The following is a 55849-nucleotide window of genomic DNA, read 5'->3' as shown; positions in this document are numbered from 1 at the left end:
GAGCATGGGCATGGGCCCCGGCCACGGCGGCCCGAGCCCGCGCCGGTCGGCGAGCGCCTCCGCGGCACCGTCCAGATCCAGGAAACGGATGGGTCCCGACCGGGTGCTGCGCGATTCCCACAGCAGCATGCTGCACGGCGAGGGGGGCAACGTCGCCTATCCGCACTACCTGGCCAACGGGCGGCTGCGCACCGACCCCTCCGTCTTCCGCTGCAACCCCGGCGACCGCGTCCGGATCCGCCTCATCAACGCGGGCTCCGAGACGGCCTTCCGGGTCGCGCTGGGCGACCACGCCATGACCGTCACCCACACCGACGGCTACCCCGTGGAGCACAAGAGGACCGACGCCCTGCTCATCGGCATGGCCGAGCGGTACGACGTCCTCGTCACCGCCAAGGACGGCGTCTTCCCGCTGGTCGCACTCGCCGAGGGCAAGAAGGGCAAGGCGCTCGCGATCCTCCGTACCGACAAGGGAAGAAACCTTCCGGCGGCGGATGCCCGCCCGAACGAGCTGGACCGCGAGGTCGTGCCGGCCCGCCGGCTGCTGCCGGCCGAGTCCGTCCGCATGGACGACCGGGTACCCGACCGCGACCTGCGGATCAGGATCACGGGCACGATGCAGAAGTACGACTGGGGGTTCGACCACAAGCCGTACGACGTGCGGCAGCGGCATGCGGTGCGGGCCGGTGAGCGGGTGCGGCTGACGCTCATCAACGCGACCGACATGTGGCATCCGATGCATCTGCACGGGCACACGTTCTCGGTCACCGGGCTGAACTCGGCGGGGGCCCGGAAGGACACGACGATCGTGCTGCCGCACCGCAAGCTGGTGCTCGACTTCGACGCCGACAACCCCGGGTTGTGGATGCTGCACTGCCACAACCAGTACCACTCGGAGAGCGGGATGATGACGGTGCTCGGCTACAAGAGGTGAGGCGTCACGCCGGCAGGGCGCCTTCCAGTTTCTGCCCCTTCAGCAGGAACCAGGCCGCCGCCGCCGTCGCCAGGAGGACCACGGCGCCCGCGCCGGAGGCCAGGTGCAGACCCTGGACGAAGGAGTCCCGGGCCGCCGCCAGCATCTCGGTGGCCGCGTGCGGGGACATGGCCGTCGATGCCTGCACCGCCGCGCCCAGGGATTCGTGAGCGGCGGCCGGGGTGCCCGCCGGGGCCGGGAATCCGCGGTAGACGCCCATCACGATCGAGCCGAGCAGGGCGATGCCCAGGGCCGCGCCCAGTTCGTACGCCGTCTCGGAGACCGCCGAGGCCGCACCGGCCTGGTCCTTGGGGACGCTGGAGAGGATCACGTCCGCCGTGACCGTGAAGGAGAAGCCGGCGCCGACGCCGACCACCAGGAGGGCCGCGCCGAGGACCGGGTAGCCGGTGGACTGCGAGAGCGTGGTCAGGGCCGCGAGGGCCACGCCGACGGCCGCCAGACCGCCGGAGACCACCGCGCGTACCGAGTGGCGGCGGGCCGTCCGGCCGGCCACCAGGCCCGCCGCCACCGCGCCCATGGCAGCCGGGAGTTCGGCCAGGCCCGCCTCGAACGGGGGCCTGCCCTGGACCAGTTGCAGGTACTGGGAGAGGAAGAACACCAGGCCCGACATGCCGAGCACGGTCAGCAGGTCGGCGAGGACGGCACCGCTGAAGCCGCGCCGGCGGAACAGCCGCATGTCGAGCAGGGGCTTGGGCATGGTGAGCTGACGGCGGACGAAGCCGTAGAGGGCCGCGGTGCCGAGGAGGGCGGTGCCCGCGGTGACTCCGGTGAGGCCGTGGGTCGCGGCCTCCTTCACCGCGTACACGACCGCGATCATGCCGACCAGCGACAGGACGACGCTGATCAGGTCCCAGGGGCCGGGGTCGGGGTTGCGGGACTCGGGGAGCGTCCTGATGCCGACGAGGACCAGGACCACCATCACCGGCAGGTTGATGAGGAAGACCGAGCCCCACCAGAAGTGTTCGAGCAGGAAACCGCCCACGATCGGGCCGACGGCCGTACCGGCGGAGGCGGTGGCGCCCCAGATGCCGACGGCGAGGCTGCGCTCGCGCGGGTCGTGGAAGAGGTTGCGGATCAGGGCGAGGGTGGCGGGCATCAGGGTCGCGCCGGCGACGCCCAGCAGGGCGCGGGCCGCGATCATCATCCCCGGGGTCGTCGCGTACGCGTTCAGGACTGATATCGCGCCGAACACCGTCGCACCGCCGAGCAGGATCCGCTTGCGGCCGATGCGGTCGCCAAGGCTGCCCATGGAGACCAGCAGTCCTGCGATGACGAACGAGTAGACGTCACCGATCCAGAGCAGCTGGGTACCGGAGGGGTTGAGGTCTTCGCTGATGTAGGGGGTCGCGAGGCCGAGGACGGTCGCGTCGACGGCTACCAGCAGCACGGCAAGCACCAGGACGGAGAGCGCGAGCCAGCGGCCCGGGCGCTTCTCCTCCGTCTCCGTGGTGAACGCCGGCCGCACGGTGCTGGTCATGATTCCTCTCTTCGTCGTGCACCGCCGAGCAGCAGCTCGACGATCATGTGGGTGAAGTCCTTGGGGGCGACCCTGCCCTCCGTCACCGCCCAGGCGGCGGAGGCGAGCAGGCCGTACAGCGCCTCGGTGAGCCAGGCGGGGCTGAGGTCGATACGGAACTCGCCGTTCTGCTGGCCGCGTCGGAAGAGGGCCGCGATGCGGTCGTCGATGCGGGTCCAGCCCTGGTTCTGCTGCTCGCCCTCGAACAGCTGGTTCTCGGTGTAGAGGAAGGCCAGCAGGCCGGCGGCCGGTTCGATCTCGCGGACCAGGCGGTGGACGGCGTCGGCCGCCGGGCCCTCGTCCAGGCGGGCCGCGTCCAGGGCCGCCTCGCACTCCTCGATGCCGAGCGCCTCCAGCGCGCGGACGAGCGCGTCCCGGCCCGCGAAGTGCCGGTGCAGGGTGGCCCGGCTGATCCCGGCGGCCTTCGCGACCTCGTCCATGGTCGCGGTGGATTTACGGGTCAGCAGGGCGGCCGCGCTGCGCAGCACCTGCTCACGATCGAGAGCCATGAGACAAGAGTAACCCATGTGAGACACCTCTGTCTCACCATGGGCATGCGTGACTCACTAGAGGCTGGTCGGGGGTGGTTCCGCGTCAGTGCCAGGGCAGGCTGCCGCGGCGCTCCCAGTAGGCGTGCGGCTGCTCGGCCAGGGTGGCGAGGCGGGTCAGCTGGTCCTCGTCAAGGTCGACCGCGGCCGCGTGGAGGTTGGAGTCGAGCTGGGCGAGCGTCGCCGCGCCGGACAGGACCACTCCGGCCCAGGGCTGCCGCAGGACGACGGCGAGGGCCACGGCGTCGCAGCCGAGGCCGGTCTCCTCGGCCACGGCCCGCAGCGCGTCGGGGGCGTGCGGGGCGGCCAGGCGGCCGTTGGCCATGCCCTCCTTCACGATCACCGTCAGTCCGGCCTCGTGCGCCTCGGCGAGGGCGGGTCCTGCCGAGGTCTCCAGGGCGTTGTACGTCGACTGGACGGTACGGAAGAGGGGCTCGCCGTCGACCGTGACGGCGAGGGCGGCACGAATGGCGTCGGCCTGGGCGGGTCCGCTCGTGGAGAAGCCGACGGTGAGGCCGGTGGCGGCCGCTTCCGCGAGGCGTGCGTGCAGTTCCTTGTCGGTGAGGGCCGGGCTGTCCGGGGTCACCGAGTGGATCTGGTAGAGGTCGAGGTGGTCGCCGAGTAGTTCGGTGGTCTCGGCGCGCTGACGGTCGTAGGTCCGGACGCTGTGGTCCTTGACCTCGTGGGTCTCGGCGTCCGCGGACCAGCCGGCGGTGTAGGTGTAGCCCCATTTGCTGCCGACGACCACGTCGGCGGCGGCGTCGGGGCGGGCGTTCAGCCAGTCGGCGAGGAACTCCTCGGAGCGGCCGTAGGAACGGGCCACGTCGAAGTAGCGGACGCCCTGGGCGTAGGCGGCGTCGAGGAGTTCGTGCGTGCGGGTGCGCAGCGCGGCTGCGCTGCGATCAGTGCCGAGGTCCTCTTCGCGACCGAGGTTGATGTAGCCGGGGCGGCCGACTGCGGCGAGACCCAGTCCGATATGGCAGGTGGGGGTTGTCGCTGAGGCCAGTCGGGCGAAAGGCATCGCGGGCTCCGTTCGGTCGGCTCCGTAGAGGGCTTCGACCAACGTAACCCGCGATGACCTTTGGTTCGCCGCTCGGCTCGGGGTGCCGTGCGTTCGCGCCTGCGGGTGCTTCGTGGTTGCTCGCGCAGTTCCCCGCGCCCCTGATGGGGCGCTACCACTCGGGGCGCTTGATCAGCTCACTTCTTGACGTCCGCCCAGGCATGCTGCGTCGCCACGTTCGCCTTGACCTCCGCCAGTTGCACCGCCACCGCGCTCGGGGCCGTGCCGCCCCGGCCGTTGCGGGAGGCGAGGGCGCCGGGGACGTTGAGGACCGTGCGGACCTCGGGGGTCAGGTGGGCGCTGATCTTCGCGAACTGGTCGTCGGTCAGTTCGTCCAGCTCCTTGCCCTCGGCCTCGGCCGCCTTGACGCACTCGCCGGCCACCTCGTGGGCCACGCGGAACGGTACGCCCTGCTTGACCAGCCACTCCGCGATGTCGGTGGCGAGGGAGAAGCCGGCCGGGGCCAGTTCCTCCATGCGTTCGCGGTTGACGGTGAGGGTGGCCATCATGCCCGTGAAGGCGGGGAGCAGGACCTCCAGTTGGTCGCAGGAGTCGAAGACCGGCTCCTTGTCCTCCTGGAGGTCGCGGTTGTAGGCGAGCGGGAGGGCCTTGAGGGTGGCCATCAGGCCGGTCAGGTTGCCGATCAGGCGGCCCGACTTGCCGCGGGCCAGCTCCGCGATGTCCGGGTTCTTCTTCTGGGGCATGATCGAGGAGCCCGTGGAGAAGGCGTCGTGCAGGGTGACGAAGGAGAACTCCTTCGTGTTCCAGATGATGATCTCCTCGGCGATCCGGGAGAGGTTCACCCCGATCATCGCGGTGATGAAGGCGAACTCGGCCACGAAGTCGCGGGAGGCCGTGCCGTCGATGGAGTTGCCGACGCTGCCGTGCTCGAAGCCGAGGTCCGCGGCCACCGCCTCCGGGTCCAGGCCGAGCGAGGAGCCGGCGAGGGCGCCGGAGCCGTACGGGGAGACGGCGGTGCGGTCGTCCCACTGGCGCAGCCGCTCCGCGTCCCGGGACAGGGACTGGACGTGGGCCAGGACATGGTGGGCGAAGAGCACCGGCTGGGCGTGCTGGAGGTGGGTGCGGCCGGGCATGGCCACGTCCGGGTGGGCCTCCGCGAGACCGATCAGGGCGTCCTGGAGGTCGGCGACCAGGCCGCCGATCACCCGGGCGTGGTCCCGGAGGTACATCCGGAAGAGGGTGGCCACCTGGTCGTTGCGGGAGCGGCCGGCGCGGAGCTTGCCGCCGAGGTCGGGGCCGAGGCGCTCCAGGAGGCCGCGCTCCAGAGCCGTGTGGACGTCCTCGTCGGCGATGGTGCCCACGAAGGAGCCGTCGGCGACATCGGCCTCCAGTTGGTCGAGGCCGGCGATCATGCGCTGGAGTTCGTCCTCGCTGAGCAGGCCCGCCTTGTGCAGCACGCGCGCGTGGGCACGCGAACCGGCGATGTCGTAGGGCGCGAGCCGCCAGTCGAAGTGGACGGACGCGGACAGCTTCGCCAGGGCCTCGGCGGGACCGTCGGCGAAACGGCCGCCCCAGAGCCGTACGTCACCGCTGTTGCTGCTCACTTGCGTTGCTCCTAGAAGAGATACGGATGTGGCACCGCCTCCCCGGCCATGAACGGGGAGGCGGTCGTCACGCTACTGCTTAGGAGAGATCCCGCTTCGCGGCAATCTTCGACGACAGGCTGTAGATGTCGATGAAGCCCTTGGCCGCGGCCTGGTCGAAGGTGTCGCCGGTGTCGTAGGTGGCGAGGTGGAAGTCGTAGAGGGAGGAGCCGGAGCGGCGGCCGGTGACCACCGCGCGGCCGCCGTGCAGGGTCATCCGGATGTCGCCGGTGACATGCTGGTTGGCCTCGTTGACGAAGCCGTCCAGGGCGCGCTTGAGCGGGGAGAACCACTGACCGTCGTAGACGAGTTCGCCCCAGCGCTGCTCCACCTGCCGCTTGTAGCGGGCGAGTTCGCGCTCGACGGTGACGTTCTCCAGTTCCTGGTGGGCCGTGATGAGCGCGATGGCGCCCGGCGCCTCGTACACCTCGCGGGACTTGATGCCGACGAGACGGTCCTCGACCATGTCGATGCGGCCGATGCCCTGGGCGCCCGCGCGCTCGTTCAGTTCCTGGATGGCCTGGAGGACGGTGACCGGCTTGCCGTCGATGGCGACCGGGGCGCCCGCCTCGAAGCTGATGATCACCTCGTCGGGCTCGCGCGGGGTGGCCGGGTTCTGGGTGTACTCGTAGATGTCCTCGATCGGGCCGTTCCAGATGTCTTCCAGGAAGCCGGTCTCGACGGCGCGGCCGAAGACGTTCTGGTCGATGGAGTACGGGGACTTCTTGGTGGTCGCGATCGGGAGGCGCTTCGCCTCGCAGAAGGCGATCGCCCGGTCGCGGGTCATCGCGTAGTCGCGGACCGGGGCGATGCAGGTCAGGTCGGGGGCGAGGGCGACGATGCCGGCCTCGAAGCGGACCTGGTCGTTGCCCTTGCCGGTGCAGCCGTGGGCGACCGTGGTGGCGCCGTGCTTGCGGGCGGCGGCGACCAGGTGCTTGACGATCGTCGGCCTGGAGAGGGCGGAGACCAGCGGGTAGCGGTCCATGTAGAGGGCGTTGGCCTTGACCGCCGGGAGGCAGTACTCCTCGGCGAACTCGTCCCTGGCGTCGGCGACCTCGGCCTCGACCGCGCCGCACGCCAGGGCGCGCTTGCGGATGACGTCCAGGTCCTCGCCGCCCTGGCCGACGTCCACCGCGACGGCGATGACCTCGGCGCCCGTCTCCTCGGCGATCCAGCCGATGGCGACGGAGGTGTCCAGCCCGCCCGAGTAGGCGAGTACGACGCGCTCGGTCATGGGTCCCTCCTCCCGTACATCCACTTGCCATGCATGAGTATGCATAGCTCTGCATGATTCGTCAATCCGGCTCGCTCCGGCCACGGAGACCTCCCGAGCCATGTCGGGGATTTGTGAAAGAGGCTTGAACAAATGAAACCGCTTTCTCGTACCCATCCCCGAACGCCGGCGCCGCGTTTGTAAACCCACCTCTGACCCGAGTGAGGCATCCGCATGTCCAGGGCTCTTCCGAAGTACAACAAGCGTCGCGTCGTGCTGATCGGCGGCGCTGCCGCAGTGGCGCTCTCCGGTGCGATCATCGCCGGTTCGGCCCTCGCCGGTACGCCCGACAAGAGCAGTGGCACGAGCAACGCGCGCACCCTCGCCGCCTCGCCCGGCACCATCACCTGCCCGGACGTCGCCTCCCGGCTGCCCGCGATCCCCGCCTCCGCGCAGGCCGAGGTCGACCGCAACCTCACGCTCCTGCAGACGCAGATCCAGGAGGCCAACAAGCGGCTGGTCGACACGGTGGGCCAGGGCGGCCCGAACTTCGTGAACAACGCGATCCTCGGCCCCCTCAAGGACAAGCGCGTGGCGACCGTCAACCGGATCGCCACGGCGATCGGCCGTACGGCCGCCAAGCCGACCGGCCTGGACGCGCTGGCGCCGTGCACCCTGAACGCGAGCGGGACCGGCACGAACACGGGCAGCGGTACGGCGACCGGCGCGGCCTCCGCCTCGGCCACGCCGAGCACGGCGGCCACCCAGCAGCAGTCGACCGGCAGCACCGGCACGAGCACCGGAAGCTCCGCGGTGGGCACGATCACCTGCCCCGACGTCGCCTCGCAGCTGCCGGCGATCCCCGCGTCCGCGCAGGCGGAGGTCGACCGGAACCTCACCCTGCTCCAGACTCAGATCGACGAGGCCAACAACCGGCTTCAGACCACGGTCGGCCAGGGCGGCCCGAACTTCGTGAACAACGCGATCCTCGGCCCCCTGGCGGACAAGCGGAAGTCGACCATCGACCGGATCGCGATCGCGATCGGCCGTACGTCGACCAAGCCGACCGGCCTCGACTCCCTGGCCGCCTGCACGCTCACCAAGTGACGTGACAGGCAGCTGTGGCCGCCCCGTGTACAGCGCCAGCCGGGGCGGCCACAGTGGTGTCCGGGGCCTGGGGCCCCGGGGGTCGTCCGGATGCCGGAATTGCTTAGACGTGCGAAGTAAACGCGCCGATAATCCCCCGGTATGGGAAAGACCTATGAGCGCATCGACGGCAGGCTCCGCACGTTCATCGAGGAACAGCCCCTGTTCTTCACCGCGACCGCCCCGCTCGCGGGCGACGGCACGGTCAACCTCTCCCCCAAGGGCCTCCAGGGCTCCTTCGTGGTACTCGACGAAGGCACCCTCGCGTACCTGGACTTCGCCGGCTCGAACGCCGAGACCATCGCCCATCTGCGGGAGAACGGCCGCATCACCCTGATGTGGTGCGCCTTCCAGGGCCCGCCGAACATCGTGCGGGTGCACGGGCACGGCGAGGCGGTCTTCCGCGACGACCCCCGCTTCCGGGAACTCCTCACCCGTTTCCCGGACATCGACCCGACCCGGCACGGCCTGCGCGCGATCATCGTCGTGCACGCCGAACTCATCCGGGACAGCTGCGGTTACGCGGTCCCCTACATGGCGTACGAGGCCGACCGTGACCTGCACGGGAAGCGGTTCGCGCGCGAGGACGACGCCTCGCTGAGCGCGTACTTCGAGAAGAAGGACCACATCGCGGTGAGCCTGGACGGCCTACCCGGGCTGCCGTTGCCGCTGCCGCCGTCTACCGTCTGAGCCATGCGTCCAGGCGTCGTCGTCACCCTTGTCTCCGCGTCCCTGCTGCTGCTCGGTGCGGCACCGGGGGCCGGGGATCCGCAACCGCTGCCCGCCCGGATGGCCGACACGGGCGGCGGCGACCAGCTGATCACCGCCGAGGCGCCCGCGCCGAACTCGACATCGGGGACCGTGACCTGGTGGGAGCGGCGGGACGGACAGTGGGTGCAGGTGGGGACGGCCGCCGCACGGTTCGGCGCGAAGGGGCTGGTCGAGGGGGCCGCGCGGCAGCAGGGCACGAACACCACCCCGACAGGGCTGTACGACCTTCCGTTCGGGTTCGGCCTCCAGGCGGCGCCGACGGGTACCTCCGTCAAGTACCGCCCGGTGACGGCGACTTCGTGGTGGTGCCAGGACAACAACTCGACCTCCTACAACCGTTGGGTGGAGCCGCTGCCGGCCGACTGCCTGGCCACCGAGGCGGAGCAGCTGTCGTCGTACGGGACGCAGTACGCGTATGCGCTGGTGATCGGCTTCAACTACGAGCGTCCGGTCCGGAGGCGCGGGGCCGGGATCTTCCTGCATGTCAACGGGGACGGGGCCACCGCGGGGTGTGTGTCCGTGCCGGTGGACGCGATGCGGGAGATCGTGCGGTGGGTGGATCCGAAGAAGGGGCCGCATATGGCGATCGGGACGGTGGACGGGGATACGGCTCTTACCCGGTATTGAGGTGCGGTTGCGCCGTAAGAGGTGCGGTGCGTTGGCGGGTGCAGTCCGTCTTGGGCTGGTCGCGCCCACGCGGCGGAGCCGCACATTGATACAGCCCCGCGCCCCTAGGGAGTGGCGGTTGCCGGCAGCTGCACGGTGAACGTCGTCGAGCCGGGGCGGCTCTCCAAGGTCACCGTTCCCCCGTGCGCCTCCACCACCGCCGCCACGATCGACAGGCCCAGGCCCGCTCCCCCGCCGGAGGCGTCCGCGCGGCGGCGGTGTTCCGCTCTCGTGAAGCGTTCGAAGACGCCGGACTGGATGTCCTGCGGGATGCCGGGGCCGTCGTCGTGGACCTGAAGGGCCGCCCGGGCGCCGTCCGTCTCCAGCGTCACCGTCACCTTCGTGTCCGCGGGGGTGTGCAGTCGGGCGTTGGCCAGCAGGTTGGCCAGCACCTGTTGCAGCCGGTGCGCGTCGCCGGTCACCGTCACCGGTTCCTCGGGGAGGTCCAGGGTCCAGCGGTGGTCGGGACCCGTGGCACGGGCGTCCGTGACCGCGTCCAGGGTCAGACGGGTGAGGTCGACCGGGTGGCTCTCCAGCGGGCGGCCCGCGTCCAGGCGGGCCAGCAGGAGGAGGTCGTCGACCATCTCGCCCATCCGGGAGGACTCGGCGGCGATGCGTTCCAGGGCCCGGGTGATCTCGGGGGGCAGCGGGCCCGGGTGGAGCAGCGCCAGTTCCGCGTGCCCGCGGACCGTGGCGACCGGGGTGCGCAGTTCGTGACTGGCGTCGGCGGCGAAGGAGCGGAGGCGTTCCTCACTGGCGTGGCGCTTCGTCAGCGCGTCCTCGACATGACCCAGCATGCGGTTGAAGGCGGTGGCCACCCGGCCGACCTCGCTGCGGGGGTCGGATTCGGGGGCGCGGGGTGGCAGCGCCACCTCACCGCTGGCGAGCGGGAGTTCGCTGACCCGGGTGGCCGTCGCCGCGACCCGGCTCAGGGGGCGCAGGGACCAGCGGACCCAGAGGGCGCCGGCCACCCCGGCCACGGCCAGGGCGAGGCCGAAGACCGCGGCGCAGACCAGTTCCAGGCGGTGCACGGTGGCCCGGACCGGTTCCAGGGGCAGCCCGGTGATCAGGACGTCGCCGTCGCGGCCGGTCCAGGCCAGGAGCCGGTAGTCGTGGATCGAGGCGAGCGGGACCGTGTGCGCCCTGCCGTCCACCGGAAGCCGGGCGAGGGCCGCACGGTCCCCCGCGGTGAGGCCGACGGTCAGGTCCGGGTCGGTTCCGGAGGGGATGACGGCCGCGTTGGTGACCTGGCCCTTCAGCAGGCGGGCGCCGAAGGTGCCGGCGGCCTGGCGGCGGGTGTCGCCGTGCTCGTCGCCGTCCCGGTCGCTGGGCTTGTAGTCGCCGTGTTCGAGGGACTGCGGGAAGCTCGGCCCCGTCTGCTGGAGCTGCTGGTCCAGGCGCCCGGTGAGAAAGCCGTTCAGCTCGACCACGGCCGCGACGCCCACGGCCGCGCAGCTCAGCGCGAGCAGGACGACCAGGCCGGCGGTGAGGCGGGCGCGGAGGGTGCGCAGGCGGGGCAGGCGCCGTAGCCGCGGTAGCCGTCGTACGGGACTCACCTGGTCACCGGCTTGAGGACATAGCCCGCGCCGCGGACCGTGTGGATCATCGGCTCACGGCCCGAGTCCACCTTCTTGCGCAGGTAGGAGATGTACAGCTCGACGACGTGGGCGCGGCCGCCGAAGTCGTACGACCACACCCGGTCCAGGATCTGTGCCTTGCTGAGGACACGGCGCGGGTTGCGCATCAGGAAGCGGAGAAGTTCGAACTCGGTCGGGGAGAGCTCGATCAGTTCGCCGGCCCGGGTCACCTCGCGGGCCTCCTCGTCCATGGTCAGGTCGCCGACGACCAGCCGGGGGCCGTCCTCCTGCTGGCGGGCCATTCCGGCGCGGCGCAGCAGGCCGCGCAGCCGGGCGACGACCTCCTCCAGGCTGAAGGGCTTGGTCACGTAGTCGTCGCCGCCCGCGGTGATGCCGGCGATGCGGTCCTCGACGGTGTCCCGGGCGGTGAGGAAGAGCACGCAGACGTCCGGCTTGACCCGGTGCAGCGAGCGGAGCACGGCGAAGCCGTCGGTGTCCGGGAGCATCACGTCGAGGACCACCGCGTCCGGCAGCAGCTCCCGGGCCGCGGCCAGGGCGGACGCGCCGTCGCCGGCCGCGCGGACCTCCCAGCCCTCGTAGCGCAGGGCGCCGGTGAGCACCTCCGCCAGGTCGGGGTCGTCGTCGACGACGAGGACGCGGAGCGGGGTGCCGTCGGGGCGGGTGAGGGCGGGGCGGCCGGAGCGGGTCGTGTTCATGGCGTCTACCAGCATCGCTCCTCCTGGTGGCGAGCGGTGACCCCCGGCCCTCTGAGTTTGCTCTGAGTCGGCTGAGCCCGGTGGTCACTGAGAGGTCACTCAGAGGTTCGGGCTGCACAGTGGCGGCACCGAACGGAGAAAGGACCCGACTCATGACGACCGTGGACGAACGGCGTACGGCCTCGGCCGTGCCCGCCGTGGCCACGCGCCGCTCCCCGGCCGCCGCCGTACTCGCCGTGCTGTGGGCCGGGGCGGCGGCCGTGTTCGTGCTGTGGTGGTCGGACACCGGCTCGGTGGTCGGAGCGGCCGGCTGGCTGACCGGGGCCGGGCGGATGGCCGGGCTGCTGTGCGGGTACGCCTGCGCGGTGCTCGTCGGCCTGATGGCCCGGGTCCCGCTGCTGGAGGTCCGGGTCGGCTCCGACCGGGTGGCGCGGTGGCATGCGATGGCCGGGCGGTACACCGTCTGTCTGCTGGTCGCGCACATCGCGCTGATCCTCACCGGGTACGCGGCCCAGGACCACGCCTCACTCGTCCACGAGACGGTGAACGTCGTCCTGGACTACCCCGACATGCTCAAGGCGACCGCCGGCACGGTGATCCTCTTCGCCGTCGGCATCACCTCGATGCGCGCGGCACGCCGGCGTACCAGCTACGAGTTCTGGTACTACGTCCACCTGCTCACCTACGCGGCCGTCTTCCTCGCCTTCTTCCACCAGCTGACGCTGGGCAACGACTTCAACGGCAAGCCGGTCGCCACCGCCTTCTGGTACGCGCTGTACCTGGGGGCCGCGGCCCTGGTGGTGTGGTTCCGGGTGCTGGCGCCGATACGGCTCAATCTCCGGCACCGGCTGCGGGTGGAGTCCGTGCGGCAGGAGGCGCCCGGCGTGTACTCGGTCGTGGTGCAGGGCCGGCGGATCGGTGAACTGGGCGCGCAGGCCGGGCAGTTCTTCCGCTGGCGGTTCTTCGGCGGCGACGGCATGGGCTGGACGTCCACGCCGTACTCGCTCTCGGCGCCGCCGCGCGGCGACCTGCTGCGGATCACCGTCAAGGCGCTCGGCGACCACAGCGCGGCCGTGTCGCTGCTGCGCCCCGGCACCCGGGTGTGGGCGGAGGGGCCGTACGGCTCCCTCACCGCCGACCGGGCCACCGGCCGGCGCTCCCTGCTGATCGCGGCCGGCGTCGGGGTCACCCCGCTGCGGGCGCTCTTCGAGACGCTGCCCGGCGAGGTCACGCTGCTCTACCGGGCGCGCACGGCCGAGGATCTGGCGCTGGGCGGCGAACTGGAGGCGATCGCACGGTGGCGCGGGGCCCAGGTGCGCTATGCCCTCAACGGTCCACGCGGCGAACGCCCCGCCCTCACGGCGGAGTCGCTGCGGGCCGCCTTCCCCGACCTCGCCGGGCACGACGTGTACATCTGCGGCCCGCACGGCTTCGCCCAGGAGCTGTACGGCGCGCTGCGCGCCGCCGGTGTGCCCGGTCGCCGTATCCACCACGAGTCCTTCGAGCTGTGAGGCCCCTGCCGTGCATCCGCTGAACAAGAACCGGCCGCTGCGGCGCATCATGCTGGCGAGCGCCGCCACCGTCTCCGGGATGGTGATGCTGCTGGCGCTGAAGCCGCACACCGCCCCGACCGTGGTCACGGACTCGGCGGCCCCTGCGCCGTCGGGCAGCGCGAGCGCCGCGTCCGGCGGGTCGGGCAGCAGTACCGGTGCCAAGACCGTCACCGGGGACACCGTGCAGACCCGCTGGGGCCCCGTCCAGGTGCGGGTGACCGTCAAGAGCGGGAGGATCACCGACGTCACGGCGCTCCAGTACCCGCAGGACAACCCCCGGGACCAGCAGATCAACAGCTACGCCCTGCCGCAGCTGCGCCGCGAGGCGCTGACGGCACAGAGCGCGCAGATCGACACCGTCTCCGGGGCCACCTACACCAGTGAGGGTTACCAGCAGTCACTCCAGTCCGCGCTGGACTCCGCAGGTCTCTGAACACTCAGGCTGTTCGGCACGTATCTGTGGGCCAAGGGTCAAAGCCCCACGGAGGAACCGTGACCACCACGCTCGCAGGCGGACGTGCCGCCCGCCGCCAGACGATGCGCCGCATCCGCCCGCGCCGCTCCCCGGCCGTACCACTGCTGATCGCCGTATGGGCGGGCGCGGCGGCCGTGCTGTGGCTGTGGTGGCACAACACCCCGTCCATCGCCGACCAGAACGGCAAGATCCTCAACGCCGGCCGCATCACCGGTCTGCTGGCCGGATACCTGATGGCACTCGTCGTGCTGCAGATGGCCCGGGTACCGGCGCTGGAGCGGCGGGTCGGCTCCGACCGCGTAGCCCGCTGGCACGCGATGAGCGGGCGCTACACCCTCTGCCTGGTCTTCGCGCACGTCTTCCTCATCATGTGGGGCTATGCCCTGCAGGCCGGCAAGACGCTGAACGACATCGTCCAGCAGACCATCGACTCCATCAACCAGCTCCCCGACATGGGCAAGGCGGCCATCGGCACCGGTCTGTTCGTGGTCATCGGCCTCACGTCGATCGGCCCGGTCCGGCGCAGGATGCCGTACGACACCTGGTACCACGTGCACCTGCTCACGTACGCGGCGGTGTTCCTGACCTTCTGGCACCAGATCACCACCGGCAACGACTTCGCTCTCACGCCGATGGCCAAGACGTTCTGGTACGGCCTGTACGGCGCCGTCACCGCGCTGGTCGTGTGGTACCGGATCTTCACCCCGATCCGCCTCAACCTGCGGCACCGGATGCGGGTCGAGGCGGTCATCGAGGAGACGCCGGGCATCGTGTCGGTGCTGATCGGCGGGCGCAAGCTGCACCGGATGGGCGCGCAGGCCGGCCAGTTCTTCCGCTGGCGGTTCATGGCCCCCGGGATGCGGTTCAGTTCGCACCCGTACTCGCTGTCGGCGGCACCCCGCCCCGACATGCTGCGGATCACCGTCAAGGCGATCGGCGACCACAGCGCGCGGCTGCGCGAACTACGGCCCGGAACCAAGGTGTGGGCCGAAGGGCCGTACGGGGCGATGACCGCGTCCCGGCGCAGCCGCGGCAAGGTTCTGCTGGTGGCGGGCGGTGTCGGGATCACGCCCATGCGGGCGCTGTTCGAGACGCTGCCCGGCGCCGCCGGCGACCTGACCCTGCTCTACCGTGCCAACACCACGCAGGACCTGGCCCTCTGGGACGAACTCGCCAAGATCGCCAACGAGCGCGGGGCCCGGCTGATGTACGCGGTCAACAGCCCGGAGGGCGAGCGGCCGGACATCTCCGCGGAGAACCTCCAGCGGAAGATCCCGGACATCGACAACCACGACGTCTTCATGTGCGGCCCGCCCGGGTTCGCGCAGGGCGTGTACGAAGCACTGCGCGGCGCGGGAGTTCCCGCCCGCCGCATCCATCACGAGTCGTTCGAGATGTGAGCGACGGGACCCCACGGGAATCCAGGGAATCGGGAGTTCGTAAGCGATGAGGAAGAGTCACCCCATCAGGCGTGTGGTGCTGGCCACCGCGGCGACCGTGTCCGGTGTCGTGCTGCTGCTGTCGCTGAAGCCGTCGTCCGACCCGGCGTCCGCGGCGGCGGGCGCGGCCCCGTCGGCCGCGGCGGCGGGACAGGAGTCGCCGCAGGGCGGCACCGGGGCCGCCGGCGCCACCACCGTCACCGGTGACGCGACCCAGACCCAGTACGGGGTCGTGCAGGTGCGGCTGACCGTCGCCAACGGCAAGATCACCCAGGCCGAGGCGGTCCAGGCGCCCAAGGGCGGCACCAGCGACCAGAAGACCGCGCTGTCGGTACCGCAGCTGAACAAGGAGACGGTGGCCGCGCAGAGCGCGAACATCGACTCGGTCTCCGGCGCGACCTACACCAGCACCGGGTACAAGCAGTCCCTGCAGTCGGCGCTGGACAAGATGAAGGAGACGGCGGGCGCGACCGGCTCCTCGTCGGGTACCTCGGGCTCCTCCGGCTCCGCGCAGGCGCAGGCCAAGACGGTGACCGGGCAGGTCGCGCAGACCCAGTACGGGCCGGTCCAGGTCCGGATCACCGTCGCCGGCGGGAAGATCACCAAGGCGGAGGCCGTGCAGGCGCCCAGCGGCGGCACCAGCGACCAGAAGACCGCCCTGTCCGTACCGAAGCTCAACCAGGAGGCGGTGGCGGCCGGGAACGCGAACATCGACTCCGTCTCCGGGGCCACCTACACCAGCACCGGCTACAAGCAGTCCCTGCAGTCCGCGCTGGACCAGGCCGGTGGCTGAGGCGGTGGCCGAGTCCGCGCAGGCTCCGGCCGCGGTACGTCACGCGGAGGAGGTCATGGGGACCGTCTTCTCCTTCGACGTCCGCGGCGGGCGTCCGGACGCCGTACGGGCGGCCCTGGGCGAGGCGGTCGCCGGACTGCACCGGGTCGACGAGGTGTTCAGCACCTACCGCGAGAACAGCCAGGTGTCCCGGCTGGCGCGGGAGGAGACCGCCCTCGCGGAGTGCGACCCCGAGGTGGCCGAGGTGCTGGAGCTCGCGGCCGAGGCGGAGCGGGTGAGCGACGGCTGGTTCAGCACCCGCTACCGGGGCAGCCTGGACCCCACCGGCATCGTCAAGGGCTGGTCCGTCGAGCGGGCGGCGCGGGCGCTGGCGCGGGTGGCCGGGGTGACCGGGGTGAGCGTGAACGGGGGCGGCGACGTCCAGATGTTCGGTGCGCCCGAGCCGACCCGGGCGTGGCGGGTGGGGATCGCCGATCCGCTCAGGCCGGGCGGGCTGGCGGCGGTGATCTCGGCGGCGGGGGTGGACGAACTGGCGGTGGCCACGTCCGGTACGGCGGAGCGGGGCGCCCATATCGTCGACCCGCGGACCGGGAAGTCGGCGGTGACGGACCTGGTGGCGGTGACGGTGGTCGGCCCCCGTCTGACCTGGGCGGACTGCTGGGCCACGGCGGCGTTCGCGATGGGGTCGCGGGCGGGGTTGGCTTGGCTGGAGTCCCTGCCGGATGTCGAGGCTCTGCTGATCACGGCTGGTGACGAGGTGCGGTGCACCGGGGGGCTGGCCGCGCGTCTGGGCTGAGGTACCCGCGGCTATGTGAGCCACGGCTGGGGCAGCGCCCCTTTAGGGGCGCGGGGCTGTATTCGACATGCGGCTACCGCCGCGTGGGCGCGACCAGCCCCCACCCACCGGCAGACGCACCCACCCGCGTCACATCCCTCCGTGGCCGTTCTGAGCCAGCCTCAGCAGATGGTCGGCCAGGGCCTGACCCCCCGTCGGCTCACGACTGATGAGCAGCAGCGTGTCGTCCCCCGCGATCGTCCCCAGGATGTCGTGCAGCTCCGCCTGGTCGATCGCGGACGCGAGGAACTGCGCCGCCCCCGGCGGGGTCCGCAGGACGACGAGGTTCGCCGACGCCTCCGCGGAGATCAGGAGTTCCTGGGAGAGGCGCCGCATCCGCTCCTCCTTCGCCGACCCCCCCAGCGGCGCACGCGGGGTACGGAAACCCCCCTCGCTCGGCACCGCGTAGATCAGTTCCCCGTCGGTGTTGCGGATCTTCACCGCGTTCAGCTCGTCGAGGTCCCGGGAGAGCGTCGCCTGGGTGACCGTCAGCCCGTCGTCGGCGAGCAGCTTCGCGAGCTGGCTCTGCGACCGCACCGGCTGCCGGTTGAGGATGTCCACGATCCGGCGGTGCCGGGCGGTCCGGGTCTGCGGTACCGCGGGCCCCGCCCCGCCCGACTGGTCGAACTCCTGCGCCTGGCTCATCGTCGTCTCATTCTCCGGATCGTCCGTCCCCGCTCGCTGCGTCGAGGATGCCGGGCAGGGCCCGCAGCAGCGCGTCCACCTCGTCGTCACGGAGGTTCAGCGGGGGCATCAGCCGAACGACGTCCGGGGCGGGCGCGTTCACCAGGAACCCGGCCTCCTGAGCCGCCTGCTGCACCTGTGCTGCCAGCGGCTCGGTGAGCACGATACCCATGAGGAGACCCGCACCCCGGACATAATCGATCAACCGGTGGCCGAGGCCCTCGATTCCGTCCCGCAACTTCTCGCTCTGCCGCTTGACGTTCTCCAGCAACCCCTCGTTCTCGATGGTGTCGAGAACGGCGAGCCCGGCGGCGCAGGCGACCGGGTTGCCGCCGAAGGTCGTGCCGTGGTGGCCCGGCTGGAGGAGGTCGGCGGCCCGGCCGAAGGCCACGGTCGCGCCGAGCGGCAGTCCGCCGCCGAGCTGCTTGGCGAGAGTGACGACATCGGGCAGCACGCCCTCGTGGGCCTGGTACTCGAACCAGGTGCCCGTCCGGCCGATGCCGGTCTGCACCTCGTCGAGGACGAGCAGGGCGCCGGTGGCGGCGGTGATCGCACGGGCCGCCTTGAGATAGCCGGCCGGGGGTACGACCACGCCGTTCTCGCCCTGGATCGGCTCGATGACGACGAGCGCGGTCTCCTCGGTGACGGCGGCGGCCAGTGCCTGCGCGTCGCCGAAGGGCACGTGGGTGACGTCGGCGGGCAGCGGGCGGAACGGGTCCTGCTTGGCGGGCTGCCCGGTGAGCGCGAGGGCGCCCATCGTACGGCCGTGGAAGCCGCCGTCGGTGGCGACCATGTGGGTCCGCCCGGTCAGTCGGCCGATCTTGAAGGCGGCCTCGTTGGCCTCGGCGCCGGAGTTGCAGAAGAAGACCCTGCCCTCCCGGCCGAAGAGCTGGAGCAGCCGTTCGGCGAGGGTCACGGTGGGCTCGGCCATGAAGAAGTTGGAGATGTGGCCCAGGGACGCGATCTGCCGGGTCACGGCCTCGATGATCGCCGGGTGGGCGTGGCCGAGCGCGTTGGTGGCGATACCGCCGACGAAGTCGTAGTACTGCCGGTCCTCGGTGTCCCACACCTTGACGCCCTCGCCGCGTACCAGGGGCAGCCGCGGGGTGCCGTAGTTGTTCATGAGCGCGCCCTGCCACCGCGTGGTCAGCTCCTGGTTGCTCATGACCGTTCCCCCTGTCGCTCGTCGGGCACGACCATCGTGCCGATGCCTTCGTCCGTGAAGATCTCCAGCAGGATCGAGTGCTGGACCCGGCCGTCGATGACGCGGGCGGTGGTGACGCCGTTGCGTACGGCGTGCAGACAGCCCTCCATCTTCGGCACCATGCCGGAGCTCAGCTCCGGCAGCAGCTTCTCCAGTTGGGAAGCGGTGAGACGGCTGATCACCTCGTCGGAGTTCGGCCAGTCCTCGTAGAGACCCTCGACGTCGGTGAGGACCATGAGGGTCTCGGCGCCCAGCGCAGCAGCGAGTGCCGCAGCCGCCGTATCAGCATTGACGTTGTAGACATGTCCGTCGTCCTCGGAGCGGGCGATGGAGGAGACGACCGGGATCCGGCCGTCGGCGAGCAGGGCCTCGATCGCGCCCGTGTCGATCGCGGTGATCTCGCCGACCCGGCCGATGTCGACGAGTTCGCCGTCGATCTCGGGCCGGTGCCTGGTGGCGGTGATGGTGTGGGCGTCCTCGCCGGTCAGCCCGACGGCCAGCGGGCCGTGCTGGTTGAGCAGTCCGACCAGTTCGCGCTGGACCTGCCCGGCGAGCACCATCCGTACGACGTCCATGGCGTCCTCGGTGGTGACCCGGAGTCCGGCCTTGAACTCGCTGACGATGCCGTGCCGGTCGAGGGCGGCGCTGATCTGCGGGCCGCCGCCGTGCACGACGACCGGCTTGAGGCCGGCGTGGTGCAGGAACACGACGTCCTGCGCGAAGGCGGCCTTCAGCTCCTCGTCGATCATGGCGTTGCCGCCGAACTTGATGACGACGGTCCGGCCGTGGTGCCGGGTCAGCCAGGGCAGTGCCTCGATGAGGATCTGGGCCTTGGGCAGCGCGGTGTGCTTTCGCGTGGTGCTCATGACGAGTAGGCGCTGTTCTCGTGGACGTAGTCGGCGGTCAGGTCGTTGGTCCAGATGGTGGCGGTCTCGGAGCCGGCCGCGAGGTCGGCGACGATGTGCACCTCGCGGTAGCGCATGTCGACCTTGTCGCGGTCCTCGCCGACGCCGCCGTCCTTGCAGACCCAGACGCCGTTGATGGCGACGTTGAGCCGGTCGGGCTCGAAGGCGGCCTTGGTGGTGCCGATCGCGGAGAGCACGCGGCCCCAGTTGGGGTCCTCGCCGTGGATGGCGCACTTGAGGAGGTTGTTGCGGGCGATGGAGCGGCCCACCTCGACGGCGTCGTCCTCGGAAGCGGCGTTGACCACTTCCACCTTGATGTCCTTGCTGGCGCCCTCGGCGTCCCGGATCAGCTGCTGCCCGAGGTCATCACAGACGGCCCGTACGGCCTCGGCGAACTCCGCGTACTCCGGGGTGACCTCGGCGGCGCCGGAGGCGAGCAGCAGCACGGTGTCGTTGGTGGACATGCAGCCGTCGGAGTCGACGCGGTCGAAGGTCGTGCGGGTGGCGGCGCGCAGCGCCTTGTCGAGCACCTCGCTCTCGACGACCGCGTCCGTCGTCAGCACGACCAGCATGGTGGCGAGGCCGGGCGCGAGCATGCCGGCGCCCTTCGCCATGCCGCCGACGGTCCAGCCGTCCTTCGCCACGACGGACGTCTTGTGCACGGTGTCGGTGGTCTTGATGGCGATGGCGGCCTTCTCGCCACCGTGCTCGCTCAGGGCGGCGGCCGCGGTCTCGACCCCCGGCAGCAGCTTGTCCATCGGGAGGAGCACGCCGATCAGACCGGTCGAGGCCACGGCGACCTCGATGGCGCCACGGCCCAGTACCTCCGCGGCCTTCTCGGCCGTCGCGTGGGTGTCCTGGAAGCCCTTGGGGCCCGTACAGGCGTTGGCGCCGCCGGAGTTGAGGACGACGGCCGAGACCTGGCCGCTCCTGAGGACCTGCTCGGACCACAGGACCGGCGCGGCCTTCACGCGGTTGGAGGTGAAGACGCCCGCGGCGGCACGGCGCGGCCCGTTGTTGACCACGAGGGCCAGGTCCGGGTTGCCGCTCTCCTTGATCCCGGCGGCGATGCCCGCGGCCGTGAATCCCTTCGCTGCCGTCACGCTCACGGCGCAACTCCGATCGTGGTCAGCCCCGTGGTCTCGTCGAACCCCAGGGCGAGGTTCATGCTCTGGACGGCACCGCCGGCGGTGCCCTTGGTCAGGTTGTCGATGGCGCTGATCGCGATGATGCGGCCCACGGCGTCGTCGTACGCGACCTGCACCTGAACGGCGTTGGAACCGTAGACGGACGCCGTCGCGGGCCACCGGCCCTCGGGGAGGAGGTGGACGAAGGGCTCATCGGCGTAGGCCTTCTCGTAGGCGGCCCGGACGGACTCGGCCGTCACCCCGCTCTTCGCCGCGGCGCTGCAGGTGGCGAGGATGCCGCGGGGCATGGGCGCGAGGGTCGGCGTGAAGGAGACCGCGATCCGCTCCCCCGCCACCGCGCTGAGGTTCTGGATCATCTCGGGGGTGTGCCGGTGGCCGCCGCCGACGCCGTACGGCGTCATGGAGCCCATGACCTCGCTGCCCAGCAGATGCGGCTTGGGCGCCTTGCCGGCGCCGGAGGTGCCGGAGGCGGCGACGATCACCGCCTCGGGCCCGGCGATCCCGGCCGTGTAGGCCGGGTACAGGGCGAGGGACACGGCGGTGGGGTAGCAACCGGGTACCGCGATGCGCTTGGACCCCTCCAGCGCGGCGCGGGCACCCGGAAGTTCGGGGAGGCCGTAGGGCCAGGTGCCGGCGTGCGGGGAGCCGTAGAAACGCTCCCAGTCGGCCGGGTCCGTCAGGCGGAAGTCGGCGCCCATGTCGACGACGAGGACGTCCGGGCCGAGCTGCTCGGCGACGGCGGCGGACTGCCCGTGCGGGAGCGCGAGGAAGACGACGTCGTGCCCGGCGAGGGCCTCGGCGGTCGTCTCCGCCAGCACGCGGTCGGCCAGCGGCAGCAGATGCGGCTGGAGCGCGCCCAGGCGCTGCCCGGCGTTGGAGTTGCCGGTCAGGGCACCGATCTCGACCTCGGGGTGCCCGAGGAGCAGCCGCAGGACCTCTCCGCCCGCGTATCCACTCGCTCCGGCAACCGCCGCACGTACCGCCATGTCCATCCTCCTCTGGATGGCATGACTATACGGTTCTCTGCACTTTTATGCAACGGACTCCTGCGCCGCCGCGTCCCCGAGCGCACCGGCGGCATTTCCGATGATGCCCACGAGGGGGCAAGGGAGAACGTCCTCCCCGCGCCCTCCCGGCGTCGTCCCGGCGTCCTCTCCGTGTCCAGGAGCGCGAGGAGACGGACCCGCGGCGGGGAGCCGGCCGGCCGAGATCACGGGGCGGGGTGCAGTGACGGACACAACCCTGGAGGCGCTCGACGATGTGCCGTGGGAGCGGCTGGAGCCCTCAAGGTCCTGACGGCCTGGGGCCCGGCCGCGGCGCCCGCCCTGCCGGAGGTGGTGGCCCTTCTCGATGTGGGCGGCGATCGCCCTGTGGTCGATCACGGGCGAGACGGAGCCGAGCCTGTCCGTCCTGGAGAAGCACGTCCTGGCCGTCGCCGACGGCTCCTTCGGCGGCTTCCGCACCGCGCTGCGCGCCGTCGCCCGGAGCGGCACGGTCTCACCGGCCGTACGGGCCGCCCTGCCTGCGGTGCGGGAGACCTACCGGCGGCTGTCGCCGTACCGGGACTACGCCGCCTCCACCTTCGGCAGCATGACCCAGCGCGACACCACGAAGGTCACCGGAATCGCCGCCGCCGACGCCATCAGCGGAGCGAACCGGCTGCCGGCGTGCAGGACGTCGACGATCACGTACACCCCCACCGTCGTGATCACGAAATTCGTCGCGTTGGTCAGCGGGAACAGCAGGAACTTACGCCAGGTGGGCCGTATTCGGTAAGTGAACTTCGCATTGAGAAAGAACGAACCGATCATGCTCAGCAAAAACGCGAGAATATGCGCGCCGAGATACGGAAAATACTTCAGGAACAGCAGGTAGAGGCCGTAGTACGTCGCTGTGTTGATGACCCCGATCACCGCGAAGGTGATGATCTGGCCCGATATCGGGCGGGTGGGTCCGGTGGTCGACAGGGCGTTCGGCATCAGGGGATGAGGTCCTTCGTCGTGCCGCGGGTGCGGTCTTCCGTTCGGTGCACGTTCGTCGCCTTCACCAGGAAGTGCGGACGCCCCTTGACCTCGTAGTAGATCCGGCCGGTGTACTCGCCGATGACCCCGAGCATGATCATCTGTACGCCGGCCAGGGCGGTGACGGCTGTAATGATGGTGACATAGCCCGGCGTCTGGACGCCGTTGATCATCGCTCCGCCCACGATCCACGCCGTGTACACGCCGGCCAGGGCCAGCAGGGTCATGCCGAGGTAGAGCGCGGCGCGCAGCGGGCGGTTGTTGAAGGAGAGCAGCCCGTCGAAGCCGTAGTTGAGCAGGCTGCGGAACGACCAGGAGCTGGAGCCGTGTTCGCGCACCGCGTTCTCGTACTCGAAGGTGGTGCTGGGGAAGCCGACCCAGGCGAACAGGCCCTTGGAGAACCGGTTGTACTCGGTGAGGTCCACGATCGCGTGCACCACCCGGCGCGACATCAGCCGGAAGTCGCCCACGCCGTCGACGAGTTCGACGTCGACGAGCCGGTTGATGAGCCGGTAGTAGAGGCGGGCGGTGAGGGTGCGGGTGAAACGGTCGCCCTGCCGGGTGCGCTGGGCGATGACCTGGTCGTAGCCCTCGCCGCGCAGTTCGACCATGCGCTTGATGAGCGACGGCGGGTGCTGGAGGTCCGCGTCCATGACGATCACGGCGTCGCCGGTGGCGTGCTTCAGGCCGGCCAGCAGGGCGGCCTCCTTGCCGAAGTTGCGGCTGAAGGAGACGTACCGGACGCGCGAGTCGCCGTCGGCGATCTGGCTGAGGAGGGGCAGCGTCTTGTCACGGCTGCCGTCGTCGACATACACGAACTCCATGTCGTGACCGAGCGGCAGAAGCTCGTTGGCGATCTTCTGGACCTGCTCGTGGAAGCGCTCGATGACGTCTTCCTCGTTGTAACAGGGCGCGACGATCGATATCAGCATGGGTTTCTCCCCCTGGGGACGGGTCAGTGAGCGGTGGTCGTGCGCTCGCCGGAGCGGATGGCGGTTCTGCGGCGTACGGCCGAGAGGGTGCCGAGCAGGATCAGGGTCAGCAGCGAGGCGCCGCCGACGGCCGTGCCCAGGCGCAGGCCGGGCGGGTGGAACGTGCAGGTGAGGCTGGTGGCGGAGGCTCCCAGCGGGACGGCGATCAGGCCGTGGAACTCGCTCGCCGCGACCTCGTCGCCCCCGGCGGAGCAGCGCCAGCCGGCGATCCGCGGGGCGGCCACGACGGCCGTTCCCGTGCTGCCGGCGGGGAGCTGGGCGTGCAGGGTGCCGTCGGAGACGGTCACCTTGGTCGCCCCCGTGGCCTTCAACTGCTGTACGGCGCCGCGCAGTCTGGCGGTGTCGAGGCAGCCGACCGCGCCCTGCGCCGGGACGCGGCTGAGCCGGTTGGGCTTCAGGTCGATCCGTATCCGCCCCGAGGCGCGTACCGTGCCGAGCGGCTGCATCGCGGCGATCTTCGTGCCCTCGGCGTCGGACCGGTAGAGCTGCTGCTCGCCGCCGGCCAGTTGCGCCGTACCGGAGTAGTGCGGCGCCCACAGGAACGCCTCGCTGCCTGCCTGGCAGCGTGCGGTGAGCGTCTGGACTCCGTCGACCAGCAGCCCGCGCGCCTCGTCGCCCTTGCGCTCACCGCTGAGGGTGGTGCGGGGCAGGGTGTAGACGCGGGTGCCGAGCAGCAGTTCCTGGTTGCGGTACGGCGAGGGGCCGAAGGCGGCCGGGGTGGTGCGCGGCGCGGCCGGCCGCACGGTCACCAGCGGCGGGACGTCCTCGCGGGTGACGGTCGAGGGACCCCCGCCCTGGGGCAGCCACTTCTGGTGCGGGTCCGGCGGGTTGTGCACCCGGGCACCCACCGAGAAGACCGCGTCGGTGACGGGGTTGTCGAGGCTCTGCAGGCTGCGGCCACGCGAGGTCCAGCCGTCGCCCAGGGCGGTCATGGTGCGGCTGAGGACGTCGGCGGTGAGGCTGCTGTAGTACTGGGAGCCCTGGCCGCCGACCATCATCGGGTCGTTGGCGACGGTCTGGTCGCGGCCGGGTTCGGTGCGGTACTTCGGCCAGGCGTCGGCCTGGGCGACGGCGTCCGACTCCCGCTGCTGACGGTCGCCCCAGGGCGCGTAGTCGTCCATCTGGGTGAGGCGCATGTGGGTGGCCACGGCGGAGGTGGCGGCGGCCTCGCCGAACTGGGCGCCGACCAGCAGTACGGCGGCGAGTCCGGCGAGGAGCGGCCGGCCGTTCCTGAAGCTCAGGAGGGCGAGTCCGCCGAGGGTGCCCACGGCGGCGAGCAGCACCACCGGCCAGGTGTGGTGGGAGTGCTGCTGGGTGAGGGTGCTGCGGCCGGCGACGGCGGCGACCAGGGCCAGGAGCACGGCCGCCGGGCCCAGGGCACGCCAGTCCGGCAGGCCGTAGGCAAGAGCATGCCAAGCCGCGATGACCAGCAGGGCGCAGAGCACGAAGGCCTGGCGGTAGGAGCTGCCGTTCGGAGCGGCGAAGGCGTGCCAGGCCAGGCTGGTCGGCGCCCACTGCAGCGACAGCGCCACCGCGAGCACCAGCACCGTCCAGCCCGCCCGCACCCGGACCGGGACCTTGCGGTGGAAGGGCAGGGCCAGGGCGAGCACCAGCGCGGTGATGCCCACGTAGAGGGCCGGGGAGCTGTAGCTGTAGGTGGTCGGCAGCAGCCGGGCGAACAGGTCGTCGGCCCCGACCGGGGCGAAGTGGCCCTCGCGGCCCGGGTAGGCGTGCTTGGTGCCGGAGTAGACGACGATCACCAGCGGCGCGGCGAGGCCGACCCCGAGCCCGACGACGACCGCGGCCCGGCCGACCACCGCCGGCGCCCGTCGCCACGGCAGCTCGGCGAGGACCAGCCGGAGCAGCAGCACCAGGGCGGCACCGAGGGTGGCCATGTAGGCGGTGTAGAAGTTGGCGATCCAGGCGAGCGCCACGATCAGCACGCTGGGCAGCGGGCGCCGGCCGGCCATGGCCCACTCACCGACCAGGCAGAACAGCGGCAGCGCGATCAGGCCGTCGAGCCACATCGGGTTGAACGAGGCGAGCGCGAGGCTCCAGCCGCACAGGGCGTAGGAGGCGCCCAGGATCCCGGCCGCCCACCAGCGGCCGCGGCGCAGGCTGAGCAGCAGCCAGGCCATGGCGGCACCGGCGACCGCCGTCTTCAGGACGGTGATCACGTACACCGCGAGGTCGATCTCGTCGCGCGGGAACACCCCGACCAGCAGGGCGAACGGGCTGCTGACATAGGTGCCGATGTCCGGCAGGAAGCTGGAGCCGTAGCCGGACTGCCAGTTGAAGACCATCCCTCCGTCGGCCCTGCCGTGCAGCAGGTCCCACAGGTGCGCGTGGAAGGGCACGTACTGGTTGCCCAGGTCGTTGACGCTGCGGGTGCGGGAGCCGAAGGGGTAGCTGCGCGCCACGACGTCGGCCGCGCAGAGGGCGACGGCGGTGAGGAGCGCCGCGAGCAGGGCGGCCGCCCAGCGCGGATCGGCGTCGAGCCGTCGCGCGGGTTCGGTCTCCCGCTCTTCGCCCCCCGCCGGTTTCACCCCCTGTTCGCGCCCGGTCAGGGTCGTGCGATTCATTCTGTGCGGCCCCCAGAGAAAAACGGGGGCTGTTACTCCCCGCTGGTCGGTGTTTCGCCGACTTAGACGGGTAGTTGTTGCTGATGGTTGTGCCTCACCTATGAAGTAATAAGTCGAATTCCGAATCCGCGTGCGACCCGGGAAAGAATTCGCGACTTCAAAGGGAACTGAGGATTTCAGAAAGGTGTTCTTCTGGTTAACGCGCCTGTGAGAGGTCCGTGCGGGCGCGGCGGAGGGCCGCATCGCGCACCGCCTCCGAGGAGGCCGCGCGATGGACGCGTTCGACGGATTGGCCCCAGTACGTCCCGGAGACGATCAGCGCCGCTCCCAGCATCCCGAGCGCGGTGAGGCGTTCGCCGCCGAGGCCGACGCCGACCAGGAGGGCCCACACCGGTTCGGTGCCCAGCAGCAGACTGGCCCGGGTCGCGGAGGTGCGCTGGACCGCCCAGGTCTGGGCGAGGAACGCGAGCAGGCCGCAGCACAGGGCGAGGTAGACCAGTTCGGCCCAGGTGGCGGCGCCGGTCCGGGCAAGCACCGGCAGGCCGGGCGCGGCGGGCACGAGGAAGAGCACCGCGCCGACGACGGTCTGCACGGCCGTGACCTGGAACGGGCGCACGGCCCGGCCCGCGGTCACCCGCCCGACCAGCACCACATGACCGGCCCGGACCACCGCGGCCCCGAGCATCAGCAGATCCCCGGCGCCGGGGGCGCGCAGCCCGTTGCCGGACACCAGCAGCCCGACGCCGACGACACACACGCCGACGGCGAGGAAGAACCTCCCCGGCAGCCGCCCGCGGTCCAGGACCGGGGTGAGGACGAGGGTCAGGCTGATGATCAGGCCCGCGTTCCCGGCGCTGGTGTGGGCGACACCGTAGGTCTCCAGGACGAGGACGGCGGCCTGGGTGAGGCCGAGGAGCGAGCCGTACCGCTTCTCCTCCCGGGTGAGGGAGCCGAAGCCGCGCAGTGCGACGAGGCAGACGAGGGCGCCGATGGCGTAGCGCAGGAAGAGGACGATCAGCACGGGGAGGGCGTCCGTGGCCGTCTTCGCCGTCAGGTAACTGGAGCCCCAGACGACGGCGAGAGCCAGGAGCACCCCATCGGTACGACGGGTGTGCGGCATGCCGTTCACGATCCCTGGCCAGCACTTTGAAGTAAACGACGACCTGCTCAACCAACCCTGTAGCGAAGCTACACTGACGGCATGGACGAACGGCAGCTGCGCGTCCTGCGGGAGCTGGGCGAACTGGGCAGCGTCACGGCGGCCGCTCAGGCGCTGCGGGTGACGCCCTCGGCGATCTCACAGCAGTTGCGCCTGCTCCAGCGGTCCCTCCCGGTACCGCTCACCGAGCGCGCCGGGCGCCGGCTGGTGCTCACGGCGGCCGGGCAGGCCCTGGCCGACGCGGCGATCGGGGTGGAGACGGCCCTGGCCCGGGCCCGCCACACCGTCGAGGAGTACGTCGACGAGCCCGAGGGCACGGTGTCGGTGGCGGCGTTCCACAGCGGGGCCGCCGCGTTCTATCCGCTGCTGCTACGACAGGTGCGCGGCCCGGGCTCCCCGAGGATCACCCTGCACGACGAGGACGTGGCCCAGGCCGACTTCCCGCCCCTGACCCGCAGCTACGACCTGGTCCTCGCCCACCGTCTCGACCACGCCCCGCCCTGGCCGCGGACCGCCACGGCCACCCCGCTGCTGCGCGAGCCCCTCGACATCGCCCTGCCGGTCGGCCATCCGCTGGCCGCGCGGACCGCACTGACCGCGCGGGACGTGTCCGGCGAGCCCTGGATCACCGTGCACGACGGCTTTCCGCTGCTCTCGACCGTCGAGGCCATCGCCGCCGCGGCCGGGCACCGGCTCGACATCGTCCATCGCGTCAACGAGATCTCGGTCGTCGCCGAGCTGGTCGCCGCGGGCGGCGGGATCGCCCTGATGCCCCGCTGGACGTCCCGCCCGCACCCGGACGTCACCCTCAGGCCCCTCGACGGCATCGAGGCCCACCGCCACATCGACGCCCTCCACCGCCCCGAGCGCACGGCCCGCAGGGCGGTACGGACCGTGCTCGGCGAACTGCGGGCCGCGGCGGAGACCATCCGCGCCAGGGGCTGATCGCGAAGCGGGCTTGACCTGGAGCACGCTCCAACTCCTAGCGTTCTCCCCATGGACGCACGAGCTGACACGAGCGAGAGCACCACCCGTGACGAGCGTTTCGCCCGCGGTCTCGAGGTCATGAGCCAGGTCGACGGCGGGCTCCGGGAGCGGGTCCTGGAGTCGCTGGCCGACATCAGCCCCGAACTGGGCCACCAGGTCGTCGCCTGGGGCTTCGGGGAGATCTACTCCCGGCCCGAACTGGTGCCCCGTGACCGGCAGTTGGTGACCCTGGGCATGCTCACCGCGCTGGGCGGCTGCGAGCCCCAGCTGGAGGTGCACATCAACTTCTCCCTGAACGCGGGACTCACGCCCCAGGAGATCGTCGAGGCGCTGCTGCACTCCGCCGGGTACTGCGGTTTCCCCAAGGCGCTCAACGCCACCCTGGTCGCCAAGAAGGTCTTCGCAGAGCGTGGGCTGCTGCCGGTCGGGCAGCAGCCCACGCAGGGGGCTACTTCTGCCTGATCCGCAGGAAGGTGACGGAGTTCGCCGGGAAGGTGTACGTGAACCGGTCGGCGACTCCGGTGAAGGTGGACGTGACCGGGGCGACCGCGGTGGCCGTCTCGGTGTTCACCGCGTCCGGCGCCGCCGCGAGCGTGGTCGCCTTCGCCTTCCTCGACACCTCGGCGCCCCCGAGGTCGATGGCCGTACGGGCCGCCGAGGACTGGGCGTTGACGACCTTGACGATCAGGTCGCCGGTCTTCCTGTCCCGGGTGACGACCTGCCGGAACGGCTCGGCCGGCCTGTCGTCGGTGAAGCTGCCCCACTCCTGCCCGTCGAGGGTGAGCGTGACCTGCCTCCCCCGCACCTTGATGTCGACGTCGTAGGTCCGGCCGGTCTCCACCGCCCCCGCCTTGGCGACCAGCGTCGACTTGCCGCCGTCCACGGCCTGCTCGACCGCGGTCTGGGTGTTGTTCCAGCCGCCGATGTTCCACCAGTAGTAGTTGCCGGTGTCCTTGACGCCGAAGGCGACGAGGAAGCCCTCCTTGCCGGACTTCTTGGTGGCCTTCACGTGCAGGTCGTAGTCGTGCCAGGACGGGTCGCCGGCGGAGACCATGGTGTTCTCGGCGGTGTCCGAGGTCTCGACGTACTGCCCGTCCTGGACGGTCCAGCTGCCGGTGCCGGTGTGGGTCCACCGGGAGGCGTCACCGGAGAAGTCGTCGCTGAGCAGCGTGGTCCCGCCGGCGTCGGTCACCTTGACGTCGTCGTAGGCGGCGCTGGTGTTCCAGGTCGACAGGCCGACGGCTCCGCTGATCGGGGCGAGCAGGGAGGGGGTGCCGGTGGCCGTGGAGGGGACGACCCGGTCGCCGACGTTGTTCATGAAGAGCTTCTGGACCTCGTAGTCGGCCGAGCCCCAGGAGGCGTGGTTGTTGAACCACACCATGTCCGGGCGCCACTGGACGTAGTCCTCGTTGGCGAACAGCGGCGCGTAGGAGGCGAGCTTGACGACGTCCGCGTTGCGTTCGAGGCCGGTCATGTAGGCGGCTTCGGCGAGGCCGTTCTCGAAGGTGTTGCCGCCGGAGGCGTACTCGCCGAGGAAGACCTTGGGCCCGCTCCTGTCGTAGGAGTCGTAGCGGTCGTTGTTCTGCAGGAACCACTGCGGGCTGTTGTAGTAGTGCTCGTCGACCATGTCGACCTTGGCGTCCCTGTTGAGCTGCCAGGCCGTGTCGAAGGTCGTGCCGGAGTCGTCCGGGCCGGCGTTGGAGATGACCTGCATGTACGGGTACGCGGCCTGGATGGCGGCCCGGAACCGCGTGAAGCGGGCGAAGAACTCGGTGGGGAGGTTCTCCTCGTTGCCGACCTCGATGTGGGTGAGGTGGAAGGGCTTGGGGTGGCCCATCTCGGCCCGTTTCCGGCCCCACTCGCTGGTCACCGGCCCGTTGGCGAACTCGATGAGGTCGAGGGTGTCCTGGATGTGCCGCCTGAGCAGCGCGTCGTCGTCGACGGCCCTGTTCTGGCCGCAGCCGGTGACCAGGGCGGGGACGACGGGCAGCGGCATGGCGCCGATGTCCTCGGCGAACCGGAAGTACTCGTAGTAGCCGAGGCCGTACGACTGGTTGTAGCCCCAGAAGTTGGCGTTGGTGGCCCGGGTCTCGACCGGGCCGATCGTGTCCTTCCACTGGTACGACCGCTTGCGCTGGTAGCCGGAGGCCGCGCTGTAGTCCTGCATCGAGCCGGTGTTGACCAGGCAGCCGCCGGGGAAGCGGACGAAGCCCGGGTGCAGGGCGGCGATCTTCTCGGCGAGGTCCTTGCGCAGGCCGTTGGGCTCGTGCTTGTAGGTGTCGCGCGGGAAGAGGGAGACCATGTCGAGCGCGGCCGCGTCCGGGGCGGCCACGGTGAGGCGGCCGGTGGAGCTGGTGCGGGTGGCGGTGAAGGTCGCCTTGTACCGGGCCCAGCCGTTCTCCCTGACGGCCACCCGGCGGGCGGTGGCGAGTGTGCCGCCGGCGTCCGCGAGGCTGACGGTGAGGGTCGTACGGCCCTTGGCGCGGGCCCAGACCGAGAAGTCGTACTTCTTGCCGTCCTCGACCCGGATCCCGGTGTTGTAGCCGGAGTTGGTGACGGCCGAACCGGCGGACAGGGCGAGGTAGTCGCGGTTGCGGTCGTCGAGGCGGCCGGAGTCGTCGACGACCTGGGCGGTGCCGGTGACCGTCCAGGCGGTGAGCGGGGTGTACGACTTGTTGTCGTCGGTCGTGTACTCGAAGGACCGGTTCTGGACCAGTTCCGCGTAGAGGCCGCCGTCGGCGGCGCGGTTGATGTCCTCGAAGAAGACGCCGTACATCGTCTTGTCGATCTCGGCGCCCCGGGCCGTCGGGTCGACGGTGATCGCGTAGTCGGTGACGTCCTCGGCGTGGGCGGGGGCGGGGACCAGGCCTGCGGCGAGCAGGAAAGCGCTTGCTCCAAGGCCGAGTCTCAGCCGGGTGCGGGTGGTGCGTGACATGGATACTCCGCGGCTCGTGAAGGAGTTGGCCTGGATCGACCAGGCGCTACCGGGTACGAACAGGTTCACTCGGGTTCGAAATATCGGACAGCTGTCAGCACTTCGAACGGAAAGATAGGTACGCGACATGGCCGCGTCAATGGGGCGGACGTCGGCCGGCTCCGGGCCGGGTGACACCGCGGGCGTAAGGTCGGGGCATGCAGACGCTGCTGCCGTACCTGATCGTGGTCGCCGGACTGGCCGCCGTCCTCACGGCTTTCAGCTGGCTCGCGCGGTACATCCGGCGGCGGGGCACGGCGGGCGGGCTGGGCGGGGCGCTGGCCGCGTACGAGGAGGCGTTCCGGGCGACCGGCCACGCCTCGCACTACGAGATCCGGCAGCAGGCCGAGCGCAAGGCGCCGACCGGCTCCCCCCGCCCGAAGAAGCCATGACCGAAGGCACGACCGAAGCCATGACCGAAGGCATGACCGAAGGCATGACCGTGGATGATTTCTGGCCGGTGGCGGATGTGCTCGCGCATCTGCTCGGGCGGTGGCGTGTCGAGCGGAGCGTGCGGGATCTGGCGAGCGGGGACGAAGGGTGGTTCGAGGGCGCCACGGTGTTCCGGGCGCTGGACGGGGGCGGGCTGCTGCACGCGGAGTCGGGGACGTTCACCTGGCAGGGGGTGGCGCGGCCGGCCGAGCGGACCCTGCGGTTCCTGCCGGGGCCGCGGCCCGGGACGGCGGACGTGCGGTTCGCCGACGGGCGGCCCTTCCACGACCTGGACCTGACCTCGGGGCGGTATGTCGCCGACCACCCGTGCGTGGCCGACCTCTACCGGGGCGAGTTCACCGTCCGGGACGCCGACCACTGGCGCACGGTGTGGCGGGTCGGCGGCCCGGCGAAGGACCTGGTCCTGACCACCGACTACGTGCGCGAGGCCTGAGACCGGACCGGCGTACCGGGCCTCCGCCCACCATCGCGTGGGCACGGCGGCCACGAGGGCGCGGCGCACGGCCGACCGCGTGGTGCGCACTTCCGGCGGAGCGCTCAGGTGCGTGAGGCCTGGGCCGGCGACACGTCGAACCGCAGGTTCCAGCGGCCTCCGCGGCCCGTCACCGTGGTCGTCGACAGCGGGCGCACGTCGATGTTCCAGTAGGTCGACGGCGGCGCCTTGAGGGCGTAGACGAGCGCGGCGCGGATCACCGAGGGCTCGGCGACGGCGACGATCCGGCCGCCGTCGTCCACCGGGCGGGTGTCGAGCCAGCCGCCGACCCGGGAGATGAACGACAGCAGCGACTCGCCGCCGTGCGGGGTGGCGCGCGGGTCGGACAGCCAGGCGTCCACCTGGTCCGGCTCCCTGGCCATCGCCTCCCCCAGCGTCAGCCCGCGCCAGCGGCCCATGTCGCAGTCGCGCAGGGCGAGCTGGACCAGCGGGGCGTACCCCAGACCCTCGCCGGTCGCGCGGCTGCGCGGAGTCGGCGAACAGTAGCGCAGCTCGGCCGCCGCGAGCGGTAGCAGGTCGGCGGCGACGCGCTGCACCTCGTCCCAGCCCGCCTGATCCAGGGGGCGGGCGTCCTCGAAGCGCTCCGCGAGCAGCGGTGAGCTGCGCGCGGCCGCGACGAACGTGACCCGAAGTGACATGCGGTGATGGTGTGACGCTCAAGTGGGCAGGTCAAGGGCTCTTGATAGGTGAATTGCGCGAGGTGGGGGAAACGTTACCCAATGGTCAGGAGGTGTCCGACAAGTCAACCGTAATGTCACTTCGGTGCCTCGTAGTAGAGCGCCATCCACCGGTCCGGGTGTTCGAGCGGGGCAAATCCGAGCTTCTCGTAGACCCCGTGGGCGTCGTGCGTGGCGAGCAGCACCCGCCGGATTCCGTACGGCCGCAGGTGCTCGCGGATCGCCCCGACCATCGCCGTGCCGACGCCCTTGCCGCGTACCGACGGGTCGACATACACGTCGGCGAGCCAGGCGAACAGCGCCTGGTCGGTCACCACGCGCGCGTACGCCACCTGCTCCCCGGTGACGGTGTCGTACACCCCGAAGTTGAGGGAGCCCGTCATCGCCCGCCGCTGCTGGTCCAGCGGGCGGCCGGTCGCCCAGTAGGCGTCGGTGGACAGCCAGCGGTGGACGCGTTCGACGTCCACCCGGTCGGTGTCGGCGGAGAACTCGTAGCCCTCGGGGAGGCTGGGTGCGTCGCTCATGGGGGGATCCTCGCCGGTCGGCGGCGGCGTCGTCGATCGGATTTCAGAACCTGGATCCCGGGGTCGGGCTCTCAGGGTGCGGGGCGCAGGACCTCGTCGCAGGCCGTCCGCAGCCGTCGTACGCCCTCCACGAGCTCCCCAGTGCCGGCGACCGCCGCGAAGCTCAGGCGGACGTGGGCGGCCGGGGGTTCGGCGCTGAAGTAGGGGCGGCCGGGGGTGACGGCGACGCCCGCGCGCAGGGCGGCGGCGGTCAGGGTCCCGTCGTCGACGCCCTCGGGGAGGCGGAGCCAGAGGTGGTAGCCGCCGGAGGCGATGTGCGGGAGGGCGAGTTCGGGGAGGTGGAGGGCGAGGGCGCCGGTGAGGGCGTCCCGGCGGGTCTTCAACGCGGCCGACAGGGCACGCAGATGGCGGGGCCAGGCCGGGGAACCGACGAGTTCGAGGGCGGCCTCCTGGAGGGGGCGGGGAACGAAGAAGGTGTCGACGATCTGGATGGCGCGCAGGCGTTCGAGGACCGGGCCGCGGGCGGCGAGTGCGGCCACCCGGAAGCTCGGCGAGGTGGCCTTGGTCAGCGAGCCGACGTGGACCACGACTCCGTCGGGGTCGTCGGCGGCGAGCGGGCGGGGCAGCGGGCCCGCGTCGGCGTGGACCAGCCGTCGTACGTAGTCGTCCTCGATCACGAACGCGCCGGCCTCGCGGGCGATGCGCACCACCTCGGCGCGGCGGTCGGGGGCGAGGACGGCGCCGGTCGGGTTCTGGAAGAGTGGCTGGCAGACGAAGACCCGGGCGCCGGTGGCGCGGAACGCGTCGGCGAGGAGGGCGGGCCGCACCCCGTCGGGGTCGACCGGGACCGGGACCGGCCGCAGTCCGGCGGCGCGGGCGATGGCGAGCATGCCGGGGTAGGTGGGGGACTCGACGAGGACCGGGGCGCCGGGCGGGGCGAGCGCGCGCAGGGCGGTGGCGAGGGCGGACTGGCCGCCGTTCGCGATCAGCACCTCGGCGGCGGTGACCGCGCCGCCGATGTCCCGCGCGAACCATTCGCGCAGTTCCGGCAGCCCGTCGAGGGGCGGCCGCCCCCAGGCGCCGGGCCGCCGGCCGGCCCGCGCCAGGGCCGCCGCCATCGCGCGTTCGGGTTCCAGGGAGGCGTGGAGGTAGCCGCCGCTGAGTTCCAGCACACCGGGCGGCGGGGCGGCCAGGCAGACGGTGACCCCGGACGCGTCGACGGTGCGCGGGACCACGTCGAGGGCGCCGTCGGCGCTGAGCGCCACCTCCTGCCAGGAGGTGTCCCCGGTGGGTTCGGCCGTGAGGCGCGGCCTGGCCTTGAAGGCGCCGGCGCCGGGCCGGGTGACGACCAGCCCCTCCGCGACCAGCTGGGCCAGCGCCCGTGAGACGGTCACCGGGCTCACCCGGAACCGCTCGATGAGCGCCCGGCTGGACGGGAGCTTTCCCCCTGGCGAGTAGCGGTCGAGATCTCGCCGTAGCTGTTCTGCCAGTTCGCGTACGCTGCTACGCTCTTGCATGAGAGCACAGAGTAGCGCTACCGAGCCGAGTTCGATAGCGGTCGGCACTTCCCCGGCCGCCCCCGCCTCCCACCGGGCCGGCACTCTCCAGGCCGCCCTCGGTGTCGTCGCCTTCTCCCTCACCTTCCCGGCCACCGCCTGGGGCCTGGAGGGCTTCGGGGCCCTGGGCGCTGGTCGCGGTGCGCAGCGTCCTCGCGGCGGCCCTGGCGGGCGGCTGCCTGCTGTTCCTCCGGGTACGGTTGCCCGAGCGCCGGCACTGGGCGGGACTGGCGGTCGTCGCGGCCGGCGTGGTGCTCGGCTTCCCGATGCTGACCACACTCGCCCTGGAGACCTCCACCACCGCGCACGCGGCCGTCGTGGTGGGCCTGCTCCCGCTGACCACCGCCCTCTTCTCGGCCCTGCGCATGGGGGTGCGCCCCTCCCGCACCTTCTGGGCGGCGGCCCTCGCCGGCGCGGCGGCCGTGCTGGCGTTCACCGTCGCCCAGAGCGGCGGGGCGCTCACGACCGCCGACGGTTATCTCTTCGCGGCCCTTGTGGTGTGCGCGGCCGGGTACACCGAGGGCGGCCGGCTGGCCCGGATCATGCCGGGCTGGCAGGTCATCGGCTGGGCGCTGGTGTGCTGTCTGCCGCTGACCGTGCCGGCCGCGGTGGTCGCGCTGTCGTACGAGCCGGTTGTCTGGAACGTGCACGGGGTGGCCGGCGTGCTGTGGGTGGCGGTGGGCTCGCAGTTCCTCGGTCTGGTGGTCTGGTACCGGGGCATGGCGGCCGTCGGCATTCCGAAGGCCAGCCAGTTGCAGTTGGCCCAGCCGCTGCTCACACTGGTGTGGTCGGTGCTGCTGCTGGGCGAGCACCTCACCGCGGCCGCTCCACTCACGGCCGCCGCCGTGCTCGTGTGCATCGCCGTCACCCAACGATCGCGATCGTGAGGAGGCCCTGGAGATGCGTGCATCCGAGGGCGACCAGCTTGTCCAGCACGGCAGGGTGGTCGGACAGCACGACCATGTCTCGGAAATCGTCCAGGTACTGGGCCCCGAGGGCACCCCGCCCTACCGGGTCCGCTTCGAGGACGGCCACGAGGCCATCATGTCCCCCGGTCCCGACTGCCAGGTCAGGCACCGGGAGACCCATCAGCAAATGTAGGCCGCGGCAACGGGGTCGCCGGCCGCGTGCCGGTCAGCTCGGCGGGAGCGCCGGCTGCCGGTAGTGGTCGGCGACCACCCGTGACAGCGCCCCGATCGGATCGGCGGCCACGTCCTGGGCCGCGAAGTACACATGCCCTCCGACCTGCGGGTACTCGCCGGCCAGGGTCAGATGCCGGGACAGCTCGGCCGGGTCCTGCCAGGCCGAGGGCGCGCCGGCGGCCCCGGCCCGGTACAGCGCCTCACCGATGTAGAGCCGGGTCCCGGAACCCTTGGCCACCCCGGTCCACCAGTCGACGACCTTGGTGTAGTCGGCGGCCGCGTTGCCGATCTGCCAGTACACCTGCGGGACGACGTAGTCGATCCAGTTCTTCTGCACCCACTTCCGGGTGTCCGCGTACAGGTCGTCGTACGTCTCCACGCCCGCCTTGGTGTCCGAGCCCCGGGTGTCGGTGGTGGCGTTGCGCCACACCGCGAACGGGCTGATCCCGAACCGGGTGCCGGGCCGGAGCTTCTTGATCCCGGCGGCGGTCTCGGTCACCAGCTTGTCGATGTTGTCCCGCCGCCAGGCCGCCCGGGAGGAGAAGTCGCCGCCGTGGGTGTCGTAGGCGTCGTCGTCGTCGAAGGTCTGGCCGGCCACCGGGTACGGGTAGAAGTAGTCGTCGAAGTGGACGGCGTCCACGGGGTACTTGGCGACCGCGTCCAGGATCGCCTTCTCAACGAAGGCGCGCACGGCCGGGATGCCCGGGTTGTAGTAGAGCTTGCCGCCGTACGGCACCACCCAGTCCGGGTGCTTGCGGGCGGGGTGCGAGGCGACCAGCTTGCCGGGGTCGGTGTGGTTGGCGATCCGGTAGGGGTTGAACCAGGCGTGCAGGTGCAGGCCCCGGGCGTGCGCCTCCTCGACGGCCGTACCGAGCGGGTCCCAGCCGGGGTTCTTGCCCTGGGTGCCGGTGAGGTACTGGGACCAGGGCTCGTGGGGCGAGGGCCAGAACGCGTCGGCGGTGGGCCGCACCTGGAACATCACCGTGTTGAGCCGGTAGTCGACCGCCTTGTCGAGGAGGGCGGTCAGCTCCTTGCGCTGGGCGGAGGCCGACAGCCCGGTGCGCGAGGGCCAGTCACGGTTGGAGACGGTCGCCAGCCACATGCCCCGCATCTCGGTGGCCGCGCCCCGGGGCCGGGCCGCGGCCGTCGCCCCCGGTGCCGCCAGCGCCAGCGTCGACAGCGCCGCCACCGCGAACGCCCTGCGAGACACTTGTGTCATCGTGACACCCTCTAACTCTCCGGATCCGTACGGTCACGGATCGCCTCCGCGCCACAGGATGCCCGCACCCGGACGATCGATCATCGATACTTACGGGTAACGTGCACGAACGGAGCAGGCACCGGATCCGGAGGTCCTGCCGGCCGGCCGTAGATCAGCGAAGGGGACGATGTGACCGACATCGAGAAGGTCGGAGTCGTGGGCTGCGGCCAGATGGGAGCGGGCATCGCCGAGGTTTGCGCCCGCTCCGGTCTGGACGTGAAGGTCGCCGAGACCACCGGCGAGGCCCTGGAGATCGGCCGTACCCGGCTGTTCAACTCCCTGGCCAAGGCCGCCGAGCGCGGCAAGATCAGCGAGGAGGAGCGGGACGCCACGCTGGCGCGGCTGAGCTTCACCACGGACCTCGGCGAGTTCGCCGACCGTGACCTGGTGATCGAGGCCGTCGTCGAGAACGAGCAGGTGAAGACGGAGATCTTCCAGGTGCTCGACCAGGTGGTGACCCGACCCGACGCGATCCTGGCCTCCAACACCTCCTCGATCCCGCTGGTGAAGCTGGCGGTCGCGACCTCCCGTCCCGACCACGTGATCGGCGTCCACTTCTTCAACCCGGCCCCGGTGCAGAAGCTGATCGAGCTGATCCCGGCGCTCACCACCTCCGAGGGCACCATCAGCCGCGCCCAGGTCTTCGCCGAGAAGGTGCTCGGCAAGCACGCGATCCGCGCCCAGGACCGCTCCGGCTTCGTGGTCAACGCGCTGCTGGTGCCGTATCTGCTCTCGTCCATCCGGATGTTCGAGTCCGGCATCGCGAGCCGCGAGGACATCGACAACGGCATGGAGATGGGCTGCGCCCACCCGATGGGCCCGCTGAAGCTGTCCGACCTGATCGGCCTGGACACCATCGTCTCCATCGCCAACAGCATGTACGCCGAGTACAAGGAGCCGCTGTACGCCGCTCCCCCGCTGCTCCAGCGCATGGTCGAGGCGGGCCGGCTGGGCCGGAAGACCGGTTCGGGCTTCTACACCTACGGCTGAGCACACCCCCGCTGACTACAGGGAGCGATGCTCCACGGGCCCGGCACCACCATCGGTGCCGGGCCCGTGTGTTTCACACACCGTGTGCGCTCCGGGCACGCATATGCCCTTCGCACACTCTCCCCACGCGCTCACCAGGCGAGTTCACTCTTCATGCGCATGCAAAGGGATGCGGAACGACATCTTCGACTACGCAAAGGAGTGGACTCGTGGCCACCGAACCAGAGCATCCCGTGGTCCAAGGAGAACTCGCAGAGTTACGGCGCCGCCTCGATGTGGCCTACGCCCGGGTCGAGGGCGGGCTGAACCTGCTCAGTCACCGCACCAAGGAGACGGCCAAGGAACTGGACGACGTGAACACCCGGCTCGCCCTGCTGGAGAACGCCCGCTGGCCCCTGCCCTCGATCGCCGCGCTCACCGCACTGGGCGCCCTCGTCGTCACCGTCTGGCAGGCACTGGCCCACTAGTCGCCGGCAAGGCGCATGTGGTGCAGCAGGAGTAACGCGGCCGCCATGTTGGCGGCCGGGACCTCCCCGCGGGCGATCATGTCCGGGACGAGCTTGAGGGGGACCCACTCCCGGCGGTCCGACTCGAAGTCGTCCACGGGGTGTCCGACGTACTCGCCCTCGTCGGACCAGTAGATGTGGTGCCGGGCGTCGGTGAGGCCGTTGGACGGCTCCACGGTCATGAGGTGGTGCAGGGTTCCCGGTCGCCAGCCGGTCTCCTCCTCCAGTTCCCTGGCGGCCGCGACGGCGATGTCCTCCCCGTCCTCGACCACCCCGGCCGGGAGTTCCCACCCCCAGCTGTCGGTGATGAAACGGTGCCTCCACAGGAGCAGGACCTCACCCGCCTCGTTGACCACCGTCGCCACGGCCACGGGCCGCAGCCGTATCAGGAAGTGGTCGAGATGCCGACCGTCCGGCAGCTCGACATCTGCGAGATTGACGCTGAACCAGCGGTTTTCATACACAGTTTGTTCGTTCAGTTTCGTCCACTGCACGGTTCTGCCACCTTCCGCCGAGTAAGTGGCAATATCGCAGCAGGGACTCCTCAGGCCTACAGGGCGCCTCGATCGACTGGATCCGTACGGGTGTGGACTAGAGCGGTACGCGCAGTGCGCTGTCGATGAGCTCGGCGGCCTCGGCGGTTCCGGCCGAACCGCTGCGCACCAGGTGCTCGCGCACCGCGCGGAGTCTGTCGCGCAGTCGCTGGGACTCCATTCCGCGGGCCTGTTCGGCCATCTGCACGGCCGTGGCCACCGCGTTGTCCGCGTTTCCCTGGCGCAGTTCGATGGTGCTCAGCATGGCCAGCCGGTGCACCCGGCCCCGGTCGTGGGCCGGGTTGTCGACGGCGGCCGCGGCATGCTCCCGGGCGGCGGCGAGTTCGCCGAGACTGAGCAGTGCCTCGGCCACCTGCACATTGACCAGGCCGGGTTGGACATAGCCGGTCTCGTCGGGTTCGTAGCCCCGCCGGATGCGTTCGGCGGCCGCCTCCGCCCGCCGGATGCAGGACAGCGCGCTCGTGCCGTCGCCGAGGTGGGCGTACGCCTTGGACTGCATCGCGTAGAGGTCGGAGGCGAGCGCGGGGGTGATGTGCTTGCCGGCGGCGCGCAGCGCGGCCTCCGCGAACGCGACGGCCTGCCGGAACTCCCGCATGAACAGGGCCTGGTTGACGAGGAGCGCGATGACATAAGCACCGAGTCCCCGGTCGCCGCTCGCCTTCGCCAGGCGCAGGGCCTGGTGGAAGTAACGCTGCGCGAGGCCATGGGCGTCGGAGTCGTAGGCGCAGATCCCCACGATGGCGACCAACCCGCCGGTCGCCCGGTGCAGTTGACGCCCCGTGGCATCGGTGTAGCTGCCCCGCAGCAGCGGAGCCGCCTCGGCGTTGAGGAAGCCGACGACCCGGGTGCGGGTCGCCATGCCGCCGGCCTTGCGGTACATCTGCTCGTAGTGGGCACGGGCGGCCCGCAGCATCTCCAGGTCACCCGGGGTGACCCGGTGCCGGCCGCCGCGCGAGACGTCCACGTCCTCAGGGGGGTTCTCCCACTCCCACACCGGCATCACGGCAGGCGTGCCGGTGACGGCGGGGGCGCCGAGTATGTGCGGGCGCTGCTGTTCGTCGGACCGCCACAGGGCGGTGGCCCGTTCGACGAACCCGGAGAGCGAGGTGGTGTGCGGGACACTGGGCTCGCCGGGCACACCGAGGCCGATGTCGTCGAGGGTGACCGTGCGGTGCAGCCGGGCGGCGAGCACCTCGCAGATCAGGTCGGGGACCTGGCCGCGCGGCCGCTGGCCCTTCAACCAGCGGGCGACGGCGGTGTGTTCGTAGCGGAGGGAGAGTTCACGGGCGCGGCCCGCCTGGTTGACGTGGGCGGCGAGACCGGCGTGCGAGATCCCCGCCTCGTCCAGGATCGCGTCGAGCAGAGAGTTGGGCTGCATGGATGCCCCCCCGAGTGGCCTGGTGCCGTCAGCGTAGTGCGTGGGTGTTCACACGGGGTGTGAACGGAGTGCGCGAATCCGCAGCGTACGCGCGCTGTTGCGGAGCGTGTCGGGCCGGTTGACTGAACTGCCTCGCAAGAGGCCGGCCGGGCCGCCGGCTCCCCCCTCGTACAGTGCGGTGGCCTGGCCGCCTGCCTGGCCGACATCGGAGGCTAGCCGTGCGTTGTCGGCTGCGGGTGCGTTGTGGTTGCTCGCGCCCGCGCGGCGGAGCCGCTGATGTCACCGCCCCGCGCCCCCGAACAGGTACGTTGCTGTGCGCGTCCGTTGTTCAGCACAAGGAGTGCGATGTCGTCGGTCGGGCGGCCGTTGGTGTGGTGGAGCAGAGCCGTGAAGACAGTGCGGAGGATGGCCTGCGGGGAGACCGGGCGGTCTCGTACCGCCTCTGTCAGGGCCTGCGGCAGGGAGAAGAAGCGGCCTTTCGTGTCTCTCGCGTCCTCCGCGCCGTCCGTGTAGAGGACCAGGGAATCGTCGGGGCGCAGGTAGCCGCAGTCGGTGGTGGCCAGATCCGTCGGGAGTGGGAACGGGCCAAGAGGTGGCAGCGGTTCGGCTCGGGACACCGGCGTGACCCGTTGCTCACTCAGCAGATACGGCCATGGATGGCCACAGTTGATCGCCCGAAGCTCGCCGTCTCCCGTGATCTCCAGAAGGAGTACGGTGACGAACTCCTCGGCGACCGGGTTGTCCGGGTCCAGGCCGCTGGCGGGGTGTTCCGCCCTGGCTCGTTCTCGTAGGTGTCTGGCCAGGGCGCGGTCCAGCCGGCCGAGGACATGGCCCAGTTCGGGCTCGTCGTGGGCGGCCTCGCGGAAGCTGCCGAGGACGGCGGCGACGGTGCCGATGGCGGCCAGTCCGTGGCCGCGTACGTCGCCCATCACGACCCGTACGCCGTGCTCGGTGGCGACGGCCTCGTAGAGGTCGCCGCCGATGGCCGCGCCCCGGTCGGCGGAGAGCTGGGCGGCGGCGACGTTCAGCCCGGCGAGACGGGGCGGCAGTGGCCGCAGCAGTACGCTCTGCGCGGCACCGGCGACCTTGCGGGCCTGCCGTAGCTCCCGGAGCAGGGCCCGCCGGACATGGAGTATCAGCCCGGTTCCGACCGCGAAGAACACGGCGCTGGTGACGATGCGCGCGCCGAGCCCGTTCTGCTCGGCCAGCGGGCATCCGAACTTGTACGAGATCGCGACGGCCCCCCACACCGTGGGCAACCCCAGGGTGAGCGCACAGCGCGAGCGCCGAGAGCTGGTCCGGGGCCGCCTTCTGTGGGGAACCCCAGCCTTGATGCGGATCATGCCGATGGCCCCCAAGTAGGCCCTGACAGAACAGACGGACCGACCCCGAAAGGCCGGTCCGATTCTGTCGACGGCATGCCCCGAAAGGGCCATGTCCGGGTTGGATCTCACCCAAATGAGTGACCAACAACAGGACACCCGCATTTATGCAGGTGGCAGCACCTGCCAACGCCCTCATGGACGCGCCCCTTCAGGGGCGCGGGGAACTGCGCGACCAGCCACGACGAAACCCGCACCCGGCCGAAACGCGCAGTCCCCCCGGCGCCTAACCCCGAAGCACCGCTCCCGTACGCTCCCCCGCAAGGGCGACCGCCGCATCCCGCGCGGCCGACGCGTCGTCCACGGTCAGCGTCCGGTCACCGGCCCGGAACCGCAGCGCGTACGCCAGCGACTTCTTCCCGTCACCGAGCTGCTCGTCGTTGACATACACGTCGAACAGCCGGATGCCTTCGAGCAGTTCACCGGCGCCGTCACGCAGCGCGGCCTCGACCTCGGCGGCCGGTACCGGCTTGTCCACCACGAGGGCGACATCCTGCGTGGCCACCGGGAACGTCGAGATGCTCGGCGCCTGCGGCGTACCGTCGCCGGCCTGCTCCAGCGCGTCCAGGTTCAGCTCCGTCGCGCAGGTGCGCGCGGGCAGCCCCAGCGCCTTGAGCACCCGCGGGTGCAGCTCACCGGCGTGGCCCACGACCCGCTCGGTGCCGTCGGCGACGACCACCAGCTCGGCGCACCGGCCGGGGTGCCACGGCCCGTACTGGCCGGACCGCACGATCAGCTCGGCGCCGGCCTCACGGGCGACCACGCGCGCCGCCTCGACGGCGTCGGCCCAGTCGGCCGGACGGCCCTTGCCCCACCAGCCGGCCTGCTCGCGGGCGCCCGCGAGGACGACGGCCACGTGCCGGGGCTGCTCGGGCAGCACGGCGTTCAGCGCGGCGAGTTCCGCGTCGGTCGGGCGGCGGTCGACCGGCGGATGACCGGCGACGCCCTGCTCCTCGCGGGGCAGGAAGACCAGGCCGGTCTCGAACAGCGCCAGGTCGTGGGCGCCCCGGCCGTCGTTGCGCCGCAGCGCACCGAGCAGACCCGGCAGCAGCGAGGTGCGCAGCACGGGCTCCTCGTCGTTGAGCGGGTTGGTCAGCCGGACGGCCCGGCGGGCCGGGTCGTCGGCGGCCAGGCCCAGCTGGTCGAAGACCTGCTCGCTGACGAACGGGTAGTTCGGCGCCTCGACATAGCCGGCACCGGCCAGCGCGCGGCCCACCCGGCGGTGCAGTCGCTGACGGTAGGTCAGACCCCGGCCGGACGGCGGCTTGGGCAGCGTGGAGGGCAGGTTCTCGTAGCCCTCCAGGCGGATGACCTCTTCGGCCAGGTCGTTCTGTTCGAGGAGGTCGGGCCGCCAGGACGGCACGGTGACGATCAGCTCGTCCTGCCCGCCCGTCGCCCGACCACCACCCCCCAACGACGCGTTCCACGCGGCAGGATTTCCATAGACGTCGCAGCCGACCTCCTGGAGGCGGCGGACGACGGTCTCCCGGCCGTACTCGACACCCGCGACCTGGTCGGGGTGGTCCGCCGCGACCGCGATGGTGTGCGGCGCGGACGGCGCGATGACCTCGGTGACGCCGGCCTCGGCGGTGCCGCCCGCGAGCAGCACCAGCAGGTCGACCGTGCGCTGCGCGGCGGCGGCCGCGGCCTGCGGGTCGACCCCGCGCTCGAAGCGGCGGGAGGCCTCGGAGGACAGCTTGTGACGGCGGGCCGTGCGCGCGATGGCGACGGCGTCGAAGTGGGCCGCCTCGATGACCACGTCGGAGGTGGCGTTCTCGGTGTCCTCGTGGTCGGCGATCTCGGTGTTGGCACCGCCCATGACGCCCGCGAGGCCGATCGGGCCACGGTCGTCGGTGATCACCAGGTCCTCGGCGTGCAGCTTCCGCTCGACGCCGTCGAGGGTGACGATCTTCTCGCCCTCGGCCGCGCGGCGGACCCCGATGGTGCCCTGGACCAGGGAGCGGTCGTAGGCGTGCAGCGGCTGGCCGAGCTCCATCATCACGTAGTTCGTGACGTCGACGGCGAGCGAGATCGGGCGCATGCCGACCTTCTGGAGCCGGCGCTGGAGCCAGATCGGGGAGCGGGCCTCGGGGCTCAGCCCGGTGACGGTGCGCGCGGTGAAGCGGTCGCAGCCGAGCGGGTCGGAGACCTGGACCGGGTAGCCGAAGGCGTTCGGTCCGGGCACGTCGAGGAGCGCGGGGTCGCGCAGCGGCAGGCCGTAGGCGATGGCGGTCTCGCGGGCCACGCCGCGGATGGACAGGCAGTCGCCGCGGTTGGCGGTGACGGCGATGTCCAGGACCTCGTCGACCAGTTCGAGGAGCTCGATGGCGTCCTTGCCGACCTCGGTCTCCGGCGGCAGCACGATGATGCCGTGGGTGCCGTCGGAGCCCATGCCCAGCTCGTCGCTGGAGCAGATCATGCCGTGGGAGGTCTTGCCGTACGTCTTGCGGGCGGCGATCGCGAACCCGCCGGGCAGGACCGCGCCCGGGAGCACGACGACGACCTTGTCGCCGACGGCGAAGTTGCGGGCGCCGCAGACGATCTCCTGCGGCTCACCCGTGCCTCCCCCAGAGCCGAAAGCCTGGGAGGTGCCCCCAGCCGTACCGACGTCGACGGTGCAGAAGCGGATCGGCTTCTTGAAGCCGTCCAGCTCCTCGATGGTGAGCACCCGGCCGACGACCAGCGGGCCCTTGAGGCCGTCGCCGAGCTGCTCGACCGTCTCGACCTCCAGACCGGCCGAAATCAGCTTGGCCTGCACATCGCGGCCGGTCTCGGTGGCCGGCAGGTCGACGTACTCCCGCAGCCAGGAAAGCGGGACCCGCATCAGATCTCCATCCCGAACGGCCGGGTGAACCGGACGTCACCCTCGACCATGTCTCGCATGTCCTCGACGTTGTGGCGGAACATCAGCATCCGCTCGATGCCGAAGCCGAAGGCGAAGCCGCTGTACTTCTCCGGGTCGACACCGCAGGCGATGAGCACCCGCGGGTTGACCATGCCGCAGCCGCCCAGCTCGATCCAGCCCTCGGAGGAGCAGGTACGGCAGGGCCGGTCGGGGTTGCCGACGGACTCGCCCTTGCAGACGTAGCACAGCATGTCCATCTCGGCGCTGGGCTCGGTGAAGGGGAAGAAGTTCGGCCGCAGCCGGGTCTCCATGCCCTCGCCGAACAGCGACTGGACCATGTGGTCCAGGGTGCCCTTGAGGTCGGCCATGGTCAGGCCCTCGTCGACGGCGAGCAGCTCGACCTGGTGGAAGACCGGGGTGTGGGTGGCGTCCAGCTCGTCGGTCCGGTAGACGCGACCCGGACAGATCACGTAGACCGGCAGCTCGCGGTCGAGCAGCGAGCGGATCTGGACCGGCGAGGTGTGGGTGCGCAGCACGGCACCGGACTCGGTGCCGCCCTCCGGGGCCTGCACGAAGAAGGTGTCCGCCTCGCCGCGGGCCGGGTGGTCCGGGCCGATGTTGAGGGCGTCGAAGTTGAACCACTCGGCCTCGACCTGCGGGCCCTCGGCGACCTCGTAGCCCATGGCCACGAAGATGTCCTCGATGCGCTCCGAGAACGTGGTCAGCGGGTGCCGGGCACCGGCCGGGACACGGTCGTAGGGCAGCGTGACGTCCACCGCCTCCTCGACCAGCACCCGGGCGTCACGCTCGGCCTCCAGCTCCTCCTGGCGGCCGGCGAGGGCCTTGTTCACGGCGCCGCGGGCCTGGCCGACCAGCTTTCCGGCGGCGGCCTTGGCGTGCGGGGGCAGGGCGCCGATCTCGCGGTTGGCGAGCGCCAGCGGGGAGGTGCCCCCGGTGTGGGCGACCTTGGCCTCCTGGAGCGCGTCGAGGGAGTCCGCCGCGGCGAAGGCGGCGAGCGCCTCGTCCCGCATGCGCTCGATCTCATCCGGTTTCAACGCCTCGACCTCGACAGGGTCGTACGACTTATTGGGTGCCGACATCTCTTCCCGTGCTTCCGATTGGCTGGCGGTGGTCCCCGAGACCGTTGGTCGGCCGTGTGAAGGACACAAAGGTGCCAAAGGCCGAGTCTAACGGGGTGGAGGAATGCGAAGCGCCCGCGGGCGGCTCAGGCGGTCTCCGTGATCACGGACGGTGTCCGCGATCTCAGGTGAGATACGCCGGTGCGCTCACGGGCAACGTAAATCGGAACTCGGCGCCGCCGCTCGCGGCGCGTCCGACGGTGATGGTGCCGCCGTGGGCCTCGACGATCCCCTTGACGATGTACAGCCCGAGGCCGGTGCCGCCGCGCTTGCTGCCCCGCCAGAAGCGGGTGAAGACGCGGTTCATGGACTCCTCCGGGATGCCTGGTCCCTCGTCGCTCACGGTGACCGACGTGGCCGTGTTCTCGAGGTCTTCCCCTTCGCGGGGGGACGCCGAGGGCGTGACGTCAATGGTGACGGTTCCCTCGCCGTGCCGCACGGCATTTTCGATGAGGTTGCTGAGGACCTGGTCGACCTTGTCGGGGTCGGCCCACAGCGCGGGCAGCGGCTGCTCGATGCGGAGCAGGAAGCGGTCGGCGGGCTGCCCGGCGGCGACGTACGCCTGGATGTGCCGCCCGACGGCCGCGCCTATGTCGACGGGCTGCCGGCGCAGTTCGAGGCGTCCGCTGTCGATCCTGGAGATGTCCAGCAGCTCGGCGATGAGCCGGGTGACCCGGTCGGCGTCCGCGTCGACCGTCTCCAGCATCAGCCGCTTCTGGTCGTCGGTGAACCGTTCCCATTTGGCGAGCAGGGTGGCGGTGAACCCCTTGACGGAGGTCAGCGGGGAGCGCAGCTCGTGGGCGACGGTGGCGATCAGCTCGGCGTGACTGCGTTCGGTACGGCGGCGGGCCTCGGTGTCCCGGAGCGAGACGACGACCCGGCGGACGGGTCCGGTGGGCTCGGTCCGCACGTAGGTGGCGGACACCAGCACCTCCCGGCCGCCGGGCAGCAGGAGGTTCCGCTCCGGCTGGCCGACCCGGATGGCGAGGCCGCCGTAGGGATCGGTGAGCTGCCACCAGCGCCTGCCCTCCAGGTCCTCTAACGGCAGGGCCTTCTCCAGCCGCTGCCCGAGGGCGTCGGCTGGCGCGGTGGCGGTGATCCGGGCGGCGGCGGCGTTGAAGCAGACGACGACGCCGTGCTCGTCGGCGACCACCAGGCCGTCGGGCAGTTCGTCGGGGTCGATGCCGAGCCCGGTGAGGTCGCCGTGCCGGGGTGCGGGTACGCGTCCGGTGCCGCGGCCGCCCGGCGCGTTGCTGGTGCCGACACTCATCCCCGTACTCCACCTCTCAGACGGCGCAGGAGGCCCCCGAGCTGGTCACCCTACTAGCTCTCGGTGACGGAACGGCACCCTCCGGAGGCGCGCTGTGCACGGGCCGTTGCGTAGAGACATACGGCGGCGGCGGTGGCGAGGTTCAGGCTTTCGGCTTTCCCGTGGATCGGAACGCGCACGACCGCGTCCGCCAGCGCGCGGGTCTCCTCCGGGAGCCCCCAGGCCTCGTTGCCGAACACCCAGGCGGTGGGCCCGCCCATGGTGCCCTTGTCGAGCTCGTCGTCGAGGTCGTCGGTCCCGGCGCCGTCGGCGGCGAGGATCCGCACGCCGGCGCCCTTCAGCCCGGCGACGGCCTGCTCGACGGGCACGCCGACGGCGACGGGCAGATGGAAGTGCGACCCGACGGAGGCGCGCACGGCCTTGGGGTTGTACAGGTCGACGGAGGCGTCGGTCAGTACGACGGCCTCGGCACCGGCGGCGTCGGCACACCGCAGCACGGTCCCGGCGTTGCCGGGGTCGCGGACGTTGGCGAGGACGGCGACGAGCTTGGGGCGGGCCGCGAGGATGTCCTCGAACGGGATGTCCAGGAACCGGCAGACACCGACCAGCCCCTGCGGGGTGACGGTGGTGGAGATGTCGGCGATGACCTCTTCGGAGGCGAGGTGGATCCGGGCGCCGACGTCACGGGCCGCCGCGACGATGTCGGCGTACCGCTCCGCGGCCTCGACGGTCGCGAACAGCTCGACGAGCGTCGCCGTCCCGCCGGCCCGATGCCCGGCCGCCTCCCGCACGGCCTGCGGCCCCTCGGCGAGAAACAGCCGGTCCTTCCCCCGGAAGTTCCGCTTCTCAAGCCGCCGGGCAGCGGCGACACGCGCGGAACGGGGGGAGATCAGCTCGGGGCTGGGCATGTGTGGATCACTTTCCGAGAAACGCGGCGAAAGGCGCCCCGTAAGGGGCGCGGGGCTGTATCGATGTGCGGCTCCGCCGCATGGGCGCGACCAGCCCCCACCGGTCCGCAGCCGAACGAAGAACCCGCGACGGCAACAACAGGACCCGCAAGCCATTCAGCCTGCGGGTCCTTCAGTCACGTCGGCCAAGGCCAGCGCCAGCGTCACGCGGCCTTCGGCGCGTTGACGTCCGCCGGCAGCGCCTTCTGCGCGACCTCGACGAGCGCGGCGAACGCACCCGCGTCGTTGACCGCCAGCTCGGCCAGGATCTTGCGGTCGACCTCGACGTTCGCGGCCTTCAGACCCTGGATGAAGCGGTTGTACGTGATGCCGTTGGCGCGGGCAGCGGCGTTGATGCGCTGGATCCACAGCTGACGGAAGTCGCCCTTGCGCTTCTTGCGGTCGTTGTAGTTGTAGACCAGCGAGTGGGTGACCTGCTCCTTGGCCTTGCGGTACAGGCGCGAACGCTGACCGCGGTAGCCGGAGGCCGCCTCGAGGATCGCCCGGCGCTTCTTGTGGGCGTTGACTGCCCGCTTGACGCGTGCCACTTGTTAACTCCTTGTAGCGGGGCCGCGGTTGGACTCACGCGGCCCGGAAACGACTGGGTCCCGGATCTGACTTCAGGGCGCCGGCCGGCGCCCGCGCGTCACTTGCCGAGAAGCTTCTTGATCTTCGCGGTGTCGCCCGGGGCCATCTCCGCGGTACCGGTGAGGCGGCGCGTCACGCGGGACGACTTGTGCTCGAGCAGGTGGCGCTTGCCGGCGCGCTCACGCAGGACCTTGCCGGAGCCGGTCACCTTGAAGCGCTTGCTGGCACCGCTGTGCGTCTTGTTCTTCGGCATAGCGCCGTTATCTCCTCGTCGATGGCGCTCCGGTGCCCGGTCGCGAAACCGGGCACAGTGGAACGTCGCTCTTGTATCGGTTACATCCTGAGGCTTACGCCCCTGGGTGCTGACCTGGGGCGGTTGCCCCGGGATCACGCCTCGGCAGGCTCCTCGGCGGGCGCCTCGGCCTCGACCTCGGCGTCGGCGTCCAGCTCGGCGGCGTTCTGCGACTTGCCGGGGTTGGCCTTCGCTTCGGCCTTGCGGGCTTCCTGCGCCTGCCGGGCCTCGGCCATCGCCTCGGTCTTCTTCTTGTGCGGACCGAGAACCATGATCATGTTCCGGCCGTCCTGCTTCGGGTTCGACTCGACGAAACCGAGGTCCTGGACGTCCTCCGCGAGACGCTGCAGCAGCCGGTAGCCCAGCTCGGGCCGGGACTGCTCGCGACCACGGAACATGATCGTGATCTTGACCTTGTCGCCCTGCTTGAGGAACCGTACGACGTGACCCTTCTTGGTGTCATAGTCGTGCGGGTCGATCTTCGGCCGGAGCTTCATTTCCTTGATGACCGTGTGCGCCTGGTTCTTGCGCGCCTCACGGGCCTTCATGGCCGACTCGTACTTGAACTTGCCGTAGTCCATGAGCTTGCAGACCGGCGGGCGTGCGCTCGCCGCCACCTCGACCAGGTCGAGGTCGTACTCCTGCGCAAGCTCCAGTGCCTTGGCCAGGGGGACGATGCCCACCTGCTCGCCACTGGGACCGACAAGTCGCACCTCGGGAACGCGAATCCGGTCGTTGATGCGGGGCTCGGTGCTGATGGATCCTCCTCGGTAGCACCACGCGACGGTCTGGCGGACAGCCGCGTAACGTCTCTTCTCGTAAGACCTAACCGCACCGAAGCACAAAAAATGCCCCGGACGATCACAGGCAGGGCTCCTCGAACTACCGGAGCACCGCCGCGGGGATCGCGGGGCGCACTATCGGACGGAATGCCGTCGCCATAACGGCGAAGCAACCGTCTGACCGGTGACCCGCCGCCCGGCAGGGCGGTCAGGTGGGAGTTCGAAGCCTCCACTTGTTGGCCGGGTCGGTGAGCCGTGAGGCATACCTGTTCGGCCGGTCGTCACACAAGGTTAGCAGCAAAGCAGAGAGAGGACCAATTGGGGCGTCCTGGGGCCAGGTCGGGGCCCCGTGCCCGCTGCGCCTATCGTGTGCGTCATGAGTGAAACGCCCCTTCCCGGCACCGGTGACGCCGGCCAGCCCGACTTCGACGAGATGACCCGCGACATCGCCGAGGTCCCCGCGGTCGAGGTGATCGTGACGGTCGCCGTCAACCTGATGAGCGCCGCGGCCGTGAAGCTCGGTCTCACCGAGGAGGGTGACAAGTACAAGGACCTGGACGAGGCCCGCAAGCTGGTCACCGCCCTCGCCGGGCTGCTCGACGCGTCCGCGACCGAGATCAGCTCCTTCCACGCGGCCCCGCTGCGGGACGGCCTGAAGTCGCTCCAGCTGGCCTTCCGCGAGGCCTCGATCGTCCCCGACGAGCCGGGCCAGGGCCCCGGCGAGAAGTACACCGGCCCGGTCTACGGCTGACGGTCAGTTCCGCACGTACAGGGGCTCGCCCGGCGGCACGGCCCCGGCCGGCAGCAGCGCCAGGTCCAGGCCGCGTACCAGGCGGGCCCGCAGTGTCTCGTCGGCGGCGAGCCGCCCGGCGACGGCCTGGGCGGTCTCGGCGGGTGGTGCGGCCGGGTCGAGGACCAGCGCGAGGGTGCCGTCGGCCTGGCCCGGCCCGAGGTGGGCACGGCGAACGGCGGGCTCGGCGGCCACCACCGTACGGACGGCCTCGATCACGGCCGGGTCGGCGAGCGGATCGAGCGTGGTCCGCCCCTCCGCGAGCGCGAGCAGCGCCGGCCCGGTCAGTTCGAACGGCACCGGCCCCGCCAGGTCCAGCACCACCGTGTCCGCCTTCTCGTGCACGGCGGCCTGGAGCGCCTGGTGCAGGGGTACGGCGACGGGCCGCGCCGCCGGGTCCCAGCGGGCCAGCGACTCGGTGGAGGTGAAGGCGGGCAGGGCGGTGCGGTGACCGGCCTTCAGGGTGGGCACGGCCATGTCGCTGCTCTTCTCGCGGCGCAGCCCGTTCCCGTCCTCCTCGACCTCGCCGAGGACGGCCACCACCGGGACGAGCAGCCGGGCGCCGTTCAGCGCCGCCAGGACGGGTCCCACCGCCGTGCGGTCCTCGGCCCAGGCGGCCAGCGCGGCGGCCAGCCGGGGGTCGGCGGAGCCGTCGTCGGCGGAGTAGCCGGAGTCGGGAATGTTCTTGTTCGCCACGGTCCCCGACCCTATCGGGGGGATGCTGCTGCGGTTGTGCGGCCCCCGAAACCGGATCGACACGGCTTTCACGGGATTCTCAGATATCCCTGACCTCCTTCTAACGTCCGGCAAACGGATCGCACAGTCCCCGCCCCGAGCATCGCGGGCATGGAGTCCCCCAGAGCCACCCCAGGATCCCGGCGGGCCCGCCGCCGTGCCCGGCCCCGGCGCCGGGCTCTTCTCTACGTCTCCCTCGCCACGGTCGCCGTCCTCGGCGTCACCGCGGCGGGAACCGTGTACGTGAAGGCGCACGCCCGCGACGGTGGCGCCGTATCCTCAGCTGCGTCGCCGACGCCCTCTTCCTCTTCCCCTTCATCGGCCTCGGCGAGCGGGGAGGCATCGGTGGAACCCGTGACGGAGCCGGCCGTGGACCGGGACGCGCTGCTGAGCACGGCGATGGAGACGGTGACCGTGCCGTCCGGGGCGAAGGTGTCGGCGGCCGTCCTCGATCCGGACTCCGGTGACAGCGCGGCCTACGGCGACGCCGCGTTCGACACCGCGAGCATCGTCAAGGTCGACATCCTGGCGACGCTGCTGCTCCAGGCGCAGGACGCGGGGCGGCATCTGACGGCGACGGAGAAGGCGTACGCCACGAAGATGATCGAGAACAGCGACAACACGTCGGCGTCGGAGCTGTGGGACGTCATCGGCAGGGCGGCGGGCCTGGACGCGGCGAACAAGCGCTTCGGGCTGACGGACACCGAGGGCGGCGACGGGGCGCTGTGGGGGCTGACCCAGACCACGGCGGCGGACCAACTCACCCTGCTCCAGCAGGTGTTCGGGGACGACTCGAAGCTGAGCGAGACCTCGCGGTCGTATCTCCAGGGCCTGATGAAGACGATCGAGTCCGACCAGCGGTGGGGGGTTTCGGCCGCCGCCGACGGTTCGGAGTTCGCGCTGAAGAACGGGTGGCTGGCGCGGAGTTCGACCGGGCTGTGGGATGTCAACAGCATCGGGCGGGTGACGGTGGGCGGGTCCGACTATCTGGTCGCGGTGCTGTCCAACGGGACGGTGAGCCAGGCGAAGGGGATCTCGCTGGTGGAGGCGGCGGCGAAGGCGGCGGTGCGGTCCTTCACGGAAGCTGATTCGTCTGCGTCGGCTTCGGCTTCGCAGTAGGGGGAGGGTTCAATGGTTCGTGGGCGGGTGCGGGACCGTGGGGGCTGGTCGCGCCCACGCGGCGGAGCCGCATATCGACACAGCCCCGCGCCCCTAAGGGGGCGCTTGTCCTGGGGGCGTTTCAAAGTCCGGGGGGATCAGATCGGCCTGCGGCGGTTGCGCCACAGCACTCCCGCTGCCACCAGGAGCACGCCGCCCGCGCCGCCCGCCAGCGGGGCCGCCCAGTCCGTCGCGCTGGTTGTCGCCTTCTCCGTGTCCGGGCCCGGGCCGAAGTACTTCTTGCCGTACGACGCCGACGTCAGGCTCTGTGTCTTCAGCTTGGCCGCGTCCTTGATCGCCGCCGCCGGGTCGATCATGCCGAAGCCCCGGGAGTCGTCACGGCCGCCGGACGGGGCGTCGCGGGCCGTGTCCTCCAGGAGCTTCTTGACCTGGGCCGGGGTGAGGCCGGGATGGGCGGCCTTGATCAGGGCGACGGCGCCCGACACGAAGGCGGAGGCGGCGCTGGTGCCCCACCCCTCGTAGTACTTGTGGTCCGGGTCGGCGATGACGATGTCGACGCCGGGTGCGCTGACCGTGGCGTACCAGCGGCGGGTGGAGAAGGCGGCGCGGGTGCCGAACTTGTCCACCGCGGTGGCGGCGATGACGCCCGGGTAGGCGGCCGGATAGGAGATGTGGTCGCCCTTGTCGCCGCCGTTGCCGGCCGAGGCGACGACCACGACGTCCTTCTTCAGGGCGTACTGGATGGCCTCGTCCTCGCTGGGCTCGGGGTGCGCGGAGTCGGAGTCGTCGCCGAGGGAGAGGTTGATGACGTCGGCGCCGTGGTCGGCGGCCCAGCGGATGCCCTCGGCGAGGGCGTTGCCCCGGGTGGAGCGGGCCTTGCCGCGGGCGCTGTCGCCGTCTTCGAGGATGACCCGGACGGGCAGGATCTTGGCTTCCGGAGCGACCCCCATCACGCCCTCGTCGTTGCCGATCCCGTGGCCGTGACCGGCGATGATGCCGGCCATGGCGGTGCCGTGCCGGGCCCAGGTGCGCTCACCGGGCCTGGCGCCGAAGCCGATCATGTCCTTGGCGGTGAGGACGTTGCCGACCAGGTCGGGGTGGTCGGACTCGACACCGGTGTCCAGGACGGCCACGGTGACGCCCTTGCCCTTGGTGGTCCGCCAGGCCTCGTCGAGGTGCAGGGCGGACAGACCCCACTGCTGGGCGCGGATGCTGTCGGCGTAGGCGGTCGTGGACGGCAGGAGGGCGAGAGAGCCGGCGAGCAGCAGGCTCACCGCGGCCCCGGTTGCGCGGCGCTTCATGAGGGCTTCTCCGTTGCCGAGCCTGCGGTGGTCTGCCGTAGTCGCCGTTCGATGCGGTCGGCCAGGCCCTGGGCCTCGTTGCCGAGGCCTGCCTGGGCGGCGGCCGTGGTGGCACCGGACGCCTCCGCGTCGGCGGCGGACTGCGGGGTGTCGACGGTACGGCCGTCGGCCCAGCCGGAGACGGCGTAGGCGACGACCGGGGCGTCGGTGAGCACGGAGATGGTCCAGGAGGCGCGCTGGTGCCGGCCGAACCGCTCGGCTGCGGTGCCCTTCGCGGCGTACGGGAGGGGCATCAGGTCGGTACGGCGGTCCAGGTGCTCGGCCTCGAACCGCTTGGCGAGGGCGGTCATCGCGGCCGGGTCGGCCTTGGTGAAAAGCAGCCCCACGGTCGTGACGTAGCTCTGGGTGGCGTCGGTGTAGGTGGCGCGGATCAGGCGCTGGCAGCCGACGGGGGCGAGCGCCTTGCGCAGCAGCGGGTCGAAGGCGTCGGCACAGCCGGTGGCGGGGGCGACGGCGATCCGGGTCCAGGTGCGGTCGGCTCCGCCGGGACCGGCGCCGGTGCCCAGCACGGTGGGCGGGAAGAGTTCGTCGACGGGCACGTTGTGCCACAGGCCGGCGGCGGCGCTGAAGCTGCTCGCCGTCGCCACGTCACCGTCGTCGTCGATGATCCAGCTTCCGGTCACCGCACCGCCGATGAGGCCCAGGCCGAGCACCATGCAGGCGGCGGCAGCGGCGGTACGGGGCGCCACCCGACTGACCAAAGACCGCCCCCAGCCCCGCTCGTCGTATCCCTCGGGCTCGCCGAACGTGACAACGGGCCGGTTGCTGCCGGGAGTTCCCGCGGCGGTGGTCCAGGACATCGCGGGGTCCGGCAACGGGCCGGGGCCCTGCGGCCAGGAGGCGGTGTCATGGGACGGCTGGGCGGCGCCGGGGTCCGGGGGTGCCGTGGGCCGGGGCGGAAGCGGCGGGGCGGTCGGCTTGGGGGGCGCCGGGCGGGGCGGCGGGGCCGTCTTCGGGGGCGTCGCGGGGCGCGGCGGGGCCGTCGGCATCGGGAACGTCCGCATGTGCGGGCTCCAGGCGGTCCCCGACTCCGGCGCACCGAAGGAGGCCGGGAAGTCACCGCGCGACCGCTCGGGCCGCCTGGCCCCGGGCATGCCGGAGGAACCCCGGCCCGGCTCGGCGGCACCGGGCCGCCCGTCCGAGGACGCCTCCGGTTCCTCCGCGGCACGGACCGGACGCAGCGAGGCGGTCGACTCCGAAGCGGACTCCGGACGCCGGGCCGACAGCCCGGGCCCGTACGGCGGCCGGGACTGCGGACCGCGGCCGCCCTCCCTTCCGGGAGACGCCGGCCGTTCGTTGCGGCGATCCCCTCCGGGCGTCACCGACGATTCGGTCCGGCGGCCCCCCGGCCCCGGAAACGCGGGCGGCACACTCCGGCCGCCCTCCCACCCGGAAGCCTCAGACGGCGTGACGCCGCCGCCCTCCCGGCCCGGAGACACGAACGAATCGGACCGACGGTCCTCACGACCGGCCGACCCGGACCGGCCGCCCTCCCACCCGGAA

At 71.4% G+C, this 55849-nt stretch carries 52 protein-coding genes and 1 pseudogene (1 of these 53 only partly in view); 19 read left to right on the top strand and 34 right to left on the bottom strand.

What is annotated here, in order from left to right; all coding sequences use genetic code 11:
• On the top strand, positions 1-934 hold the 3' portion of the coding sequence (locus ACGFZQ_RS21685; RefSeq protein ID WP_393841681.1) for a multicopper oxidase family protein. It extends 701 nt beyond the left edge of the window; 934 of the gene's 1635 nt are visible here — the last part of the coding sequence; its start codon lies off the left edge, out of view; the stop codon is at positions 932-934.
• Between the two features lie 4 nt (positions 935-938).
• Here ACGFZQ_RS21685 and ACGFZQ_RS21680 read toward each other — a convergent pair whose 3' ends face one another.
• The 5 genes from ACGFZQ_RS21680 to ACGFZQ_RS21660 form a co-directional block, all read right to left on the bottom strand.
• Complete coding sequence (locus tag ACGFZQ_RS21680) at positions 939-2471, bottom strand: MFS transporter (protein ID WP_393841680.1); 1533 nt, start codon at positions 2469-2471, stop codon at positions 939-941.
• The gene (locus ACGFZQ_RS21675) at positions 2468-3019 is read right to left on the bottom strand and encodes a TetR/AcrR family transcriptional regulator (protein WP_393841679.1); all 552 of its coding nucleotides are present in this window, start codon (positions 3017-3019) and stop codon (positions 2468-2470) included. The genes ACGFZQ_RS21680 and ACGFZQ_RS21675 overlap by 4 nt, the downstream gene beginning before the upstream one ends.
• An 85-nt stretch (positions 3020-3104) precedes the next feature.
• Positions 3105-4079 (bottom strand): aldo/keto reductase, encoded by a 975-nt coding sequence (locus ACGFZQ_RS21670; RefSeq protein WP_393841678.1) that lies wholly within the window; start codon positions 4077-4079, stop codon positions 3105-3107.
• 176 nt (positions 4080-4255) lie between these two features.
• Positions 4256-5683 (bottom strand): argininosuccinate lyase, encoded by a 1428-nt coding sequence (gene argH, locus ACGFZQ_RS21665; RefSeq protein ID WP_393841677.1) that lies wholly within the window; start codon positions 5681-5683, stop codon positions 4256-4258.
• Between the two features lie 79 nt (positions 5684-5762).
• A complete protein-coding gene (locus ACGFZQ_RS21660; protein ID WP_393841676.1) occupies positions 5763-6956 on the bottom strand; it encodes an argininosuccinate synthase in 1194 nt (397 codons plus the stop codon).
• A gap of 213 nt (positions 6957-7169) precedes the next feature.
• On the opposite strand from ACGFZQ_RS21660, the gene ACGFZQ_RS21655 reads away from it, so the two are divergent.
• The 3 genes from ACGFZQ_RS21655 (at position 7170) to ACGFZQ_RS21645 (ending at position 9479) form a co-directional block, all read left to right on the top strand.
• The gene (locus tag ACGFZQ_RS21655) at positions 7170-8042 is read left to right on the top strand and encodes a hypothetical protein (RefSeq protein ID WP_393841675.1); all 873 of its coding nucleotides are present in this window, start codon (positions 7170-7172) and stop codon (positions 8040-8042) included.
• A gap of 141 nt (positions 8043-8183) precedes the next feature.
• Positions 8184-8771, top strand: a complete 588-nt coding sequence (locus ACGFZQ_RS21650) for a pyridoxamine 5'-phosphate oxidase family protein (protein ID WP_393841674.1) — start codon at positions 8184-8186, stop codon at positions 8769-8771.
• Positions 8772-8774: 3 nt separating this feature from the next.
• The gene (locus ACGFZQ_RS21645; RefSeq protein ID WP_393841673.1) at positions 8775-9479 is read left to right on the top strand and encodes a L,D-transpeptidase; all 705 of its coding nucleotides are present in this window, start codon (positions 8775-8777) and stop codon (positions 9477-9479) included.
• A 104-nt stretch (positions 9480-9583) separates the two neighbouring features.
• Here ACGFZQ_RS21645 and ACGFZQ_RS21640 read toward each other — a convergent pair whose 3' ends face one another.
• Positions 9584-11074 carry an ATP-binding protein gene (locus tag ACGFZQ_RS21640; protein WP_393841672.1) on the bottom strand — a complete coding sequence of 497 codons (1491 nt, stop codon included), beginning with the start codon at positions 11072-11074 and terminating at the stop codon, positions 9584-9586.
• Entirely contained in the window at positions 11071-11811 is a 741-nt protein-coding gene (locus ACGFZQ_RS21635; protein WP_351735930.1) for a response regulator transcription factor, read from the bottom strand. Before ACGFZQ_RS21635 ends, ACGFZQ_RS21640 begins: the two co-directional genes overlap by 4 nt.
• Positions 11812-11963: 152 nt before the next feature.
• Between ACGFZQ_RS21635 and ACGFZQ_RS21630 the strand changes: the two genes are divergently transcribed.
• The 5 genes from ACGFZQ_RS21630 to ACGFZQ_RS21610 are packed head-to-tail and all read left to right on the top strand — an operon-like array spanning position 11964 to position 16867.
• A complete protein-coding gene (locus ACGFZQ_RS21630; protein ID WP_393841671.1) occupies positions 11964-13322 on the top strand; it encodes a ferric reductase-like transmembrane domain-containing protein in 1359 nt (452 codons plus the stop codon).
• 10 nt (positions 13323-13332) lie between these two features.
• A complete protein-coding gene (locus ACGFZQ_RS21625) occupies positions 13333-13797 on the top strand; it encodes an FMN-binding protein (RefSeq protein WP_393841670.1) in 465 nt (154 codons plus the stop codon).
• Positions 13798-13856: 59 nt separating this feature from the next.
• The gene (locus ACGFZQ_RS21620) at positions 13857-15239 is read left to right on the top strand and encodes a ferredoxin reductase family protein (RefSeq protein ID WP_351735801.1); all 1383 of its coding nucleotides are present in this window, start codon (positions 13857-13859) and stop codon (positions 15237-15239) included.
• Positions 15240-15285: 46 nt separating this feature from the next.
• On the top strand, positions 15286-16071 hold the full coding sequence (locus ACGFZQ_RS21615; protein ID WP_351735803.1) for an FMN-binding protein: 786 nt from the start codon (positions 15286-15288) through the stop codon (positions 16069-16071).
• The gene (locus ACGFZQ_RS21610; RefSeq protein ID WP_351735804.1) at positions 16064-16867 is read left to right on the top strand and encodes an FAD:protein FMN transferase; all 804 of its coding nucleotides are present in this window, start codon (positions 16064-16066) and stop codon (positions 16865-16867) included. The genes ACGFZQ_RS21615 and ACGFZQ_RS21610 overlap by 8 nt, the downstream gene beginning before the upstream one ends.
• 129 nt (positions 16868-16996) lie before the next feature.
• Here ACGFZQ_RS21610 and ACGFZQ_RS21605 read toward each other — a convergent pair whose 3' ends face one another.
• From ACGFZQ_RS21605 to ACGFZQ_RS21565, 9 genes are all read right to left on the bottom strand, one after another.
• Positions 16997-17551 carry an arginine repressor gene (locus ACGFZQ_RS21605; protein WP_393841669.1) on the bottom strand — a complete coding sequence of 185 codons (555 nt, stop codon included), beginning with the start codon at positions 17549-17551 and terminating at the stop codon, positions 16997-16999.
• 7 nt (positions 17552-17558) lie between these two features.
• Positions 17559-18755 (bottom strand): acetylornithine transaminase, encoded by a 1197-nt coding sequence (locus tag ACGFZQ_RS21600; protein ID WP_393841668.1) that lies wholly within the window; start codon positions 18753-18755, stop codon positions 17559-17561.
• The gene (gene argB, locus ACGFZQ_RS21595) at positions 18752-19660 is read right to left on the bottom strand and encodes an acetylglutamate kinase (protein ID WP_351735810.1); all 909 of its coding nucleotides are present in this window, start codon (positions 19658-19660) and stop codon (positions 18752-18754) included. Before argB ends, ACGFZQ_RS21600 begins: the two co-directional genes overlap by 4 nt.
• Positions 19657-20808 (bottom strand): bifunctional glutamate N-acetyltransferase/amino-acid acetyltransferase ArgJ, encoded by a 1152-nt coding sequence (argJ, locus tag ACGFZQ_RS21590; RefSeq protein WP_382536642.1) that lies wholly within the window; start codon positions 20806-20808, stop codon positions 19657-19659. Before argJ ends, argB begins: the two co-directional genes overlap by 4 nt.
• Positions 20805-21833, bottom strand: a complete 1029-nt coding sequence (argC, locus tag ACGFZQ_RS21585; RefSeq protein WP_393841667.1) for an N-acetyl-gamma-glutamyl-phosphate reductase — start codon at positions 21831-21833, stop codon at positions 20805-20807. Before argC ends, argJ begins: the two co-directional genes overlap by 4 nt.
• A gap of 579 nt (positions 21834-22412) precedes the next feature.
• Complete coding sequence (locus tag ACGFZQ_RS21580) at positions 22413-22826, bottom strand: GtrA family protein (protein WP_393841666.1); 414 nt, start codon at positions 22824-22826, stop codon at positions 22413-22415.
• Positions 22826-23800: a glycosyltransferase family 2 protein gene (locus ACGFZQ_RS21575; protein ID WP_393841665.1), complete on the bottom strand. Its 975-nt coding sequence runs from the start codon at positions 23798-23800 to the stop codon at positions 22826-22828. Before ACGFZQ_RS21575 ends, ACGFZQ_RS21580 begins: the two co-directional genes overlap by 1 nt.
• Positions 23801-23823: 23 nt before the next feature.
• Positions 23824-26442: a YfhO family protein gene (locus ACGFZQ_RS21570; protein WP_393841664.1), complete on the bottom strand. Its 2619-nt coding sequence runs from the start codon at positions 26440-26442 to the stop codon at positions 23824-23826.
• A gap of 196 nt (positions 26443-26638) precedes the next feature.
• Positions 26639-27562 carry a DMT family transporter gene (locus ACGFZQ_RS21565; protein WP_393841663.1) on the bottom strand — a complete coding sequence of 308 codons (924 nt, stop codon included), beginning with the start codon at positions 27560-27562 and terminating at the stop codon, positions 26639-26641.
• Between the two features lie 81 nt (positions 27563-27643).
• Here ACGFZQ_RS21565 and ACGFZQ_RS21560 point away from each other — a divergent pair, with 81 nt between their 5' ends.
• Both ACGFZQ_RS21560 and ACGFZQ_RS21555 read left to right on the top strand, forming a co-directional pair.
• Entirely contained in the window at positions 27644-28546 is a 903-nt protein-coding gene (locus tag ACGFZQ_RS21560) for a LysR family transcriptional regulator (protein ID WP_393841662.1), read from the top strand.
• A gap of 51 nt (positions 28547-28597) precedes the next feature.
• A complete protein-coding gene (locus ACGFZQ_RS21555) occupies positions 28598-29050 on the top strand; it encodes a carboxymuconolactone decarboxylase family protein (protein WP_393841661.1) in 453 nt (150 codons plus the stop codon).
• Here the strand turns inward: ACGFZQ_RS21555 and ACGFZQ_RS21550 are convergent.
• Positions 29037-31523 carry an alpha-L-arabinofuranosidase C-terminal domain-containing protein gene (locus ACGFZQ_RS21550; protein ID WP_393841660.1) on the bottom strand — a complete coding sequence of 829 codons (2487 nt, stop codon included), beginning with the start codon at positions 31521-31523 and terminating at the stop codon, positions 29037-29039. The genes ACGFZQ_RS21555 and ACGFZQ_RS21550 overlap by 14 nt on opposite strands.
• Before the next feature lie 197 nt (positions 31524-31720).
• On the opposite strand from ACGFZQ_RS21550, the gene ACGFZQ_RS21545 reads away from it, so the two are divergent.
• Both ACGFZQ_RS21545 and ACGFZQ_RS21540 read left to right on the top strand, forming a co-directional pair.
• Complete coding sequence (locus tag ACGFZQ_RS21545; RefSeq protein ID WP_393841659.1) at positions 31721-31954, top strand: hypothetical protein; 234 nt, start codon at positions 31721-31723, stop codon at positions 31952-31954.
• Positions 31955-32004: 50 nt separating this feature from the next.
• A complete protein-coding gene (locus ACGFZQ_RS21540; RefSeq protein WP_393841814.1) occupies positions 32005-32448 on the top strand; it encodes a DUF6314 family protein in 444 nt (147 codons plus the stop codon).
• 104 nt (positions 32449-32552) lie between these two features.
• On the opposite strand, the gene ACGFZQ_RS21535 is transcribed toward ACGFZQ_RS21540, so the two are convergent.
• The 3 genes from ACGFZQ_RS21535 to ACGFZQ_RS21525 all read right to left on the bottom strand — a co-directional run bounded on the left by ACGFZQ_RS21535 (position 32553) and on the right by ACGFZQ_RS21525 (position 35226).
• On the bottom strand, positions 32553-33146 hold the full coding sequence (locus tag ACGFZQ_RS21535; RefSeq protein ID WP_351700479.1) for a histidine phosphatase family protein: 594 nt from the start codon (positions 33144-33146) through the stop codon (positions 32553-32555).
• Positions 33147-33262: 116 nt separating this feature from the next.
• On the bottom strand, positions 33263-33709 hold the full coding sequence (locus ACGFZQ_RS21530) for a GNAT family N-acetyltransferase (RefSeq protein WP_351735832.1): 447 nt from the start codon (positions 33707-33709) through the stop codon (positions 33263-33265).
• Between the two features lie 71 nt (positions 33710-33780).
• Complete coding sequence (locus ACGFZQ_RS21525; protein ID WP_393841658.1) at positions 33781-35226, bottom strand: PLP-dependent aminotransferase family protein; 1446 nt, start codon at positions 35224-35226, stop codon at positions 33781-33783.
• Here ACGFZQ_RS21525 and ACGFZQ_RS21520 point away from each other — a divergent pair.
• Positions 35225-36152: pseudogene (locus ACGFZQ_RS21520) on the top strand (DMT family transporter). The gene ACGFZQ_RS21525 and the pseudogene ACGFZQ_RS21520 overlap by 2 nt on opposite strands.
• Positions 36153-36165: 13 nt before the next feature.
• A complete protein-coding gene (locus tag ACGFZQ_RS21515) occupies positions 36166-36366 on the top strand; it encodes a DUF1918 domain-containing protein (RefSeq protein ID WP_393841657.1) in 201 nt (66 codons plus the stop codon).
• A gap of 33 nt (positions 36367-36399) precedes the next feature.
• Here ACGFZQ_RS21515 and ACGFZQ_RS21510 read toward each other — a convergent pair whose 3' ends face one another.
• Positions 36400-37626 (bottom strand): glycoside hydrolase family 10 protein, encoded by a 1227-nt coding sequence (locus tag ACGFZQ_RS21510; protein WP_393841656.1) that lies wholly within the window; start codon positions 37624-37626, stop codon positions 36400-36402.
• A 171-nt stretch (positions 37627-37797) separates the two neighbouring features.
• Between ACGFZQ_RS21510 and ACGFZQ_RS21505 the strand changes: the two genes are divergently transcribed.
• Positions 37798-38658 carry a 3-hydroxybutyryl-CoA dehydrogenase gene (locus ACGFZQ_RS21505; protein WP_351700461.1) on the top strand — a complete coding sequence of 287 codons (861 nt, stop codon included), beginning with the start codon at positions 37798-37800 and terminating at the stop codon, positions 38656-38658.
• Between the two features lie 209 nt (positions 38659-38867).
• Entirely contained in the window at positions 38868-39125 is a 258-nt protein-coding gene (locus ACGFZQ_RS21500; RefSeq protein ID WP_393841655.1) for a hypothetical protein, read from the top strand.
• On the opposite strand, the gene ACGFZQ_RS21495 is transcribed toward ACGFZQ_RS21500, so the two are convergent.
• The 10 genes from ACGFZQ_RS21495 to infC all read right to left on the bottom strand — a co-directional run bounded on the left by ACGFZQ_RS21495 (position 39122) and on the right by infC (position 50317).
• Positions 39122-39658, bottom strand: a complete 537-nt coding sequence (locus ACGFZQ_RS21495; protein WP_351735842.1) for an NUDIX hydrolase — start codon at positions 39656-39658, stop codon at positions 39122-39124. The genes ACGFZQ_RS21500 and ACGFZQ_RS21495 overlap by 4 nt on opposite strands.
• A gap of 97 nt (positions 39659-39755) precedes the next feature.
• Entirely contained in the window at positions 39756-41096 is a 1341-nt protein-coding gene (locus ACGFZQ_RS21490; RefSeq protein ID WP_351735844.1) for a transcriptional regulator, read from the bottom strand.
• A gap of 212 nt (positions 41097-41308) precedes the next feature.
• Positions 41309-42439, bottom strand: coding sequence for a PP2C family protein-serine/threonine phosphatase (locus ACGFZQ_RS21485; RefSeq protein WP_393841654.1), 1131 nt, complete (start codon positions 42437-42439; stop codon positions 41309-41311).
• 265 nt (positions 42440-42704) lie between these two features.
• On the bottom strand, positions 42705-45302 hold the full coding sequence (gene pheT, locus ACGFZQ_RS21480; protein ID WP_393841653.1) for a phenylalanine--tRNA ligase subunit beta: 2598 nt from the start codon (positions 45300-45302) through the stop codon (positions 42705-42707).
• On the bottom strand, positions 45302-46423 hold the full coding sequence (pheS, locus tag ACGFZQ_RS21475; RefSeq protein WP_351735850.1) for a phenylalanine--tRNA ligase subunit alpha: 1122 nt from the start codon (positions 46421-46423) through the stop codon (positions 45302-45304). Before pheS ends, pheT begins: the two co-directional genes overlap by 1 nt.
• Positions 46424-46586: 163 nt before the next feature.
• Positions 46587-47732, bottom strand: a complete 1146-nt coding sequence (locus tag ACGFZQ_RS21470) for an ATP-binding protein (RefSeq protein WP_393841652.1) — start codon at positions 47730-47732, stop codon at positions 46587-46589.
• Between the two features lie 53 nt (positions 47733-47785).
• Positions 47786-48640, bottom strand: coding sequence for a TrmH family RNA methyltransferase (locus tag ACGFZQ_RS21465; RefSeq protein ID WP_393841651.1), 855 nt, complete (start codon positions 48638-48640; stop codon positions 47786-47788).
• Positions 48641-48843: 203 nt separating this feature from the next.
• Positions 48844-49227, bottom strand: a complete 384-nt coding sequence (gene rplT / locus ACGFZQ_RS21460) for a 50S ribosomal protein L20 (protein ID WP_018549117.1) — start codon at positions 49225-49227, stop codon at positions 48844-48846.
• A 98-nt stretch (positions 49228-49325) separates the two neighbouring features.
• Positions 49326-49520 carry a 50S ribosomal protein L35 gene (rpmI, locus tag ACGFZQ_RS21455; protein WP_351320349.1) on the bottom strand — a complete coding sequence of 65 codons (195 nt, stop codon included), beginning with the start codon at positions 49518-49520 and terminating at the stop codon, positions 49326-49328.
• A 134-nt stretch (positions 49521-49654) separates the two neighbouring features.
• Positions 49655-50317 carry a translation initiation factor IF-3 gene (gene infC, locus ACGFZQ_RS21450; RefSeq protein ID WP_362573916.1) on the bottom strand — a complete coding sequence of 221 codons (663 nt, stop codon included), beginning with the start codon at positions 50315-50317 and terminating at the stop codon, positions 49655-49657.
• A 400-nt stretch (positions 50318-50717) separates the two neighbouring features.
• Between infC and ACGFZQ_RS21445 the strand changes: the two genes are divergently transcribed.
• A complete protein-coding gene (locus tag ACGFZQ_RS21445; protein ID WP_351700433.1) occupies positions 50718-51092 on the top strand; it encodes a DUF1844 domain-containing protein in 375 nt (124 codons plus the stop codon).
• A 3-nt stretch (positions 51093-51095) separates the two neighbouring features.
• On the opposite strand, the gene ACGFZQ_RS21440 is transcribed toward ACGFZQ_RS21445, so the two are convergent.
• Positions 51096-51827, bottom strand: a complete 732-nt coding sequence (locus ACGFZQ_RS21440) for an SseB family protein (RefSeq protein WP_393841650.1) — start codon at positions 51825-51827, stop codon at positions 51096-51098.
• Positions 51828-51977: 150 nt separating this feature from the next.
• Between ACGFZQ_RS21440 and ACGFZQ_RS21435 the strand changes: the two genes are divergently transcribed.
• Positions 51978-52985 carry a serine hydrolase gene (locus tag ACGFZQ_RS21435; RefSeq protein ID WP_393841649.1) on the top strand — a complete coding sequence of 336 codons (1008 nt, stop codon included), beginning with the start codon at positions 51978-51980 and terminating at the stop codon, positions 52983-52985.
• 137 nt (positions 52986-53122) lie between these two features.
• On the opposite strand, the gene mycP is transcribed toward ACGFZQ_RS21435, so the two are convergent.
• Both mycP and ACGFZQ_RS21425 read right to left on the bottom strand, forming a co-directional pair.
• Positions 53123-54286: a type VII secretion-associated serine protease mycosin gene (gene mycP / locus ACGFZQ_RS21430; RefSeq protein WP_393841648.1), complete on the bottom strand. Its 1164-nt coding sequence runs from the start codon at positions 54284-54286 to the stop codon at positions 53123-53125.
• Positions 54283-55440, bottom strand: a complete 1158-nt coding sequence (locus ACGFZQ_RS21425) for a hypothetical protein (protein ID WP_393841647.1) — start codon at positions 55438-55440, stop codon at positions 54283-54285. The genes mycP and ACGFZQ_RS21425 overlap by 4 nt, the downstream gene beginning before the upstream one ends.
• Positions 55441-55849: the final 409 nt, after the last annotated feature.

Source organism: Streptomyces sp. NPDC048254 (assembly GCF_043201895.1).
GTDB lineage: Bacteria > Actinomycetota > Actinomycetes > Streptomycetales > Streptomycetaceae > Streptomyces.
Note: the sequence above shows the minus strand (reverse complement) of the source record. Positions and strands in the feature narration are given on the sequence as shown.

Excerpts from the sequence above, each read along its gene's own strand:
- ACGFZQ_RS21680 (WP_393841680.1), bottom strand. The coding sequence starts at position 2,471 with ATGACCAGCACCGTGCGGCCGGCGTTCACCACGGAGACGGAGGAGAAG.
- ACGFZQ_RS21675 (WP_393841679.1), bottom strand. The coding sequence starts at position 3,019 with ATGGCTCTCGATCGTGAGCAGGTGCTGCGCAGCGCGGCCGCCCTGCTG.
- ACGFZQ_RS21670 (WP_393841678.1), bottom strand. The coding sequence starts at position 4,079 with ATGCCTTTCGCCCGACTGGCCTCAGCGACAACCCCCACCTGCCATATC.
- ACGFZQ_RS21660 (WP_393841676.1), bottom strand. The coding sequence starts at position 6,956 with ATGACCGAGCGCGTCGTACTCGCCTACTCGGGCGGGCTGGACACCTCC.
- ACGFZQ_RS21655 (WP_393841675.1), top strand. The coding sequence starts at position 7,170 with ATGTCCAGGGCTCTTCCGAAGTACAACAAGCGTCGCGTCGTGCTGATC.
- ACGFZQ_RS21650 (WP_393841674.1), top strand. The coding sequence starts at position 8,184 with ATGGGAAAGACCTATGAGCGCATCGACGGCAGGCTCCGCACGTTCATC.
- ACGFZQ_RS21645 (WP_393841673.1), top strand. The coding sequence starts at position 8,775 with ATGCGTCCAGGCGTCGTCGTCACCCTTGTCTCCGCGTCCCTGCTGCTG.
- ACGFZQ_RS21635 (WP_351735930.1), bottom strand. The coding sequence starts at position 11,811 with ATGAACACGACCCGCTCCGGCCGCCCCGCCCTCACCCGCCCCGACGGC.
- ACGFZQ_RS21630 (WP_393841671.1), top strand. The coding sequence starts at position 11,964 with ATGACGACCGTGGACGAACGGCGTACGGCCTCGGCCGTGCCCGCCGTG.
- ACGFZQ_RS21615 (WP_351735803.1), top strand. The coding sequence starts at position 15,286 with ATGAGGAAGAGTCACCCCATCAGGCGTGTGGTGCTGGCCACCGCGGCG.
- ACGFZQ_RS21605 (WP_393841669.1), bottom strand. The coding sequence starts at position 17,551 with ATGAGCCAGGCGCAGGAGTTCGACCAGTCGGGCGGGGCGGGGCCCGCG.
- ACGFZQ_RS21600 (WP_393841668.1), bottom strand. The coding sequence starts at position 18,755 with ATGAGCAACCAGGAGCTGACCACGCGGTGGCAGGGCGCGCTCATGAAC.
- argB (WP_351735810.1), bottom strand. The coding sequence starts at position 19,660 with ATGAGCACCACGCGAAAGCACACCGCGCTGCCCAAGGCCCAGATCCTC.
- argC (WP_393841667.1), bottom strand. The coding sequence starts at position 21,833 with ATGGCGGTACGTGCGGCGGTTGCCGGAGCGAGTGGATACGCGGGCGGA.
- ACGFZQ_RS21580 (WP_393841666.1), bottom strand. The coding sequence starts at position 22,826 with ATGCCGAACGCCCTGTCGACCACCGGACCCACCCGCCCGATATCGGGC.
- ACGFZQ_RS21575 (WP_393841665.1), bottom strand. The coding sequence starts at position 23,800 with ATGCTGATATCGATCGTCGCGCCCTGTTACAACGAGGAAGACGTCATC.
- ACGFZQ_RS21570 (WP_393841664.1), bottom strand. The coding sequence starts at position 26,442 with ATGAATCGCACGACCCTGACCGGGCGCGAACAGGGGGTGAAACCGGCG.
- ACGFZQ_RS21565 (WP_393841663.1), bottom strand. The coding sequence starts at position 27,562 with ATGCCGCACACCCGTCGTACCGATGGGGTGCTCCTGGCTCTCGCCGTC.
- ACGFZQ_RS21560 (WP_393841662.1), top strand. The coding sequence starts at position 27,644 with ATGGACGAACGGCAGCTGCGCGTCCTGCGGGAGCTGGGCGAACTGGGC.
- ACGFZQ_RS21555 (WP_393841661.1), top strand. The coding sequence starts at position 28,598 with ATGGACGCACGAGCTGACACGAGCGAGAGCACCACCCGTGACGAGCGT.
- ACGFZQ_RS21550 (WP_393841660.1), bottom strand. The coding sequence starts at position 31,523 with ATGTCACGCACCACCCGCACCCGGCTGAGACTCGGCCTTGGAGCAAGC.
- ACGFZQ_RS21545 (WP_393841659.1), top strand. The coding sequence starts at position 31,721 with ATGCAGACGCTGCTGCCGTACCTGATCGTGGTCGCCGGACTGGCCGCC.
- ACGFZQ_RS21535 (WP_351700479.1), bottom strand. The coding sequence starts at position 33,146 with ATGTCACTTCGGGTCACGTTCGTCGCGGCCGCGCGCAGCTCACCGCTG.
- ACGFZQ_RS21530 (WP_351735832.1), bottom strand. The coding sequence starts at position 33,709 with ATGAGCGACGCACCCAGCCTCCCCGAGGGCTACGAGTTCTCCGCCGAC.
- ACGFZQ_RS21525 (WP_393841658.1), bottom strand. The coding sequence starts at position 35,226 with ATGCAAGAGCGTAGCAGCGTACGCGAACTGGCAGAACAGCTACGGCGA.
- ACGFZQ_RS21515 (WP_393841657.1), top strand. The coding sequence starts at position 36,166 with ATGCGTGCATCCGAGGGCGACCAGCTTGTCCAGCACGGCAGGGTGGTC.
- ACGFZQ_RS21510 (WP_393841656.1), bottom strand. The coding sequence starts at position 37,626 with ATGACACAAGTGTCTCGCAGGGCGTTCGCGGTGGCGGCGCTGTCGACG.
- ACGFZQ_RS21490 (WP_351735844.1), bottom strand. The coding sequence starts at position 41,096 with ATGCAGCCCAACTCTCTGCTCGACGCGATCCTGGACGAGGCGGGGATC.
- ACGFZQ_RS21485 (WP_393841654.1), bottom strand. The coding sequence starts at position 42,439 with ATGATCCGCATCAAGGCTGGGGTTCCCCACAGAAGGCGGCCCCGGACC.
- pheT (WP_393841653.1), bottom strand. The coding sequence starts at position 45,302 with ATGCGGGTCCCGCTTTCCTGGCTGCGGGAGTACGTCGACCTGCCGGCC.
- pheS (WP_351735850.1), bottom strand. The coding sequence starts at position 46,423 with ATGTCGGCACCCAATAAGTCGTACGACCCTGTCGAGGTCGAGGCGTTG.
- ACGFZQ_RS21470 (WP_393841652.1), bottom strand. The coding sequence starts at position 47,732 with ATGAGTGTCGGCACCAGCAACGCGCCGGGCGGCCGCGGCACCGGACGC.
- ACGFZQ_RS21465 (WP_393841651.1), bottom strand. The coding sequence starts at position 48,640 with ATGCCCAGCCCCGAGCTGATCTCCCCCCGTTCCGCGCGTGTCGCCGCT.
- rpmI (WP_351320349.1), bottom strand. The coding sequence starts at position 49,520 with ATGCCGAAGAACAAGACGCACAGCGGTGCCAGCAAGCGCTTCAAGGTG.
- ACGFZQ_RS21445 (WP_351700433.1), top strand. The coding sequence starts at position 50,718 with ATGAGTGAAACGCCCCTTCCCGGCACCGGTGACGCCGGCCAGCCCGAC.
- ACGFZQ_RS21435 (WP_393841649.1), top strand. The coding sequence starts at position 51,978 with ATGGAGTCCCCCAGAGCCACCCCAGGATCCCGGCGGGCCCGCCGCCGT.
- mycP (WP_393841648.1), bottom strand. The coding sequence starts at position 54,286 with ATGAAGCGCCGCGCAACCGGGGCCGCGGTGAGCCTGCTGCTCGCCGGC.
- ACGFZQ_RS21425 (WP_393841647.1), bottom strand. The coding sequence starts at position 55,440 with ATGCCCGGGGCCAGGCGGCCCGAGCGGTCGCGCGGTGACTTCCCGGCC.